Below are 57,671 nucleotides of genomic sequence, written 5' to 3' on the forward strand. Positions count from 1 at the left end.
ACCTACGGTGTCAATGTAAGCCTGTAAGGCTTTAACAAACCAGCCCAGGTTCTAACCCTGGGTTTATGAAAACCCGCTCCTGTCTTTCCGCCCTGTAGGGGCGGGACAAGGTAAATATCAATCCTTTCCATCTTGTCGCACCCCTACAGGGTGCATCAGAAAGAGAAGGATTCAAGAAGCCCCAGGGTTAAAACCCTGGGTTAGTTTGTTACAGGCCTACAGCCTGAAGACACCGTCACTAATTGGTTCATCTTATAATTAGCAGATAGCTCGATTATTTCTAGCATCGAGTCTCACTTTTTCTACTATCAAGCCTTTTATCCTTTTCTTTTCAAATATTTCTCTAATCCTTCCCGGCGCAGTTTGCAAGCCGGGCAATGGCCGCAACCGTCGGCTGGGACGCCGTTGTAGCAGGTCAGTGTCTGCGTGCGGACCAGGTCGAATACGCCCAGTTCGTCGGAGAGTTGCCATACTTCGCTTTTATCGCGGTCCATCAGAGGAGTATGGATGACGAACTGTTCATCCATCGCCAGGTTCAGCGTCACATTGAGCGAGCGGACGAAGGTGTCGCGGCAATCGGGGTATCCGCTGAAATCGGCCTCCGATACGCCGGTGAGAGATGGAAAATACCTTTGCTCCGTGCCATGATGGCGGCGAATGTCAGGAAAACCATATTCCTTCCCGGTACGAAGGTGTTCGGATAACTGTCGGCCGGTTTGTCTTCATCCATTTCGATAGAAGTGTCCGTCAACGAGTTAGGCGCCAGTTGGCTGATTAGCGATACGTCCAGCAATTGGAACGGCACGTTGGCATCGGCAGCAATCTTGCGTGCAATATCAATTTCGAGGGAATGTTTCTGGCCGTAAGTAAAACATACGGCTTCTACGCGTTTAAAATGTTTCTTGGCCCAGAACAGGCAGGTGGTGGAGTCTTGTCCACCGGAGAAGCATACCAGAGCGGCATCTTGATGTTTCATATTTTTCTTGTTTTATACGTGGTTCAGCAAGCACACGGAAAAGGAGACATTCCTTTTCGCTGCAAAGATACTTTTTTAATTGAGAATTGAAAATTGAGAGTTGAAAATAGGGGGGATAGTTGGAAGTATTGCACATAAATGGCATATTTGTGCCGCACATTTCTATTAAAAGTGTGCAATATTAAAGAAAAGTATTTATCTTTACCGCCGTTTTGTAATAATGAAAAGTAAAACATGAAGAAAAAAGTATTATTAGGTGCGGCATTGATGATGATGCCTCTGCTTTCTTTCGCTGGTGGATATTTGACGAATACTAATCAGCATGCAGCCTTTTTAAGATCACTTTCGCGAGGTGCTGCAATTGATATAGATGGTGCTTTGTCTAATCCTGCGGGCCTTTCTTTTTTGCCGACAGATGGTTTTCGCGTAGGCGTGAGTATCCAGAGTGCTTTCCAAACTAGAAATATCGATGCCTCTTTTGGTACATATAATGGTTTCGATCCGGTCAATCAGAAGCCGACAATGGCAGAGACTCCCTACAAAAAGTATTACAAAGGAAAAGCGGCTGCCCCTGTGATTCCGAGTGTTTTCGCGGCTTACAAAAAAGGCGACTGGACCATTTCCGGATTCTTTGCCATCACGGGAGGAGGAGGTAAGGCTTCGTTTAACGACGGTTTGCCTATGTTCGAATCGGCTGCTATGGCCGGTATATTCAAGGAAAGTTTGACAGACTATATAAAGACAGGTGGTCAAAGTCCCATCGTCACTCCGGAAATGTATACTATTAACAGTGCGATGGACGGTAAACAGTTTATTTATTCTCTACAACTTGGTTTGGGATACAAAATCACGGACTGGCTTTCAGCCTTTGCCGGTGGTCGAATGAATTATTTTTCAGGGAACTATGACGGTTATCTGAATGCGAAGTTAAAACAGAATTTAGGCGGATCAGAATTGATGGCGCTGGCTTTGAATTGCGACCAGACTGGTTGGGGACTTACGCCGGTTCTTGGAGTCGATGTTAAATATGGTAAATTCAATTTCGGTGCCAAATATGAGTTTAAGACGAACCTGAACATCGAAAACGATACAAAGAAGTTGGATTATCCTGAAAGTGCGGAAGATCTGGTGGGTGCTTACAAGCATGGTGTGAATACACCGAACGATATTCCTTCCATGCTTTCTGTGGCTGCTTCTTATCAGTTTTTGCCCATGTTAAAAGCTTCTGTTGAGTATCATTTCTTCGATGATAAGAAAGCGGGAATGGCCGGAGGAAAACAGAAAGAGCTCGAAAGAGGTACCAACGAGTATTTGCTGGGTATCGAGTGGGATATTATCAAGAGATTGACTATTAGCGGTGGTGCCCAGATTACGGATTATGGTTTGTCGGACAACTATCAGAGCGATACCAGTTTCTCCTGTGACTCTTACTCACTGGGTTTCGGAGCTAAGGTGATGTTGAGCGAAAAGATGGCATTGAACGTGGGTTATATGTGGACAAGTTACCATGATTATACAAAGAAATCGAACAATTACTCTGGCACGGGTCTTCCCGGAGCTAATGTATATAGCCGTACCAATAAAGTATTTGGGCTAAGTCTTGATTATGCTTTTTGATGGGTATTTTTATAAATGAGTTTAACCTATACATATATAATTACAGAAGAAGAGGGTTTGTCTTGGTGGCAGGTCCTCTTTTCTTTTCGGGAATACGGAGGTTTGTTTCATTCGGGAAGAGCTTATAGCTTGTGCGGATGAAGTAAAAGTTCCATCAGGGTGGGGAAATAAGCCCATTGCAGTGGGGACTTTCCCCCATTATGGTGGGGGCTTTTCCCCACTGTGTAAAAAAAATTGGGGAAATTAGAATGAGATGTGATGGATATAAGTAAAAAATATCCAAAAGCAACGGAGATGTATTTAGCGGATGGCTACTTTGCGGACAGTTTCGCCGATGCGGACGATATAGTAACCTTTGGCGATGTTAACGGTGTATTCGCCATCCGGTTGTTTCAGCTCGATTTCCTTGACACGGATGCCTACCACGCTGTATATTTCCAGCTTGCTTCCGATGGGAGCGTTCTTCACAACCACCTTGTTGTCGTAGGCGCTGATTTCGATAGAATCGGGTTCTGCCTGCTTTACGACATGCGTTGCCTGAACCGTTTGCTGCGCACTTGCAATAAACGGGGAACCAACGTAAGCGCTGATCAACAGAATTATGGAAAATAATATTCTCATATTCGAAACCCTAAATTCGTACAAATGTATGAATAATTTTGAATATGCTGGATATTTGGCAGTTATTATTTAAGAAAACCACGATATTATATAGGCAAAACCATCCCTTCGGTTCCGAGAATGGTGCCGGGATATACTTCTTCCGCTTCGCGATGCAATGCTGTCAAGTCCTCGTAGCGGGCAGAATAATGACCGATAATGAGGCGTTTGACACCGGCTTTCAGGGCGATGTCTGCCGCTTGCCGTGCTGTAGAATGGAATGTTTCTTTGGCGCGTGCCTTGTCGCATTCGGCAAAGGTCGCCTCATGATAAAGAAGGTCTACCCCTTCAATGATCGGGATGACGGAAGGATTGTAGGCCGTATCCGAGCAATACGCATAACGTTTGGGGGGAGCAGCCGGGCGCGTCAGTCGTGAATTGGGAATCACTTCTCCTTCCGGCGTGACATAATCCTCTCCCAGCTTGATATCCTTCATGCATCTGACGGGGACCTGATAGAAGTCGGTCATCTCGCGGATGATATGGGCTTCTTTTGGCTTCTCGGCAAACAAAAAGCCGCAGGTCGGGATACGGTGTTTCAGGGGAATGGAGTAGACGGAAAGCGAGCGATCCTCCATAATCAGTGAATGGCTACGTGTATCTACAGGATGAAACGGACTCGTAAGGCATGCCTTTGCAGAATGTATCCAATACCGGGCGCATATAGTTTTCAATTTCTTTGGGTGCATGTATCACCAGTTCGCCGGTGCGTCCCAGCATACCGAGTGTGGAGATCAAGCCGGGCAGACCAAAACAATGGTCACCATGCAGGTGGGATATGAAAATATGATTCAACCGACTGAATTTGATACGCATATGGCGCATCTGCACCTGTGTGCCTTCGCCACAGTCTATCATATATAATTTGTCCCGTAAATCTACTACCTGAGAGGTTGCCAGATGCCGTGTTGTAGGTAAGGCCGAACCGCATCCCAAAATGTTTAAATTGAAATCTGCCATAAAGGAATCCCTTGGATAATTGTTTGCAAAGATAATACAAAAGCATCTGTGTTCTGTGAAAAATAACAAAAAATGCGGTCGGATTGTTCCGAAGATGCTTCGGATTACATATATTTGTTTGCTGTCCTAAAGGAAGCATTCTATAGTAAGTAAAAAAGACTTAAGATATTTTATTCTAAGCCTTAACTAACTTTTTCTTTTTGTTTAAAACGGTTAAATGTAGAAACGGCCAAGCGTGAGCTTCGCCGTTTCCTTTGTTTTATGGGGTATGTTTCTTGCAAAGGGCGGTTCGTGAACCGTCTGTACGGACGCCGTGTTCTTTAGTAAGTGTGCCCGTCTTTCTGTTCCATCTCTTCTGCGTCGATCTTATGAAGATCGAGTGCCCTCCATGCATAGAATATATAAGCCAGCACGAACGGAACGAGAATGGATACGTAACTCATCACTTTCAGCGTGAACGGACTTGATGAACTATTCTGAAGAGTCAGCGAACTTTGCAGATCGGTCAACGACGGATAATAAGCCGTGTTGTTCCAACCGGCACAGAGCAATAACGCCAGTACGGTGAGGACGGTCCCTGTTCCGGCAAACCAGATTCCTTTCCGCCACGTTTGCGACAGGATTGTTTTAACAATACCGAACAAAACAAGCACTACGCCCACTAGCAGCACTGCCAGTACAGCCGGCATCTCAATCAGGTTGATGAAATATTTATAAGGCTGCATAAACACCTCCTGCGTTTCCGGGTTCACGGCAAAACCGTCTACCAGCATCAAACGTACGAGGAACAGCAGGAAGAACACCAGGAACAAAGCTGTTTCCGGTATCAAACGTTTCCGGCAGCGGACCACTATATCCTTATTGTCAATATTGTTGATGAAATAGAGCAATGCCTGCACACGTGCCAGGAAGAATACGGCCAGCCCGAGACAAACGTTCCAGAATACAAATGCTGCTTCCAGCCCATGCAGAGAGTTATTCCAGGTCGAGATAACCGGCATGGTAATATCTGTCATCTGTCCTTTATTCACTGAAAATTCAGCTCCGTTGAAGAATGTCCCTACGGCAGTTCCCAGCAGGATCGGGCCCAACACACCGTTGATGATCAGGAATATCTGGTAAGTCTTTTTGCCCAGTAAGTTCCCTTTTTTAGCTTGGTATTCGTAGGATACGGCCTGTATCACGAAGCAAAGCAGAATGAGCATCCACACCCAATAAGCACCGCCGAAACTGGTCGAGTAGAATAAGGGGAAAGAGGCAAAGAACGCACCACCGAAAGTAACCAGTGTTGTAAAGGTAAACTCCCATTTACGTCCGGTTGAGTTTAATAACATCTTTTGTTCCAGCTCCGTCTTGCCGATCGAAAAGAGCAATGACTGACCTCCCTGTACAAAAAGCAGGAATACTAACAGTGCTCCCAGCAGGGATACGAGGAACCACCAGTAATGTTGTAATAATATATATGTACTATCCATGGTGTATATTTTTAGTTTTCATTGTTAGTAGATACGGCCGGTCCTTTCTTGATAGCCTTCACCATAATTCCCACTTCGGCAATCAGTAAGATTGTAAACAGAATCAGGAACAGGAAGAAAGTGGTCTGTACAGACGATGTAGCCAGTTTGGAGATAGATGCGCTCGTCGGAAGAATATCCTGTATAGCCCACGGTTGGCGTCCCACCTCGGCAACGATCCATCCGGCCTGTCCGGCAATATATCCCAGCGGAATCGACCACAGGCATACTTTCTGAAGCCAGCGGGTGTCTTTGAACTTGTCTTTTTTACTCCAGATGATCGCAATGATAAAGAGCAGGATGAAGTAACCTCCCAGAATCACCATGATACGGAAGGAATAGAACGTCATTCCTACATGAGGAACCAGGTCGCCCGGATCTTTGATATAACCGTAACCGAAATAAGGGAAGTTCTCGTCGAGTGTCGCCCGGTATTGTTTGGCGGCCACTTCGTCTTTCTCTTTCTTGGCTTCGCGGTATTTGGCGAGTGCCTGGATAGCCTGTTGTCCTTTGGCAATCTTTTCGGCTGCGGAAAGAGCCGGCGTGCCGTCTTTAGTCTCATATCCTCCTTCGATCAAATTATTGATACCCGGAACATATCCGTCTATCTTGCGTTCTGCCAGCAAAGACAGCATTTTGGGTATTTGTATATTAAAGATGAACGGCTCTACATTATCTTTATAACTGGTCTTCTCCGGATTCAGCATCCCGATGCCCACCAGTCCGACGCCGTTTCCTCCTTCGTAAAGGCCTTCCATGGCAGCCAGCTTCATCGGCTGTTTCTGAGCAACCTGATAGGCGGAACCGTCACCGGTCCAAAGGATCAGTAAAGAAGCAACCAGTCCGAAAATGGCGCTGATCTTGATACTTTCCAGGGCAAAACGCGTTTCCCGTTTCTTCAACAGATACCAGCTACTGATGCCTATTACAAATAATGCACCTACGATCCAGCCGGATAATACGGTGTGGAAGAATTTATTGATGGCGACAGGCGACAAAGCGACTGCCCAGAAATCGAACATTTCGTTGCGTACCGTGTCCGGATTGAATTGCATACCTGCCGGATGCTGCATCCAGGCATTGGCGATCAGGATCCACAGGGCGGATAAGGTGGCTCCGATAATTGTCAGCCAGGTAGAAGCCAGGTGGAAACGTTTGCTTACTTTGTCCCAGCCGAAGAACATAACCGCGATAAATGTCGCTTCCATAAAGAAAGCAAGGATACCTTCGATGGCCAGCGGCGCTCCGAAAATATCACCGACGAACCAGCTGTAGTTCGACCAGTTCGTCCCGAACTCAAATTCGAGAATCAGACCGGTGGCGACACCGATCGCGAAGTTAATACCAAACAGCTTCATCCAGAACTGGGCTGTCTTTTTCCAGAATTCGTCACCTGTTTTGTAATAAATGGTTTCCAGTATTGCCTGGATCACACCAAGCCCTAAAGTCAGGGGTACAAAAAGCCAGTGATACATGGCCGTCAGAGCGAACTGCGCCCTCGACCAGTCAATCAAAGAAGTGTCAATGCTTTCGATCATAATTATATTAATTAAGGAGTAATTGCTCGATTGATCAATTCACCCGATACGTGTTCCTGTTTCTCGGAATCGCTATCAAACTGTCCCAGGTAATTAGGAAAGAAAAACAGTTTTAATATAAAAAACATGATGAAGAGCTTGACCAATATAATCAGCCATAGCGTTTTACCCAGCTTCATTTCACGAAATCCTTCCAGGTAAAATTGGTAAATTCGAACAAGTATTGGTTTCTTTTTCATGTTCAGCTCTTCATTTATATAACAGAAATCCGGTGAATATGTTTTGTGCTAGACAAATATAAAAGAAAGAACGACTTTTCAAACACCTAGCTCCATAGATAATATTTATGAAAAAATAGACATTGTCTATAAGCACTGTTAAAAAAAACTATTTTGAAAAAGAAAGCGGGAAGGACGGCTTGTTGTTATTTTCGCATTGGCTATATTTGCGTCAGTTTGTGTTTTTAAGATGTGACAATTGAATCAGAATATTATTATTAAGTGCTAATCTATAAAAATTATTACTATGTCAAACATCACTAGAAGATCATTTCTTCAAAGAGGCGCAGCCGCTGCTGCTGCATTGACCATTGTTCCGGGTTCCGTTTTAGGAAAAAGTCATGGGTATGTGGCTCCAACAGATAAATTGAATATTGCTGCTGTCGGTATCGGCGGTATGGGACATGCCAATATTAATGCTGTAAAAGGAAGTGAAAACATCGTTGCTCTTTGCGACGTGGATTGGAAATATGCGAAAGGCGTATTCGACGAACATCCGAATGCTAAAAAATATTGGGACTATCGCAAGATGTACGATGAGATGGGTAAATCTATCGATGCCGTTATTATCGCTACAGCCGACCATACACATGCTATGATTACGGGAGATGCGATGACATTGGGCAAACATGTTTATTGTCAGAAACCGTTGACACACTCTGTGTACGAATCTCGTTTGTTGACTAAACTGGCTGCTTCTACAAATGTTGCAACTCAGATGGGTAACCAAGGTTCTTCTTCTGAAGATACGGATTTGGTTTGCGAATGGATCTGGAATGGCGAAATCGGTGATATCACAAAAGTTGAATGTGCGACAGACCGTCCTATTTGGCCGCAAGGTTTGAATACTCCGGATAAAGCAGATAAGGTGCCTTCTACATTAAACTGGGATTTATTTACCGGTCCTGCCGAATTGAAACCTTTCAACAAAATTTATCATCCTTGGAACTGGCGCGGATGGTGGGCTTATGGTACAGGTGCTTTAGGCGATATGGCTTGCCATATCATGCACACTCCGTTTAAGGCATTGAAATTAGGTTATCCGACAAGCGTTGAAGCTTCTTCTACTTTGTTGCTTCGTGATTGCGCTCCTAATGCACAGCATGTGAAGTTTATTTTCCCGGCTCGTGAAAATATGCCGAAACTGGCCATGCCGGAAGTTGAAATTCATTGGTATGACGGCGGTATGATGCCGAATCGTCCGGAAGGTTTCCCGGAAGGAAAAGAATTGATGGGACCTGGTGGCGGTCTGACTATTTTCCATGGAACGAAAGATACATTGATTTGCGGTTGTTACGGACAGCAGCCGTTCTTGTTGTCAGGTCGTGTTCCAAATGCTCCTAAAGTATGTCGTCGTGTAAAAGGACATGAAATGGATTGGGTACGTGCTTGTAAAGAAAATGCATCCAGCCGTGTACAAACAAAATCGAATTTCTCGGAAGCCGGTCCGTTCAATGAAATGATCGTGATGGGGGTATTAGCAGTTCGCTACAGAGTCTGAACAGAACATTGAAATGGGATGGCATTAACATGCAATTTACGAACATCGGTGATAACGAAATGATAAAGACTTGTATCAAAGACGGTTTCACTATCAAAGATGGTCATCCTTCGTTTGCAAAGGACTGGACAGATCCTGTTAATGCAAAACAGTTTGCAGCCGAACTGATCAAGCACAACTATCGCGATGGTTGGAAATTGCCTGATATGCCTAGATAACAGTTTTAAACTACATAAAAATGAAGAAGTCAGTATTATTTATCAGTGCCGCGCTGATGATGTGCTATTTTACATCTTGTGGCGGTGGAAAGAAAACAGATGAAGCTGCTGCCGATGCAACAGCTGAAGCAGAAACAGAAGCAGCTGTGCCTGAATACAAATTATTGGATTTACCGACAGTAGACCTGTCTACGTTCCCGAAAGATGCCGATGGTTGGATTACTATGTTTGATGGTAAAACACTGAATGGCTGGAGAGGATATGACCGTACAGATGTTCCTAATGCTTGGGAGGTGAATGACGGCGCAATTCATATCAAAGGCTCCGGTGCCGGTGAAGCTGGTGCTAAGGACGGTGGTGATCTGGTATTTGCTCATAAGTTCAAAAATTTTGAGTTGGAATGGGAATGGAAAGTAGCTAAAGGCGCTAATTCCGGTGTATTTATTATGATCCAGGAAGTGGAAGGACAACCTTCTTATATTTCTGCCCCTGAATTTCAAATCTTGGATAATGCAAACCATCCGGATGCCAAATTGGGTAAAGATGGTAATCGTATGTCTGCTTCCCTGTATGATATGATCCCGGCTAAACCGCAGAACTCTAAACCGTTCGGCGAATGGAACAAGTCTAAGATCATGTGTTACAAAGGTACGGTTGTTCACTATCAGAATGACGAACCGGTTGTTGAATATCACTTGTGGACACAGCAGTGGAAAGAAATGCTGGACAAGAGTAAATTCAGCAAAGACAAATGGCCGTTGGCTTATGAACTACTGTTGAACTGTGGCGGACCTAACAAAGAAGGTTTCATCGGTTTGCAGGATCATGGTGACGACGTTTGGTATCGTAACATTAAGATTAAAATATTGGATTAATCTTTCTGTAGTTTACGGATAACTTATTGATAAATACCCGAAATCGGAGGTGCATCCGGTTTTCGGGTATTTTTTTTGAAAATAGTTTGTCATTCCTGTAACCTTCTTTCCGGAACGTTAGTCTTATCTGTAAACGAAACAAATTAGAAACAAATTAAATATTGAAATTATGGAAGATTGGTTGATTCCCCTGGTTGCAATTGTTTGTGCGGTAGGCTTGCCCGTTGTGTTACTTATGATACTTGTAGTAAGAACTACCCGGACAAAACATGAAGAGCGTATGGCTATGATCGAGAAAGGTATTGTATTGGAAGAGCCGGAAAGGAAGGCGAATAAATTCAATGCCCTGCGCAACGGTTTGTTGATGATCGGGTTGGCTTTGGGAGCTATTGGTGGTATATATCTGGATGATACGATGCCGAATGACTGGGCTGGTTTTTCTGTTGTTATCTTTACTGTTTTAGGTGGCGGTATAGCTTATCTGGCCTATTTCTTTATTGTTCTCAAGATGTTGGAAAAAGAGAAAGAACAATAAACCGGATTGATGGACGAACAAAAATGGATAAAAAGCATTCTGGCAGGGGACACCAAAAGTTTCTCCTGCTTCGTCGCGAAGTACCAGCAGATGGCATTTACGATTGCCTTCCGCATACTGGAGAATCGCGAGGAGGCAGAAGAAGTCGTGCAGGATGCTTTTGTCAAGATGTATCGTGCGCTTCCGTCTTTCCAGTTTGGCAGTAAGTTTTCTACCTGGTTCTATAAAATTGTCTATAATACGGCCATTACCGCCCAGCGGAAGCAATCCGTATTCGACAGTTATGATGATGCTATTGCAACCGATCTTACAACCAGTGAAGTAGATAGTGCAACGGCTATCCTGGAGCGGGAAGACCGGAAAGAAATAATTGCACGTGTATTGAAAAAGTTACCGGCCGACGAGAGCCTGGTACTTAATCTCTTTTACCTGGAAGAGTGTTCCATTGCGGACATCAGTCAGATCACGGATCTGACGCCTTCCAATATTAAAGTAAAATTGTTTCGGGGACGTAAGCATTTCTACGAAACATTACAGTTAATGATGAAGAATGAAACAGCTAATGTGTTATGAGTATATCAGATAAAGATATAAACCGCTTGACCGGCAAACTTCTGAAAGAAGGAATGGTTAAGCCATCTCCGGATTTAAGCCTGCGGATCATGGATCTTATCATGCAGGAAGAACCGTTGAAAGTACCGGAAGTGAAAAAGGTCAGGATGAGTTCCGGAATGCCCCCTTTTATGATTGTTGGTGTCATTATTGCATATCTCGTCGTGTTTGCCGGCGTATTGATGCTTTTAGGCCAACAGCCCGCAGGAAGCGTTGATCATATGCTGGAAGGGATAAAGGATAAACTGCCGTTTATCATGACAATTGCGGCTATCGCCGGTTCGCTGATATTTTATTCGGCATTGGATAAAGTGTTGGCTGTTACTTTTCTCTTGAAAGAAAAGTAACCAAGTTCAAGGTTGCATTTGCCTCGCTACTCAGTATCCTACGTTCGCTGTCGTCTGTGAACTCGCTTCGCTTAAACAGCACAGCCTCCGGGCGCTCTCTACGGATACTTCGCTTTACGCTCGTCAAATGATGCCTTTCATAGAACGCTTTGCGTTCTCCTGGGATTGCCGATACTACCTGTTAAATCCGAAAGTTTTTATTTTATAAGTATCGGTGTCGGCCATCCTAAGAGGAAGCAAAGCTTCCTGGGAAAGGCCTAAGCGGGTGAACGTCCGCGTAGGGGGAAGACGAAGCGGTTAAAAAAATCCGTTGTCTGAGCGAAGCGAGTTTCGGATTTTTCAGCGGAGTCTTTCACCGAAGCAGTGAAGCCGGTTAAGCCTTGATCTTTTGCCTACTTTTCCATCAAGGGAAAAGTAGGTTATTTTAACGCCTTCACATTAATATTGCTGTAATTATTTCCGTCGAAATTGATGCGTCCCTTGTTTCCGCTGTTGATTTCATAGTAATGGTTCACTTTATCCTCTGTCGAAGAGTTTGTGATGTTGAAACCATTGACATTACGGCTGCCGTATTTCATGTTTTCGGCTGCGATTTTGAAAGATGCTTTTGCCGGAACGCTGATATTCAGATTACCATAGCGTGCATCTACATTCACCTGTTTGAAGTTGGCAGACAATTCTTTTATTGTCAATGTGCTGTAAGCCAGTTCATCCACATTCAATTCATCTTTTACCGAGCCGATCATCGCTTCGCTGTATTTGATCTCCATATAGCCTTTGTCAAGACTTTCGATTTTTATATTACCATACTTGTTTTCCAGATTGATCTGGCCGCATTTCTTAATATTCATATTCGAATACTTATTGTCGGCATTCATTTGTTCCGCATCGCCGACAGAGACGTTTCCGCAGTATCCCAGGTCCAGATTCGCTTTCGTCACATTATTAATATCCACATTCCCGTATTTAGCTTCCAGGTTGAGAGGCTGGGTGAAACTGCCGGCATTCAGGTTGCCGTACTTCACCTGTATCGTGCTTTTGCCTTCATTCTTGTCCGGCAGATTGATGTTTCCGTATTTCTGCGACAGGTTGATTGACAGCTTCGAAGGCATGCTGATAAAATAATTGATCGTAAACCGGATATTGGAATTGTTATTACCCCAGTTTTGCTGTTTCAGCGAAGTGATGGCGGAAACCGTATTCCCGCTTTTCTTTAGTTCGATGTTCACACGGTCGATGCAAGCCTGTGCAGCATCCGCACTTTCGGCTTTTGCCTCTATCTCAACACGGATTGCCACTTCATTCTTGTTCCAGTGCGTGATGGTCGTATTGCCGTAACGATTGTCCGTCATCAATAAGTCACTCAGGCTGACGTCAAAAGATTTACTGATCTCTTTCTTCTTAATACTTTCCGGTTTTGCGCCCCAACTGATAGCGGTACTTGCGATGAGTAACACTGCCAGAAGTAATAAGGAACGGCTTTTTAATTGTTTTGTATTCATGATATATATTTTATTTGTCATCATTATCGTTTGTAACTATTTCCATCTGCTTCAGCATGATGTTCAGGCTTTCGACACTCGCACTGTAATGCTGGTTCATAGCGAACAGGCCGTCGTTCGAGCAAGGCAGTGTCGGGAGGATTGTTTCCTCAAACATATAGTTGTCTTTCAGAATCCTTTTGCTTTCCTGTAACAGACCGGCGGCTCCCGGAGTCTTCTCCTTTTTATACAACGATTCCATTTGTGCCATGATGTCGTTGATCTGCATCTTGTAATAGACCTGGAGTTCGCCAAATTCCTTTTGCTGGCTGCATTGTTGCTGTATGGCAGCTTTTTGATTTACAGGAGCAGGCGTCCCACCCGGCATGCGGAGCAGGAGTATCAGTGCAATGGCGGCTGCGGCAGCGAAAGCAGACAAACTATATAGTTTGAAATGTTTCCTGCGGGCAGGCGGCAGTTTCTTTTCGAAGCGTTCGAAGTGACCTTCCGGCAGAAGGTCATCTTCAAATGCTTCTCTATTGGTGTCTATGAAATTCTTTAATTTGTCCATGTCAATTTGCTGCTATAATGTCTAACAATTTGCGCTTTGCCCGCAGATATTGGCTGCGTACGCTTGGCGGCTGAATGTTCAGGATAGAGGCAATCTCTTCCATATCATATCCCTCAAAGAGGTAGAGCGAGAGGATTACGCGGTAACCGGCGGGTAATTTACCGGTTGCCTCTTTCACCTGCTTTACCGAGTAGGCTATTTCCTCTTCGTTCGGTCCGTCCGGCTCCGGATCGGCATAGTTGTCGGATAGTTCCTCCCATTCCGGTGTTTGCCGGCGCACATAATCAATGGCTGTATGGACTGCTATCCGATGTATCCAGCTTCGAAACATTGCCCTTCTTTATATTGGTCGATGTGCGTGAAGATTTTCAGGAACGAATCCTGCATGGCTTCTTCCGCTTCACCGCTGTTGCCGACAATGCGCAGGCAAGCTATGTACAATCGTTGTGCGAATTGTTTGTACAAGCCCAGTTGCGCACTCCGTTTTCCTTCCCGGCAACCCTTTATCAGTTGTACTGTTGTTTCGTTCATTTGTTTATATAAACGAGAGAAAACGTCCGACCGTTGCATCTCTGTCACAAAATTAGACAAAAAAAGAAAGGCATCATCACGATGCCTCTCTCCCTGAACTAAATGATAAAAATAAAAGTTATGTGGGAAGGTTTAATTTGTCACTTGAAAATTCTCGGCTCCCAACATCGGCGCTTTACCGGCAGGGGTACCTGATTTGTATTTAAGTTCAATCGTATCATCACCTTCATACGATTTATACTTCACCTTCATCGTCACTGTATCACCGTTTGTAGGCGGCAGACTATTCAGTCTGAATGAGGCCAGGCCCCAACCTTGTCCGCCCGACAAGTTGTTGTATGCGTTATGACGGAACTCCAGTTCATATGTATCCGTATTGTTCATCTTCACCAGATTGAGAAAATGTTTGGTCGATCCGTCGAAATAAGATTCGAACTGGAAATTAATATAACCATCCTCAATCCATACGGACTTCATCCATAACGGATCATTGCCGTAATATTCATCATTTTTCTCACCCAGATCGCCAACGATTGATTTAGTCAATACACTGTCGATTCTGTTTACACGGACTGCATAATCATATCCTTCTGCCATGTGGCTGGTCGAATCTCCCAATAATGTAAAGTTTATAAAAGCACGTCTTTCTTTATCTACCCCGAAATAAGGAGTAACGCCGGATGCCGGCCAGAAAGTCGTTGAATCATCCCATTGCAGGTAATAGGCGTCATTCCCTAATGGTTTGATTGTAGCTATTCCAAAACTGTATTTATTAGAAGAATTACTGTCATCATCTAAACAAGAATACATGGTAAAGGTCGCCAGAATGGTTCCTAGAACCAGTATAAAAGTTTTCAACGTCCTCATCACATTCATATCACAATTGTTTATTTTCCCATTCTAAAAGGTTAGATGGGAGATAAGCGAAAAATGCTGCAAAATAATATGATAAAAGATGTTAATTGTTTAATGACTGGTAGATAAGTGTGGCTGTACGTTGTGAAGCTCCTGGTTTACCGAGTATCCGGATGATCTCGTCGTAACCGTCGAGCATCTGTTGGCGGTAAGCCGTATCGTGAAGTATTTTGCCCAGTTCATCGTGTATCTGCTGATAAGAGAAGCGGGCACCGAACAATTCCTGTACGACTTCGCGTCCGGCAATCAGATTCACCAGCGAGATATATTTGGTATGGAAGAAATTGCGGAAGATAAAACTGGCCAACGGTCCGGCCACGACATAGTAACAGACTACCTGCGGTACGCGGAATAGCGATGTTTCAAGCGTTGCCGTACCCGAGGTAACCAAGGCGGCCCGGCTGTGTTGCAGCAGGTCGTATGTCTTGCCGAAGATGATTTTGGCAGGATGGTTTCCTATATATTGTTTGTAATATTCCGGTTCCAGTCCGGGAGCTCCGGCTATAACCGGCTGATAGTCCGGGTAGCAGCTGCCACTTCGAGCATGGTCGGAAGGTTATCTTTGATTTCCTGCCGGCGGCTTCCTGCAAGGAGGGCCAAGATGGGTTTATCCGGCAGTCCTTCATCGGCCATAAACGTATCGGGGCGATTGGCTTGCTTTTCTTTATATTGGGCAACCGAGTCGACAGATGGATTTCCTACATAATCGACCGAATAATCCAGCTTGCGGAAAAACTCGGTTTCGAAAGGCAGGATGCAGAACATCCGGTCCACATAACGGCGGAAGTCTTTGATGCGGTACTGTTTCCAGGCCCATATCTTGGGAGAAATATAATAGTAAACAGGCAGATGCAGCACTGTCTTTACGAATTTGGCTATTTTCAGGTTGAATCCCGGATAATCGATCAATATCACCACGTCCGGCTGATATTTCCGGATATCTTCCTGGCAGGTTTTCATATTATTCAGGATTGTTCGCAGGTTGAGCAATACGGGAATAAAACCCATAAAAGCCATTTCCTTGTAATGCTTTACCAATGTGCCGCCTACAGCCTGCATCAAATCTCCCCCGAAGAAACGGAAATCCGCCTCCGGGTCTTTTTCTTTTAATGCCGCCATCAGGTTCGACGCATGTAGGTCGCCCGAAGCTTCGCCTGCGATCAGAAAATATTTCATCCTTCCCAGTTTTTATATTTCTCCATCCATTCGTAATCCGTCACATCCAGTTTGCAGGGCACCAGCGAAGCATATCCGCTGTCGAGTGCCAGCATATCGTTGTCCGGATGAATCGGTTTGGCATTCTCGAAAGAACCTGTCAGCCAGAATACCGGTTTGCCGGCACCATTTTCCGAGCGTTTGTATTCCTTCACCCATTTTCCGGCAGCCTGACGGCAAATCTTCATGCCTTTAACTGTATCCACTTTCGGAACATTTAGATTCAGGTAAGTTCCGGCAGGTAACCCTTCTTTCAGTACACGGCGTGCCACCATACGTCCCAGACGGCAACATTCCGTAAAGTCGGCATCCGGATGATGGTCGAGTAACGAAACTCCCATCGAAGGAACTCCGAATACGCATCCTTCGGCAGCAGCTCCCATCGTACCGGAATAAAGAACAGCTATCGCCATATTGCCACCATGGTTGATACCCGAAACGAGTAGGTCTGGTTTACGTTCAAGCACTTCATTGATAGCCAGTTTCACACAGTCCACCGGCGTCCCTGTGCATTCGTAGATTGTAAGTCCGTGTTCTCTCTTCACCAGATTATATTTGATTGGATTTTCAGAAGTAATCGCACTGCTCATGCCCGAACGGGGGCCGTCGGGAGCAAATACGACTAAATCGCCCAGGTCTCTCAGGCATTCAGTCAACTCTTTAATACCTTTGGCATTTACGCATCATCATTTGTAATCAGTATCAACGGTCTATCATTCATCGCAACTTCTTTTAAATATCACTACAAATGTAACGATAATCTTTTGACGGAGGATGCTTTTAATTTTTTCTTAACGTTCGGAGAAAGTTACTTCCGGACGGTACAATTTGAGTTTCTGGAGATTATATTTGTTTTAATCAAAAGGGTGTCACTGAATTTACTTGTTGTATTTGTATGTTGACTATCATCTCTTTATGGGGTGACGCCAGCGGTTATGTTTGGCGTCACTATAGTAAAGGGACGAGACAAGCGGAATGACTGGTTGGTTATTATTTTTACCTATCGGGAACTAAGCCGTTACGTCCGTATAACTAAGAAATAAGCATGGTAATTCTAAGTATTTTTCTGCTTACTTTGATTTCTGTAATACATACTTTACTAAAAAGTAATGCTACCATTACTAAAATGTAATATGTACTTTACTTATATGTAATGCTTGCATTACATATTTAAAGTTACTATATTTTGCCATTAATTTCAGGGTGTTTAATATTTAATTTTCCGTGTGCTGTTTTTTATCTTTTACTATCCTGTTCGAGTGAGTCTGTCTGTATTAAAAATAGTGCGATAATGTGTTGGTGACGCCGGAATAGAATGGTGGATTCACCAGTTAATTGATTGACTTGTAGATAATAAACTTGTGGGTTTGTGAGGTTGACTCCGTCTGTATGGATAAATTTGTGGGTAAAATAGTTTTTGATCTCATGGAAAGTAAAGATCAGTATCTGTTTAGAATGTGCATATGACTTGAAAATCAATTCTATGTAAACTTGATATTAACGTACGTGCGTACATAATTAATATATAAAAGATGTTTTATCCGATAAAATAGATGAATAATGGGTAAAAAGAAGGGGGTAGAAATGACTAGCTAAAACGATCGATAAATTTAGTCATACGATAAGAGGTAGTTTTTGATAGCGATCGTATTGAATAAGAACTTATTACACTTTAGTATTAATATTAAATTTTAGAATTATGAACAAAAAGTTTTCTACGCTTTTGGCTACACTTCTTGTAGCCGGTGGAATGACTTCTACTTTTGCTGTTAATAGTCCAGCTCCAAATGATGGCTCGGTTAAAGCAATAGAAGAAGGTAAAGCTTATCAATTGTATGGTGGATCAGACCAGCTTTTGGTAATGACTAACACGGATGGTGTGTATAAGGCTGAGTTTTTACCGACCAGTCAAGTTACTGACCTTAATTCTTCTTTATGGACAATTAGTTATGTTTCTAAAGAAACTAGCGGTCCAGACTTTACATTGGTAAATAAGGCTAGAGGAACTTCTCTGTCTGTTGATTTGAAAGAATTGACTACAACTCCGAAAGCTGTAAACATGGGAGGTAATGTTAGCTCTTGGAAATGGTATCCTTCTGTAAAGAAGGAAAATGGTTTTTCCTATAACGATCATCAGACAGTTAAGTCTTATTTCACTTCTGACTCAGTTGTATATTTAACTGCTGGAGTTAACGGTGAAGTGATGGCAGCTAAAGAAGATGTAAATAAAATTGCAACTATACCAGGTCAAATTGAAATTGCTCCAGTAAGAGCAGCAGGTGCTGTTTTGACAGCTAAAGATCTGAATACTAAATTAGGTACAGATGTAGAAGGTACTTCTTTCAAACTATCTGCAACTCCAGAGTTGAAAGTAGGAACAAATAGTACACTAGGTGATATGTTTACCAAGAATGCGTATCGTGCTTGGAATCTGAATCCACAAAACGGAACAGATGAAGAAGAGTTCAAGATCTATCATAATTTTTCTTGGCATTTAACTGCAGCTGACTATGTGATGTTGCAAGTTATTGATAAAACAAATGATGACAAACCTTGTGAAGATACTTATCTGATGGCTGATACAGTATACATTCCGGGATTGTATGTAAACAATGAAGAAGGCGTTCAGTTTACTGATAAAGTGAAAGCTGTAAAGGCGAATATGCCTGCTAATGGAGATTATGTAAATAATTTCGGTGAAGGACGTAATCCGAAATCAGCTCTCTTTAAATTTACTTACTACCCAACAGAGGATAGCTTGGCAATTGATGTACTAGCATACAATAAAAAAGACGCTGTTGAATCTTCTTATGAAGGAAAGAATACAGCTTGGACTATTGAAACTACAAATAAGAACTCTGTTATTTTGAACCAGTTGACTGCTTCTAATGAATTAACATTAGGTGCTGTTGTTGCCAATCAGTCTCGTAACATCAAATTCATGTTAAATGAAGGTACTACTAACCGTGTATCTAAAGACAATGGTGTTTATGTGATCAAGAATAAGAAGGGGCAATACTTAGCTGCTCCTATTTATAATACATACGGTGCAAACGCAGGAAACTGGACTGCTGCTGAATGGGTAACTGTTATCGGCTCTGAACAAGACGTTATGCGTATGCCGGCTTATCAGTGGGTAATGGTTAAGAAGGACTCTATGACTGTTGAAGCTAAGAAAATTTCTGCAATGACTATTACGAACCGTGAATTCGAAGATGTAGCTAATACTGTTCAATTCCGTCATAATGAAGGAGGTGAATATTTGTTTGCAGATTTGTTTACTAATGATTCTCTAAAGGTTGAAGCTGTTGCTGCTGATGTTATTGCCAACGAAGCTTTGGGGTATTTGAATCTGGAAGATGAAAACCTGAAAGTGATGTCTTATAAGTTCAACTATCTGCATGCCTATGCTGAAGATAAGTTCATGGGTATGTTGAAAGATTCTGTTCTGAATGTGAAAGACAGCGAATTGTCTTTCTTTATGGAAGAATCAGCAAAAGCAAATTACGGTTACACAACTAAATATGTAGCAGGTTTGAAACAATTGACACGTGTGACTTACACTCCGTATGTAAAAACATCAAACGGTAAATGTTACATCACTATCGATGCAGAAAATCGTTACAAATTGACTGATGATGCAAGTAAAGCTCAGAAATTCTATTTGAAAGAAAATAATTTTTATCAGCCAGCTTCTAAAGAGGTAAAACAACCGTATTATGCGTTTATCAATGTAGCGGCACCTGGATCTAAAATGGGTTCTTCTGATCAGGATTTGAGCGTTATTTTGAGAGATCAGGTATTGAATGAGACTCGTACTTCTGCATTTGCTGTAGTTCCTAACAATGCTCCTTTGTATCGTCGTTTCTTGACAGAAGAAGGTAAAGACGAAGCACAGTTATTGAAGTTCTACGAATATTATGTAAACGATTATCTGATGGACGAAACGAACGAAAAGTTCCAGCGCGAAGGTGTTAATTACTTGGGTATTGGAGCTGAAGGTATCGCTGCTGCCGGTCTGTCATTCAAGGTAAGACCTTACAATATCGGTAAATCTGCTGCTTACCAGATCAAACCGCAGTATTTGGTTATTGTGAATGAAAGTGTAAATGAAGGTAAGCCAGCTGTAAAATGTAACGAAGATCACATGCACTATGATAAAGAAGCAGGTGAAGAAACAACAGATCCATACAAATGTTTCCATGCACAGAAAGCAGTGAAAGGTTTCGATCGTTACAAACTGTTGGTAAGCTTTGCTGATTCTGTGGAAACAGCAACAGCATTTGTAGATCAGAAATATCACTATGGTACTTACAGCCGTGTTGGTTTCGTTGATGCTGTTGAACAAGACAGTGTGCTGTACATTTTGGGTGATAAGTTTGTTGGTGTATCAACAAATGATTTGACAATTGACGCTATCAAAGAAGCTGGTATTGCTGGTATTGATATGAAGGCTGACGTTAAGAAAGACGAACATAAGAACTACACATGGTCATTCCGTTACATCAATCCTGAAAAGGTAGCTGATGCAACAGAAGAAAATCTGGACGTAGCATTCTTGATCGAGTCTAACGTTGATCCTAAAGGTAATACAGCTGAAGCTATTGCTCCTATGAATGCTGCATGGATCAGACAACAAAACAATTGCTTGGTATTGTCAGATCCGACAGAAGCAAAATTCGAAAATGCTAAGACCGGTGGTGATGCAGCCCTGATCTTCAATGCAGAAGCTGGTTCTGAAGATGATATGGCAACAGAAAACGAAGTAATCGCAACATCAACTATCTCTGTTGTTGCAGCAGACGGTGGCGTAATCGTTAAGGGTGCTGAAGGCAGGAATATAGTAATCACTAACGTACTTGGTCAGACAATTGCTAATACAGTTGTTACTTCTTCTGAAGCTACAATTTCTGTTCCTGCAGGTGTAGTTGTGGTATCTGTTGAGGGTGAAGCAGCTGTTAAAGCAATCGTAAAATAAGAAATTTATAATCAAAATAATCATTCCGCGTAATGGTTCTCCTTCGGGAGAGCCATTCAGTAACCCGCGACGGGTGAACAAGTGGGATGATGAATATTAAGTAATAAAATAAAGTTCTTCTGTCAAGTACTCCTGAGAAGGAGGAACGCAGACACAAAACAAGCCTCTCCGGTTGATATCGGGGAGGCTTCGTATTTTTAAAACTTCGTTATCATTTCCAAAAAAGTATATGCATATTCCTCATTTGGAACAAGTTATTAAATATTCTGTTTATATTTGCAAGTTATCAACAGTTAGGGCGACTTTTCAACAAAACGAGCATTGTTTTGCTTAAACCTGATTTCGTTAGGTTTTTAATGTTTAGTTTTGCCTCCGAATTAATAGACGAAGTATGGGAAAGATTATCGCTTTAGCAAATCAGAAAGGTGGAGTTGGTAAGACAACGACCACGATTAATCTGGCTGCATCCCTCGCTGCACTCGAAAAGAAGGTGCTTGTTGTTGATGCGGACCCGCAGGCAAATGCCTCCTCCGGACTGGGTGTGGATATTCGCAGTGTCGAGTTGTCCATCTATGAATGCCTGGTGAATGGTGAGGATGCGAGAGGTGCCATTATCCCGACCGAGGTGGAAGGACTGGATATTATTCCGTCGCATATCGACCTGGTGGGTGCGGAGATTGAAATGCTGAACATGGAGAACCGGGAACAAATCCTGAAACAGATTCTCGTTCCCCTGAAGGATATGTACGATTTTATCCTGATTGACTGTTCTCCTTCTCTGGGGCTGATTACAGTAAATGCCCTTACGGCAGCCGATTCGGTCATGATCCCTGTACAATGTGAATATTTTGCATTGGAAGGTATCAGTAAACTGTTGAATACGATAAAAATTATTAAGTCAAAGCTGAATCCGGCTTTGGAAATCGAGGGATTCCTGCTGACGATGTACGATTCGCGCCTTCGCCTGGCCAACCAGATTTACGAAGAAGTGAAACGTCCGTTCCGCGATCTCGTTTTTACAACCGTTATTCAGCGTAATGTGAAGCTGAGTGAGGCCTCCAGCTACGGCAAACCGGTATTGCTTTACGATGCCGAATCGAAAGGAGCGCTCAATCATATGCAGTTGGCACAGGAGCTGATAGACAAAAACAAATAAGTAGAATTATGGCAGTAATGAAAAGATCGGCTCTTGGCCGTGGATTGGATGCTTTGATCACGATGGACGACCTGAAGACAGGCGGTTCGTCTTCTATCAGTGAGATAGAACTGAGCAAGATTCAGCCCAATCCGGATCAACCCCGTTCTATATTTGAGGAAGAAACACTGGAGGAACTGGCTACTTCTATCCGTTCCCTGGGTGTTATTCAGCCGATAACCCTGAAAGAGATCGGAACCGAGAAGTATATGATCATCTCCGGTGAACGTCGTTACCGTGCTTCTCTGATGGCAGGTCTGGAACAGATCCCTGCTTATATCAAGACGGCAGCCGACGAGAATGTAGTTGAGATGGCGCTGATCGAAAATATACAGCGTGAAGACCTTAACTCGATAGAAATTGCATTGGCTTATCAGAAACTGATAGATAGCTATGGTCTGACTCAGGAAAAACTCAGCGAACGGGTAGGAAAGAAGCGGGCGACTATTGCCAACTATCTGCGCCTGCTGAAGTTGCCTGCCGAGATACAGATGGGGCTGAAAGATAAGAAAATCGATATGGGACATGCTCGTGCCCTGCTGCCGGTCGAAGATCCGGAAGTGCAGCTGGCTCTGTATGAACAGATATTGGCGGAAGGGCTTTCCGTACGTAATGTGGAAGAGATCGTGCGGAACGGAGCTGAAGCTGTAGCGGCAGAAAAGAAAGAGAAGACAGCCGGACGCAAACCGATGCTTCCCGAAGAATTTAACCTGCTGAAGGATCATTTGTCCCGATTCTTTAATACGAAGGTACAATTGGCGTGCAACGAGAAGGGAAAAGGACGCATCACGATTCCTTTTACCTCGGAAGAAGAACTGGAAAGACTGATCGGTCTGTTGGATAAATTGAAATAAGTTGACGGTAGATTCGTGAGGATGAAATTAAAAATAAGCAGGATACTGTGCTTGCTGGTGGTGCTTACGGGTATCTCTTTATATACAAAAGCACAAGGCAAGGCGGTTATACTCGACGCCGATACGGTTGTTGTTGCACCACCCGACTCAACGGTGCAGGCTGTACTTCAGTCGGCTGACTCTGCGAGCCGGGTAAAGGGCAAGGAAATAGATCTGAAACCGTTCAAACCCAATCCGACAAAGGCGGTTATTTTGTCGGCTATTTTGCCGGGATTGGGACAGATATATAACAAGGCTTACTGGAAATTACCTATTGTATATGGTGGTTTTATGGGCTGTATCTATGCGATAACCTGGAATAACAAGAATTATAAGGATTATTCGACGGCCTATTTTGATTTGATGTATGATGTGAAAAACAATGCGGATGATCCGTCTAAATGGAGCAGTTCATGGACGGATATTGCGAAGAAGAACGGATATGATCCGGAAAAATTTATTACGACTGCATCTTATCAGGATAACATCAAGCGCCGTAAGGACTATTTCCGTCGTTACAGGGATTTGAGTATTATTATCACAGCCGGCGTTTATGCTATCTGTATGATCGATGCTTATGTGGATGCCCAGTTGTTCGACTTTGATATATCTCCTGACCTGAGTATGCGGGTGGAACCGATGGTGATGCCTAAGACCAGCGTCAGTGAACGAATATATGGCCTGAATTGCAGTATAAAATTCTAATTAATACATGAAATACTTATTATCATTACTCTGTTTCTGCTGTTTCGTTACTGTTGCCCGTGCACAGGAAACAATAACTGAAAATGAAGAACCTCAGTATTCGGACCTTTCCGCCGACTCCCTGTCGGTTGATGTCGGTCTGATACCCGAAAGTCTGGATGCGGATGTCGACAGCCTGCTTCATTCCTGGCATGTGCAATACTTTTCCAAGAAAGATGAATATTGCCATGACGATGCCGCAAATGTATGGTTCCCTGACTCTGTCTACCGGGAACGTCTGGAAAGCCTTCCGCGTGTTATTTCTTTACCTTATAATAAGGTAGTACGCGATTGCATTGATTTATATGCCGACCGCCGCCGTAATCTGGTACGCTATATGCTGGGTATGGCGGATTTTTATTTTCCGATCATCGAACAGGTGCTGGATGAACATGACTTGCCAATCGAGCTGAAATATCTGGCCGTGGTGGAAAGTGCCCTGAATCCTGTTGCTTTATCACGTGTCGGTGCCTGCGGCTTATGGCAGTTCATGCTTCCGACCGGAAAGATTTACGGACTGGAGATCAACAGCCTTGTTGACGAACGTCGTGATCCGGTAAAGGCTACGCATGCCGCCTGTCGTTATTTTAAAGATATGTATGCTATTTATGGTGACTGGAATCTGGTGCTGGCTTCTTATAATTGCGGACCGGGAAATGTAAATAAAGCCATCCGTCGTTCCGGAGGGAAGACTGATTTTTGGGAGATATTCCCTTATCTGCCCAAAGAAACCCGCTCGTATGTGCCGTTATTCATTGCGGCAAATTATATTATGAACTATTATTGCGATCATAATATCTGTCCGATACAGACCAGTATGCCGCTGGCTACCGATACGGTCGTTGTCACTAAAGCACTGCATCTGGAGCAGGTGGCGGATATACTACAAATGGATATTCAACAGATCCGTGCCTTGAATCCGCAATATAAGCGTGATATTATCCCCGGAAACACGGAGCCGTCTGTGTTGAAATTGCCGGTAAACCAGACGTATGCTTTCATCGACAAAGAAGATACGATTTATACGCACCGCGCAGAAGATTTGCTGGAGAATTGTCTGGCTTATAATCCGTCCGACAAAGACGGCGGAAAGTCTTCCAACCGCGAAAAGATTACTCATCGTGTTGCTTCCGGCGAAAATATTTATGCGATAGCCGACCGGTATGGAGTGACTCCAAAAGAAGTACGTCAATGGAACGGTCTGAAGTCGAACAAGCTGGCTAACGGGCGGCGATTGACTTTGTATGTGGATAATGGTGGGGTGGCTTTTGCTTCAACAGCAAAGTCTAAGGCGATACCTAAAACGACTTCTCCTTCGAAAATAGTTGAGAAACAGGGTGATGGCTATGTTTCTTATCAAGTGAAATCGGGAGATTCCCTTTACACAATATCGAAAAAGTATCCCGGTGTGTCGGCAGCTTTGATACAAAAGGCGAACGGATTACCGAATGCAAATATCCGTCCCGGACAGGTTCTGAAAATTCCTGTGGGATAAAACTTGCTATTTTCTTGGCTTCCGTGCTGATTTTTGATGAATATTTGTATATTTGTGGTTACAGACGTTGTATAAAAAGAAGAGGTTGTAACCATGAGTGATGCGATAGACACAAAAGACACAAAGGAAGCCGGTGACATGTTACCAGCTATGACGGCAGACGAGAAGATGATCCAAGATGGATTTAATGAGCTGCTGGAGGACTATCTGAATTCAAATCACCGGAGGAAGGTGGAGCGCATTACTAAGGCGTTCAACTTTGCCAATCAGGCGCATTCCGGCGTGAAACGCCGGTCCGGCGAACCCTATATCATGCACCCTATTGCCGTTGCACGGATTGTTTGTCGTGAAATGGGATTGGGGTCGACTTCTATTTGTTCGGCCCTGCTCCATGATGTGGTGGAGGATACGGAATATACCGTACAGGATATCAGTGATATGTTTGGTCCGAAGATTGCCCAGATTGTAGATGGGCTGACTAAGATATCCGGTGGTATTTTCGGAGAACAGGCTTCGGCACAGGCGGAAAACTTCCGTAAGTTGTTGCTTACCATGAGTGACGATATCCGTGTAATCCTGATCAAAATTGCCGACCGTCTGCACAATATGCGAACCTTGGGTTCGATGCTTCCGGCCAAACAATTCAAGATTGCCGGAGAGACACTGTACCTTTATGCACCTTTGGCTCATCGCCTGGGCCTCTTCACTATCAAAACGGAACTGGAGGATCTGAGTTTTAAATATGAGCATCCTCAGGAATATGATTTTATCGAACAGAAACTGCAAGCCTCGGAGGAAAGCCGTAATAAGCTTTTCGAACATTTCGCAATTCCGGTCGATAAGAAACTGAAAGAAATGGGCTTGCATTATGAGATGAAAGCCCGTGTGAAATCAGCTTACTCTATCTGGAACAAGATGGAGAGTAAAGGGATTACCTTTGAAGATATCTACGACCTGTATGCCGTCCGTATCATTTTTGACCCGCTGCCGGGGGTGGATGAAAAGAATATGTGCTGGGATATCTATTCCGCTATAACAGATGTTTACCGTATTCGTCCGGACCGAATCCGTGACTGGGTAAGCCGTCCGAAGGCTAACGGATACCAGGCGTTACACCTGACAGTCATGGGTCCCGATGGGCAGTGGGTGGAAATACAGATTCGTAGCCGGCGTATGGATGATATTGCCGAGAAAGGATTTGCCGCACACTGGAAATATAAAGAACACAGCGTAGAAGAAGATACCGAACTCGATAAATGGCTTCAGACAATCACTGAAATCCTGGAAAGTCCGGACCCGAATGCCCTTGACTTTCTGGATACGATCAAGTTGAACCTGTTTACCTCTGAAATATTCGTGTTTACCCCGAAAGGGGATATAAAGACGCTTCCCCAGGGGGCAACCGCGCTTGACTTTGCCTATGCACTGCATACCAATATCGGTAATAAGTGTATCGGTGCGAAAGTAAACCATCGCCTGGTTCCTCTCAGTCACCCGCTGGCCAGTGGGGACCAGGTGGAGATACTGACTTCCCGTTCACAGGAGCCGCAAGCGGAATGGCTTAATTTTGTTACTACGGCAAAAGCCCGTTCAAAGATCGATGCCGTATTGAAGCGTGCCCGTAAAGATGCAGCCAAAGTGGGTGAGGAGAAGGTGATTGCAGCCTTTAAGCGTTCCGAAATGGAGGCAAGTACGTCCAATCTGGATAAGTTGTGCATGTATTTCGGTTTCTCCAAGCGGGAGGAATTCTTTTATGCCGTGGAAAAGGGCGATGTCGTTCTGCCGGAAAATATAAAGAAGCTGTTGAAGGAAAAGACCGATAACGTGTTATTTAAGTATGTAAAACAGGCGTTAGGAGTCGGTGTCAAGAATAATAAGGAGAAAGAAGAGGTACAGAAAGAAGAAAAACCGAAAGCAAAATACGATAAATCGAAACCTTATATCCTTCGTGAAGAAGCCTTCGAACGTAATTATGTCATTGCTGAATGCTGTAAACCTATTCCGGGTGACGATGCGCTGGGCTTCATCAACGATGACGGTAATGTGGTTGTCCATAAACGTTCCTGTCCGATTGCCATGCGCCTGAAGAGCAGTTTCGGCGAACGTATCCTGAATACCGAGTGGAGTAGCCATAAGAATGCTTCCTTTGAAGCGACTCTCGAAGTGAAAGGTATCGACTCGATTGGCGTTTTGAACACAATCACTAAAACTATTTCCGATGACTTCAATGTGAATATCATGCGTCTGCTTATTGAAGCGAAAGACGGTGTATTCGAAGGTAAGATTAAGATGAAAGTGCATGATGTGGAAGACATACAGAAGATGTGTGTGACGCTTTCAAAGATAAAGAACATAAAGTCGGTCGGTCGTGTGGCTGATTAATCGGAACAATATTGTAGTGTCCCCAAAAAGTTAGACAAAAGCTTTTTGGGGGCACTGCATTTTTAGACAGCTCCATCTTTCTAATAAGAAATCTTAACCCCCGCAAAATAACTTCTCGGTGCGGCCGGTCCGTAGATATAGGCGGAGTCGCGTTTGCGTCCCTGGTCGAAGTCGGACTGGTAGTCTTCGAAGATATTCTGTACACCGGCGTTTACTTCCAGGTTGATGTCTTTGTAGATGTGGAAGTCGTATGTCAGCTTGATGTTCATGTCGAAGAAGTCCGGTGTTTTGACCGCCTTGTCCATCGGGATATAGCCGGCCAGGTGCTGTACCAGCATGCTTCCGGTATAAGTACCCGACAAAGCTGCCGTGAAATGTTTTAGTGGAGTCAGCGTCGAGGTGAAGTAACCATAGGTATTGGGAGTGCGGAACATCTTCCGTTCTGTCGGGACGTTCTCGTTATCGCTCCATTTCTCCGGCTCGTTGTAACGGCTACGCTGCAAGGTGACGCCTGCCTGTAAGGACAGCCAGGAAGAGAGAACGCTTTTTCCTTCGAGCGTCAGTCCCATCACTTTGGCTCCCGAACCGTTACGGCGTTCCTTGATGATATTACCCTGCTCGTCTTTACCGATATCCTCCAGCACAAAGACATCGCTCAGGCTGGTGTAGAATCCTTCAATCAGGAAATTTGTCTGGATTCCGTTCTTGAAACGGTGATAGAAGTCGACCGATGTGCTGAGACTTTGCGATTTCTCTTCTTTCAGGTCTTTTGCTCGTTGTATCATCGCTATTTCACCTCCCACGGCAGAGATGTGCATATCCTCGTCGAAAGCCTGCGGCGCACGGAAGCCGCTGGAGTAACTGGCACGGATATTGATATCCTCCGTCGGATTGAAACGTACATTGGCACGCGGGCTGAATATCACATTATCTATCATATTATGTTTATCCATACGTGCTCCGATCAGGAAACTCCACATTTTGTTTTTCCATTCGTTTTGCAGGAAAAGGCTTTCGATGTGGACTTTCTGGTTCGTATAGCGGTTGTAGCCAATCATTTCATCTTTCAGATGGTCGTAATTGTATTCCAGTCCGGCTGTCAGGTCCGACGGCATAAACAGGAATTTGTCGAAGCTGTAGGCATACTGTGTTCCCGCCATAAAAGTAAGGTCGGTAGTCTTGCCGTAGGCATTCGGGTCTTGTGTTGTACCGTAATAACTGTCGCGGTCGGTGTTCTGGGCCGAAGTGAAGACGCTGAGCCTATGTTTGTAATCGGAAGAGAAAAGGTCGAACTTCAGGCCTCCGCCGTCGATGGAATGCTCCAGTTGTTCAGCAATATCCGCTTCATGGGGCGGACGGTCCAGCAGGTTACCGCCACGGCGGTATTCGTTCATGTGATGATATTCGAATGTCAGCTTGCTGTAAGTGCTTGTTTTCAGGTAGGAACGGAAACCGACCGTCTGGTTTTTAAGTTTCGGCAGTTCGGTATAACCGTCACCGTCATGGTCGTAGCCGGAGCGATGGCGGTTCTGACCGAAGATGTACATGCCGGCTTTACTGTTGTCCGTCACCAGCGAAGCGTTCAGTGTCGTGTTGTTATCGAGGCCGAACTTCCTCCGATAGAAGAAATCGTATGCGTCAGTTCCCCGGAATTGCGCAATGGCTCTTTGGTAATGATATTGATGGTCCCCGCAATGGCGGAAGAGCCGAATAAGGCTGAGCCGCCGCCGCGCATCACTTCGACACGGTCAATCATATTCGCTGGAATCTGTTCCAGTCCGTATACCCCCGAAAGGGCGCTGAAGATTGGGCGCGAGTCGATTAAGATTTGTGTGTAAGGCCCGTCCAGCCCATTGATACGTACCTGTTGGAAACCGCAATTCTGGCAGTTTGTCTCAACACGTACACCTGGCTGAAAATTCAGTCCCTGCGCCAGATTTACCGCATTGGTCGTTTTAAATAGCTTCGAGTCGATGACATTGACCAGGGTGGGAGCCAGGCGCCGCGAAGTCTCGCTCCGGTTTGCCGAGACGACTACGCCGTCCAGGGCAATCCGGTCTTCTTCCAACTCGACGTTTATTTCCTGTGTTTTCCCTTTTACCAGGGTCACTTCGCGGGTTACGGTTTTGTATCCGAGATATTTGAATTTGAGTGTAAACTTGCCCTCGGGCAGGTTTTTCAGGAAATAATGACCGGAATTGTCCGTGGTGGTCCCTATGGTGGTCCCTTTCAGCATAACGGTGATGAAAGGCAGGTGTTCGCCTGTTTCTTTGTCCAGTACATGTCCGAATACATTGGCATCCGAAGTGTTCATTTTCTCGTCGTCTCCTGTTGCCCGTGCAACCGTAACGGCACAGCAAAGGCATAGCATAAGTGTTATAATCTTATTCATTTTAATTTGTTCTGATAAATAGGTAATACAAGGGATGTACCTGTTTGAACACAGGCATCCTAACAAAAAAAGTCCGTATGTATCAGATTACAGGAGGGGCACGAAGAGATAACTTTCCCCGTACAGGGAGCAGGTAATCCGGGTAGACCGGATTATTTCTGAGTATAAATAATGTAGTAAGAAAAGCGGCAAGCAGAATCGAAACAAACGCTGCTCCGCTGATTTGAATCGTAGAAAGCTGATGAAGCAACTGGAACTCCGCGTAACCATGTTCATGGTCCGGTCGGCCGTCGTCCGTTTTATGGTAAGGGTGCGAATGGACTATCGTTACCCCGTTCACGATATGGACGTGGGTAAACGCAATCAGGCATCCCAGATACGCAATAAACAGTGCGGGGAGCGCTATACGCAGATATTTCCTGAACTTCTCCATCACCTTGTTGCAAATATAAGGTATTATACGGTATAAAATGGCAAGTCTGGTATTAAATCTGTATTAAATACCTACTGCTAGGTATGAAAACAGGAGCCTCTCCCCGTTTGAAAGATAGATTAAATCCTATGATAAACTTCGTTGAACGGCACTCTGCATCGTTCTCCCCAGATGCCTCTGTTACCTTTTCGGATGCCACATGGAATGATCATATTTATCCCGGCACCGTGCGGTAATTTCAATAGTTTTTTGATTTGTGTACTGTCGAAACCCTCTAAAGGGCAAGTGTCGTATCCTTCATTTGCCATGGCAATCATAAATGTCTGGGCAGCCAGTGCACAGGATTTGTGAACGACGACGCGCATGTCGCTTTCGGAAACTTCACGTACCATAGGGCGAAAGAGGCCGATGCTTTTAGCTAGTATGACCCTTAAAAATCCCAGCAAACCGAAGAACCTGGCATAAAGGAACGGCATTACTTTCCCATAATATAATTCTCTGTCTTTGATACGTTTCTCCTGGCGTTCCTCGGGACTGTTCCGCAGGATATTCCCTTTCTCGAACTCGAGAACGAATTTTGCCCGTTTCTTATATAAGTCCTGACGGGTAACGAAAATAACTATTTCCGGAGCTGTGGAGGCTGCTGTCTGACCCAGACAAGCCTTCGAAATCTTTGCTAATAATTCGGGTTCTGTAATTTGATAGAATTCCCATAATTGCATATTCGAACTGTTGGGAGCCAGCGTTGCCAGTTCCAGACATTGTTTGACCTTTTCCGGGTCTATCGGTTTTTCTTTATCGTATATCCGCACAGAACGGCGGAACTGCAAGACTTCTGCTAAATTCATTTTTGATTCTGTTTAATTAAATAACTTCTTTCTTATCTGATAGATTTTCGCCTAAAAACAACTGATGTAAAATTATAACATAATTGTGAGTTAATTGTATTCCGGACGGAAGGATTATTAACAAAATTTCAGCAGGTCAAGCAAAAAGAGCCTCTCCTCACGGGGAAGCTCTTTAAAAACTTTAGCCTTAAGTGTGCAAATTAGCAATTATGATATTATTTCAATCTTTTATATCCATAAACGGCACGTTCGCCCAGTTCTTCTTCGATGCGGAGGAGCTGGTTGTATTTAGCCATGCGGTCGGAACGGCTCAGTGAACCGGTCTTGATTTGTCCGCTGTTGGTCGCAACGGCGATGTCGGCAATCGTAGCATCTTCCGTTTCACCTGAACGGTGTGATGTTACGGTTGTATAGCCGTGGCGATGTGCCATTTCGATTGCATTCAATGTTTCTGTCAGTGAACCGATTTGGTTTACTTTGATAAGGATGGAGTTGGCACAACCTTCCTGGATACCTTTTGACAGGAAATCGACGTTGGTAACGAACAGGTCGTCGCCGACCAGCTGGCAACGGTTACCGATACGGTCGGTCAGTTTCTTCCAGCCTTCCCAGTCGTTTTCGTTCATACCGTCTTCGATAGAGTCGATAGGGTATTCGTTGATTAGTTTTTCCAGGTAGTCTACCTGTTCGTCAGAAGTTCGTTTTACGCCTTTGTCGCCTTCGAACTTGGTGTAGTCATAGATACCGTCTTTGTAGAATTCGGAAGAAGCGCAGTCCATGCCAATCATGATGTCTTTACCCGGTTCGTATCCGGCAGCCTTGATAGCGGCAAGGATAGAGTTCAGTGCATCTTCTGTTCCTTCCAGTGCGGGAGCGAAGCCACCTTCGTCACCAACAGCAGTGCTCAGGCCACGGTCGTGTAATACTTTCTTTAAAGCATGGAACACTTCGGCGCCCATCCGCAAACCTTCCTTGAAAGAAGATGCGCCAACCGGACGAATCATAAATTCCTGGAAAGCGATGGGAGCATCGCTGTGTGAACCGCCATTGATGATGTTCATCATCGGAACCGGCATAACGTATGTGTTAGTTCCGCCGATATATCTGTATAAAGGAATATCCAGATAGCTGGCAGCCGCTTTGGCAACAGCCAGGGAAACACCGAGGATGGCGTTTGCTCCGAGGTTTGATTTGGTCTTTGTCCCGTCCAGTGCCAACATGGCATGGTCGATACCGACCTGGTCCAAAGCAGACATGCCGACGAGGGCCGGAGCGATTATCTTATTAACGTTTTCAACAGCTTTCTGTACACCTTTACCGCAGTAACGTTTCTTGTCGCCGTCGCGTAATTCGAGTGCTTCGTGTTCGCCGGTAGAAGCGCCGGAGGGAACGGAAGCTCTTCCCATTACGCCTGATTCCAACAATACATCTACTTCTACGGTAGGGTTACCTCTTGAGTCGAGGATTTCACGTCCTGTAATCTTTTCTATTTTCATTGTTTGTTCATTTTTAAGACGGAACAAATGTAGAAAGATAACGGAGAACGTGAAATCACTATAAATGGGCATTCTACGCCCGTAAAATACCTATTTGTCGGTAGGGTAAATCTTTGCGAGGAACTTCTCCTTATCCACGATAAAGCGGATATGTGTCCCTTCGCCGATTACGCCTTTGGAGTCGTGCGCCACTACTTTGAAAGTCAGTTTCCGGCCTTCGGCTTCTTCGAGTGTGGCGGTTGCCGTTATTTCTTCTCCCATCGGGGAGGGTTTGATATGGGAGGTATTCATCTGTGCCCCGACCGTCGTCGAACCTTCCGGCAGTCCGGCGGCTACGGCCAGCATCGCTGCATTCTCCATCAGTGCAACCATCGAGGGAGTGGCAAAAACTTCCAGGTCGCCCGACCCCATTGTCCGGGCTGAGTTAGCTGCACTTACTATCGTACGGCTTGTGTGTTGTAATCCTTTTTCCAGCATGTTCTATTGAGTTATAAAGAATGCGGCAAAAGTAAATACTTTCTTGTTTGCTACCAATACCTGCGGAAAGCGATTTGTTGTACTAATAACTGTCAAAAGGGGAGATGCACCGGAGAAAATCAATACCTTAGCAGCCTGAAGACTTAATAATGTAATGCCATGAAAAGAAGAAACTTTTTTCGTTCGTTAGCCCTTGGAGGGGCGAGTGTCGCTTTTTCTCCCATCGTGAAGGCTGCCCCTTCGGCGCAGGCGGTCAAAGAGAAGCCGGCAACCAATATAAAGGATGCCCTTGCCATTCCCCGGAATGAGAACTCCATGCCGGGCAAATATCCCGGAAAAGTGGTAAAAGCGACTCACCCCGGTTGTATTGTCGACGGGCAACCGTCGGAGGAAGCCGCTTATGAAATGCTCCGGAACTGCCTGTTGAACCTGACGGGGAAAGAAAATCTGAAAGAGGCATGGCTGCAATTTGTCGGTCCCGATGATGTAATCGGGCTGAAAGTGAATCCGATTGCCGGGAAGCTGCTGTCTACTTCGCACGCTCTGACGCAATCTATTATTAACCAGTTGGAAGAGGCCGGCATCTCCCGGAATAACATCGTTATCTGGGACAGGCGGGAGGCAGACCTGAAAGAGTCCGGCTTTACCCCGGAGAATTACCCCGATATCCGCATCATCGGTACGGAATACACTGATGAGAACGGCAGCTACATCAATGCCGAAGGAAAGTTTTACGGGGAAGAACGGATTGACAAAGAGCACTATTACTTTGTTGATTTGGAGGGCGAGTATGATGCCTATACCATGCCGTTCATGATTAATGGCGGAAAATACTCTTACTTCACAAAGATATGTACGGAGATGGTGACGAAAATCATCAACGTCCCGGTGCTGAAGAATGCGGGAACGACGATTACTTCCTGTATGAAGAACCTGGCTTTCGGCTCTATAACCAATACGGCGTGGCTTCACGGCCCAATGTGGCACGACACCTGCGCTTCGGCTTGTGCCTTTCCTCCTTTGCGTGATAAGGTGGTATTGAATATTACCGACGGTATGATTGGCTGTTTCGATGGCGGGCCGGCTGCCAATCCGCAGTTTATCTGTCATTACAATACGATTCTGGCGGGAAGCGACCCGGTGGCAGTCGACCGTATCGGTTATGATATGGTGATTGCCAAACGTATCGAAGAAGGCGTGCAGGAGGAAGAGAAAGCCGGGGCACGTGGCTTTATGGATATGGCACAGGAGTTCAAGTTGGGAGTAGCCGATAAGGAAAAGATAGAACTGGTCGAAATAAATTTGCAGGCATGAAACACGTTATACACTGGTTGGGACTTTTGATGTTTATCCCGGCTTTCCTGGCAGCACAGGAGGTTGAGGTGAAAAGGGAGCGCGAATTTACCGGTTCCGGCCTTTATGGTTTTATGAACGGGGGAGCGGAACAGTTCCTCGAATACGGTGTCAGTAAGCTGGTAGCCCGCGATGTCGTTTACGAAGGGCAGGAATATACGGTTGAGATTTATGATATGCCAACGCCGGAGGACGCGTTCGGTATTTATTCACTCCATGTGTTCAGATGCCAGCGGGCGGATACTTTGGGGTGTATCGATTGTCTGTCGCCTTACCAGTTGCAGGCTGTGGCTGGGAATAAATATGTGTCGGTCGTTTTTCCTTCCGGTTCGGCGGCGGCAAAAAGTAAGGCGGACGCGGTAATTCGTTATTATCTGCCGATGGATGGCAAGGATAATCCGGCCTTCCCGGAACAGCTGGAAGGATTGTCTCCTTATTCGGGCAAAGTTAAATTCTTCCGGGGGCCTATTGGCATATCCGGGGTCAGCACTTCGCTGATGCATTATCTGGAAGGTGTTGCCTATACAGGTGTCTGGTTTGTGGCCGATAAGCCTTCGAAGAGTTATCGTGCCCTGGTTTGTGTCAAGGAAAAGGGCGAGATAGATAAGCTAAAAGAAAAAGTCCCTGCCTCCGATATTATCCGGAGTGGGAACGATTTCATTTATCTAACCGGTAAGGAACAGGAAGCTGAAGAGGATACTCATGGCGGTTTCGGATTCTGATACCAGTTTCTTCCTAAGGAAACTTCAGTTTCCTGCGGAAGAAACTCTAGTTCCCTGCCGAGGAAATTACAGTTTCCTGCGGAGGAAACGCGAGTTTCCAAAGAGGGTAACTACGAGGAAACTGTAATTGGCTGACCGTTAGCTTAGTATTATAATTTCCATCCAATCGTTTTTCCTTGTATCGTCCCTAGCTTGTGGTAAAGTCCTTGGTTACGGAGTAATTCATCATGCCTCCCTTGTTCGGCGATGCAGCCGTTTTCGAGGACGATGATTTTGTCGGCATTGCGGATGGTTTTCAGGCAATGGGCGATGACGATGACGGTGCGGCCCTCAATCAGGGTGTTGATGGCTTTCTGCACTTCCACTTCGTTTTCCGGGTCGAGGGAGGCGGTCGCTTCGTCCAGCAGGACGATGGGAGCCTCTTCCAGGATGGCGCGGGCGATGGAGAGACGCTGTTTCTCTCCGCCGGAGAGGGTACAACCTCCTTCACCGACCATCGTGTCGTAACCACCCGGCAGGCGCATGATGAAATCGTGGCAGCAGGCTTTGCGGGCAGCGGCTTCTATTTCTTCGTCGGTCGCATCCGATTTGCCGAAGCGGATGCAGCCTTGATGAATCGAGTGACCCTTTATTTCTTCCTTTTCCGCATCTTCTTTTTAATCCAGAAATAATAACCGGTTATGGCGAAGACTGCGCCGAGGAAAGACACCAGGCAGCTCAGGATTTTTGTTGTCATGCCACCCCAGGTGCCGGCATGTACGGAATATATCCAGCCTCTTATCTTTCCTGATTTGGGGAGGTCTTTGTATAACTGGATATCGGTGATTTGGCCCGTTGCCGCATCGAATGTGTAACGGTCGCTACCCCGGGTATTACCGTATCGTGCAGCGGAGACCGAAGCTGAACCGTCCTGGATGGTGATGGAGTTGTATGCCGGATAGCGATGCTGCAAATCCGATAGAACGTTCGCCCAGACTGTATAATCCGTTCTTTTCTGTTGCCTTTCTTTTCTTTCAGAAGAACCGGAACGTTCCGGATGACCACCTCTCTCCCTGTTTCTTTCCCGTTTTTCGCCGGCAGGTCTGTCGTCTGAGCCTCTCTCCCCGCGGCCTCTTTCCCCCGGCTTTTTATCTTCGGGCTGTTCCTGTTGGGCGGAAGGGGCCGGAGCATGTGCCTGCGGCTGGGTTGTCTCTACGCCGAAAGCCGTATAGAACGCATCTCGGTACCAACCGAACGACCAGGTCAGCCCGGTGAGTGTCAGGACGAGCAGAAGCAGGGTGGAGTAAAAGCCTCCCGCCACATGCAGGTCGTAGAAGAAACGGTACCAGCCGGCGTTCGCCTTTATTTTCAGGCGATTCTTCAATGCCTTCCTGTTACGGGGATACCAGATGACAATACCGCTTATCAGAATGATGGCCAGTATGAGTGTGGAGTATCCCACGAGCGCTTTCCCCAGTGAAAAGCTGCCGTCGCGCTTATAGGAGTCGAGCAACCAGCGGTGGAGGCGCATCATCTGCATGAAGAAACCCTGTCCGTCGTTGATGCCGGTGACTTCTGCGGTGTAAGGGTCGATGAAGGCGGCGGCCTTTTTGCCCGGCAGCACCAGTTGGTAGGTACGTTTCGGGTCGGGAGTGACGCGGATGCCGTTTATCTTAATGGAGTCGGGGAGTTGCTGCCGGGCTGATTCTATCAATGCGGCCGGCGGGAGCGGTTCGCCCTTCACCTCTTTTACGAAGTAGTGGGAAGGGTGGCAGAGTTCTTGTATCTCCGTTTCAAATACCAGTATTGCCCCTGTCAGGCAGACAATGGCGATGATGATACCGAAGGGTATGGATAACCATAGATGTATTTTAGCAAAGAGTTTTCTCATTTTCCGAATAATTGTTTTATCCCGTCGTATATTCCCGGAATTGCAACTGTTCCGTGGTTCTCTTCGGGGAATGATTTATGAAAGAAACGCAGGTTCTTCGCCTGCGGCAATACCTCCGTGAGGAGATGGTTTACTTTGTTGAGGTGGATGTCCACCCGGTCGGTCCGTTTCTTCGAAGCGACGCCGATGTACAGGCTTTTACCCGTGAAGTCTTTTCCTTCAACCCATGTGGCTGCTTCCTGCGATAGCTTGCCCTGGTCCCACCACAGGCTCGGGTCGACAGCCAGATAGGTGTCGAACAGCTCCGTATGGCGGAGGAAGGTGTTCAGGGTGAACAGTCCCGCGTAGGAATGGCCTATCAGCATATTCTTTCCGTTCGTCCGGCAGGTGCTGTCGATAACGCCGCGGAGCTCTTCGGTCAGGAAGCGGCAGAATGTTTCGCTTCCGCCGCCCTGGGGAGTGGCATCCGGGGCAATCCGGCCGTCCCGTCCCGCTGCCGAGGCTGTCGGCGTCAGGTCGCGTGTCCGGTCGACGTTGAGCACGCCGATGATGATGCTTTCCGGGAGGTATTTGCCTCTGACCGTTGTAAATGTCCGGCTGATTCCTACCAGCGAATGAAAGAAAGCGTCTCCGTCGAGCAGATAGATGACCGGATATCTTTTCGTTGTATCCTGCTCATAGCCGGCGGGAAGGTGTATCCAGTAGTTCCGTTCCTCATTTAATACGGCAGAGCGGAGAGACTGTTTCTTGCCTATACAAATATCCTCCTGGCTCCGCATGGTTAGCGGGAGCAGGAGGAGTATAAGAAAGATATACATGCGAATCATCTTTCGTTGTTATTGTTTAGTTCGCAGCCGCCAGTTTACCGACACCGCTCACTTGTGTAGCTTCGATTGTCAGACCTTTTGTTGCCTGGGCTGTTGCCGGGTCGATTTTGTAGATAGCTGGGTTGCCGCCGCCTTCGTTGAAGGTAACGGTCACGTAAGCGTTGCCTTTTTCAACATACGGTTCGTTGCTGAAGCCGGAAATCTGGTCGGTTGAAGGAAGACCTGTTACGTATGTCAGCTTCTTATCTCCGGCCTTGAAGATAGCCAACTGGTTGGCTACATAGCCTGTTTCTGTGAGAGGTCTGTCGTACATCAGCAACATGAAATAGTCGTCTGCGATATGCCAGCTACGGAGGAAAGAGTTACCGTTGGTCAGGGCTTCCAGGTTGCAGTAGTAATCGTCGAACTCAGTGCTTCCGCTGGGGATACGAACGACACCGGCGGGCAGCGTTGTCTTTTGGCGGGTATCGGTCATCGTCTTTGCGAAGCTCGGCGAGAATACATATACGTCACCGTTGTCGGCTGCCAGATCATTTGGTAATACTGGGATTTGTTACGGCCTGCGGCATAACTGATTTTGTCTGTTTTGATAAGTTTCTTGCTGGTCATGGTTGCATCGTCGAAGATGGCTACCCAGCATTCGTTCGGGAATTGTGTCCACTGCAATTCGTCTTTCTTGTAAGCACTGCTGTTGGAACCGCCCGATTCTTTCTTCACCAGGTCTTCATTGCCCGGCAATACCCATTTGCCGTTCTGGTCTTTTGTACCGTACTGGCTCAGACCCATCGGAACGGCGGCTGTGTAAATCTTGTTGTTATGTTCCAGCATACCGGACAGGGTTACGTATTCACCGTTGCCCAGGAAGTTTTCAGACAAATAGGCTTTGTTCTGTGTATCGTTGGTGGTGAATGTTTCGGCTGCCGGGTCCAGGTAAGAAAGCAGGAATACTTTCGGAGTGTAACCGTTTTCGTCGTTCCATTCCGTAGGACCGTCACCGGTAGAAGAGGTCATGATATATTTGTCGTAGATACCATAGGTGGTAAAACGCTTTACATTGAATTCGGCAGAACGTTTCTTCAGTTCGCCGCTGGCATCCATGATATACGAGCGGGTTCCGCCGGCTTCTCCCTGGTTGTATGTCAGGGCGTAGAGATATTGTTCCTTGAAGAATACCCAGTAGGTTGCACCATCGTTCACAACGCCGTTGTTGATGGTCGTAACGGTACCTTCGTCCAACGATTCGGCGTTGACCAGCACATTGGTTGTATTTCCGGAAGCCGTTACAGAGGCTGCGATTACGTATTCTGCGTTGTTGTCATCATCACCGCCATCATCGCCGCCGGTAGATGGGTCATCGTCACACGCAGTCAGTGTCAGTCCGGCCATTGCAGTAGCGAAAAGGCCTGTTAAAAAGAAATTCTTTTTCATCTTGTTTGTTTTAATATTGTTTATTACTATTTATTTTTAGAGAGATTAATTACCTAGATAGACACGGACTTTTCCGTAGAATGCCCGTCCTGCTTTTTGCAGGCTGAAGTTGTCGTACAGCTTTTCGTCCGTGAAGTTGCGGCACTCGAACGAGATGTTGTAACGTCCGTTCTGAAGGCTGTAAGAGAGAGTCAGGTTGTGTGAGAACTGGTTCGGCACCACATATTCGCCTTTATTCGAACCGATGATGGAAGAATAATAGGTAAAGCTATGCAGGTACTGATTGTCGTAAGTAACTATCAGCGTGTTGCCTTTCTTCCAGAGGTTACGCCAGTAGAAGGTCACGTCGGAGTCGGCGAAACGGTACGGAAGGTTCGGCATACGCTGTTTATAGGCGATATTGTTTGCGCCGTTACTGATGGCCGTTTTCTGGTTGTCGCGGACATTCATCTGCGTATAGTTTCCACCCAGGCTCAGCCAGTTCGCAAAGCTGTAACGGGCGGAGATGTTATAGCCTTTGGTCAGCACCTTGCCGTAGTTGATGTAGCTTGCCGCCTGTTTGCCGCCGCTCAGGTCGGTGATGTTACGCTGGATATAGTCTTTGGTGTTGCGGTAAATCAAACCGCCTTCCACATATACGTTATGTTTGTTGAATGCTTTGTTGTAGCTGACATTCAGGTTCAGGTTGTCGCTGTTTTCCGGTTTGATGCCCATGTCGCCCATCTCAAGGTCTTCGTTTCCGAACATTTCCTCGATGGTAGGCAGGCGGTAGGCTTTTTCATAAGACAGTTTGGCCTGCAAACCCGGCAGTACGAAGTAGGTACCGGCGGCCCCGTATCCCATCGAGTTGACGCTGCGGGAGGTGCGGACATATTCTGAACTTGTGTTATCAGTTGCTATCGGACCGGCTACATACTGGTTGTAATGCTTTCCGAAGACAGACAGGTTCCAATGTTCTGACGGCATCAGGCGGTAAGAGAGGCCGGCAATGTTTTTGCGTGTCTCCTTGTCGATGGCATCCGTCAGTTCCTCGTTTGTCAGCAGTGAGGTGTTGGAGCGGCGGAAGGCGGTCAGTACGTTGTTGAACGTAAACATATGTACCTTGCCGATGCGGTAGTTGAGGGTGACCGTACCGTTCCAGTTGTTGTTGTCCGAACGGGTGTGCTGGTAGGACTGTTCGCCGCGTGAGTTCATTAGGTGTTTATCGCCTGCCCAGTTATATTCGTAGGCGGAGGTATCCACGTTGGTCGTCAGGTTCTTGTTGTAATTGGCGGTGAATACCAGGTCGAGGCCATCGGTGAACAGGTTGCGTTTGTTGTATTCCAGCGACGGCATCAGGGAATGGCCTTTACGGTGCTTCTCACCGTAAACCGTGTTCTGGCGTACCCCCGTCTGTATATCCTGGTACATATTGGAATAAGTGAAACCGAACAACAGGCGGTCGGCCCATTTCCTGTTGACAAATCCCAGCTTTCCGATGATGGCTTCGTTATGGTAGGTGTCGTTGAAGCGTTTCACACGTTCTTTCTTATCCGTGTCGAGACGTCCCGTTTCGAAATCCTTTACCGGGGCATCCACATAGTAATCGTTGTCCGAATAGTTCTGGAAAGCATTGATTTCGTAAGTGAAACCGTTATCCAGTGTCTGTCCGAAGTTGACGTATGATTTGTGCGTATTGAACGAGCCGAAAGAATAGGAGGCGTCGAGGAACCAGTTGCGGCGTTTCTTGTTCGTCACGATATTGACAACGCCGCCGATGGCATCCGTTCCGAAACCGACGGGGACTACTCCTTTATATACTTCGATGCGTTCGGCGAAATTGACCGGTATATTATTCAGGGCGAACGAACTGCCTACGCCTTCCTGCGGCACGCCGTCGATAAAGACCTTCACGTGCTTTCCGCTGAAACCGTCGAGCATCAGTTGCATGTCCGAGCCTACACCGCCCGATTCGCGGAGTTTCATGCCCGGTGCTTTGGCGAGTGCGTCGCTCAGGCTTTTGGTGGAGTTTTGCAGTTCCTTGGTATCCACGGCTATGGCGTTGAAAGCCGAACGTTTCAGGCGGCTGATGCCGTTGGAAACGACTACGACTTCGTCCAGTTCTTCCACTTGCGGAGTGATGGTGATATTTTGTTTTACGCGTTCGCCGTTGATAAGCCTGACTTGCTTTTCAACTGTTTTATAGCCGATGGCGGATACGACCAGTGTATAATTTCCTGCGGGAGCTTTGAGATGGTAGATACCTTCTTCATTCGTTGTTCCCCCGTAGTTGGTACCTTTCAGATAGACTGTTGCAAAATCAACAATCTCTTTCTCCGTCGAGAGGATTTTTCCGGAAATCATCGCATCGTTTTGTGCATAAGTAATCACCGATGATAGTAGTAATATCACTATCAAGGATATTTTATAAAAACTTGTTTTCAATGTAAATTCTTTTTGCCGTTATTAAACCGGTGCAAATTTCCGCATAAAAAGAAGGCACATCAATCGCAAGGAATAGGTAAAGATTGATAAATGTATCGTAATTGTAATAGGATGCAATAGCTATTAGTAGGTAATTTCCGTTTTTGTGCTTGCGGGAGTAACCAACCCCTAAAAACAAAAAGAAGGTATTACAAACCGTCTGTCAGCAATACCTTCTTCTTATCTTTCCGTCCGGATTATTCAATTTCCGGTCTGTCGTCCTTTTTCTTTTTGTTAGCGTTTCTTGTCGAACGTGCAGCCAGTATAGTCTGCTGGTAATCGATCAGTTTATTCATATTGTTGACAACAGTCAGATAATCTTCCTCCCCGTTCACCTCGATCAGCGCATTGACACGTTTCACAAATGCCCGGTAGGCCTTGTCGGCCTCTTCGCGTCCGGCTTTTGAAGCACCGGTTATCGTAGTAGCCTGAATGGCATTGCGGTCGGAGAAGAGTTGGATGAACCGTTTATTCAATGATTCCAGTTGGTCGACCCATTCTTTCAGGCCGATGGCCGATAACCGGTTGTGTTCAATCTCGACCGATTCGATTTCCGGTCTGTCGCCTCCAGCCGGATTGTCGTACGCTTTCAAATCCTGTACCAGATTTTCAATCACTCCGTTTTCCTTGATATAAGGCAGTGAGCGCGGGTCGCCATACTTGTCGATGATGTCGCTGACCACCTTAGCGATAGCTGCTTTGTCGGGATCGAAATGTTTAATCATGTTATGAGCTTGTACCGAGGTGCCCGAATAAACCTGATCGCGCTGGTTATCAGCATCCAGCAGTTGGGCCGTCATCGGATCCTTGCCACCGGGTTTAAGCACCTCGTCGAAGTGGGCGAACGCGGCTGCATAGGCATTATGCAACGGGGTTACTTTTGCATCTGTGCATTTGGCTGTTTCGATAAGCATCAATTGGTGGAAACCGAAATCTTCTTCCTGGTGGAGTTCTTTTAAATCCAGACCTTTGATTTGTGTCATGTTTTGCTTGTATTTGTATTATAAATGGCTTACCGGCTTTCGGCGAGTCTGTTTTTGCTTAAAAAATACGTTTCCGGCTTCCGGCCGGTTATTTCGGATGTAAGAAATTGTTTTCCGGCCTCCGGCGAGCTATTTCTGTGACAAAATGTAACTCGCCGGTCTCCGGACAGGTATTTTTGTTACGAAAAATGATCGGCCCCCGTCCGGAAAGCTGTTTTTGTGACAAAAAGTAACTCGCCGGATGTCGGACGCGTTACTTTTTATTGCCCGGAAGTAAAAGTAGTGGTTTCTTACCGGATAAATAAGACCGGTTTAGTTGTTAGATAACATCTTTTGCCTTTTTTATGGGCGAAGGGGGAGAGGAGAGATTCATAGTTAGAAAAATTGAGCTATCTGTTTATTGACTGGTTGTAACTGTCTCCCCTCTTGAGAGGGGGTAGGGGGTGTGTTAAAGCCAGTCTATAAAACAGGCTTTGTTACAGGTTCATTTGCCGTTTGCTTCAGCTGACGGATTAGTAAAGGGTCTATTTCATTGGACTTTGGTCCCATTTCTTACAGTTTTCTATCTAAAAGAAATGTGGCTGAAGCCAAAAGAGAGAAACAACTTGTAAACCGTCAGCTGAAGCAAACGGCAAATGAACCTGTAATAGTCAAGTGACTCTGATTATGGTGGTTGTATGGCGGGGATATGACACACCCCCTTCTCCCTCTCCAGAGGGGAGACAGGTACAACCAGTTGCTATAAACAAACACTCACATCTGATAATACCCGAACCATCCAAAAAGCAACTACCTACTAATAGGTAGGATGTCTTCTTTTTTTACCTCTTTTTAGGGATTTCACATCTTTTTATAAAACCGGAACTTTGCTGCCACAAAAGGTATTTATAAAATAATAGTAACGCAATGAAAAAGAATTTTTACTTATTAGCTGTATTATTCATCAGCTCTTTAACTGTTTTTTCCGCTTGTAGCGATGATGACGACAATGGGGGCGGAGATACAGAAGAGACTGTGAAAGATGTGATGCTCGATGCTACAGCTTATGATAAATGGATGTATTTTAGTTTTAAGGATGGCACATCGGTTGCTCATGAGATTGAGCCGGTGGCAGGAACTTATAAAGGAGATATTTCCGGAACGGTAATGGGGCAAGATCAGGGAACTGTAACAAATTTGAAACTGGAAGTAGGTCGCATTTCCAAAGATTCAGTTAGTATTACTGTGGATGAATTTTCCCTTGCAGGCAGAACTATAAGTAAATTTACTGCAGGTGCGAAGATTGCAGCGGATTCTATCGGTTGGGATTTGGCTGGTGGTGAAATGGCTGTTAGCGGCATGACTGTTACTCCAACCACTGGTAATATTTCGCTTGACAGTATCAATATAACGATATTGATACAACCTACAGGTATGCCGATGCCTATCACTACCACTTATAAAGGTATCATCGAAACTCGTACCGGCATCGACGAAACTTCTTTCAACTGGGATATCGCCCTTCATCGTTATGATGTAAAGACAAATGGTGCCTCGGCTGTAGAAACAACTGAATCAGATATTAAAAAGGTGACAGCTATTCCTTCCAGTGGTTATGTGGCTGATATCAAAACAGACAGTCTTATCATTGATAATTCCGGCATGATGAATAATAAGGTAGGATATGCTACTTCCAATATCAATGAAGTATTGAACAAAGGCATCGAATTCAGTTCCGTACCTATGCCTCCTACGCCGGCAAACTGGACGATGAGCAATAAAGTTTACGTCATCAAATTGAAATCCGGCGAATACGCAAAGATCAAATTCACCGATTATTCAAACGACGCTGATGTTAAAGGTCATATCTCCTTTGAATACGTATATCCTTTTAAGTAACAAACTCTAATTTCTTATATGAAAACGATATTATTGATCCTCGTATCAATATTAATAACCGGAAACCTGTCGGCGAATGAACCTCCCCGACAGGTTTCCGGTTGTATAACCGATGAAAAGGGGGAAACATTGCCTTATGCCAATATCCTGGTGAAAGGCACCACCCACGGTACGGCCTCCGACCTCGACGGCAATTACCGTCTGGTTATTCCGAAGCCCGGCGAATACCGTCTTCTCATTAAATACGCCGGTTTCGCTCCTTTCGAGCAACGTGTCTTCCTGAGTGGCGACACGACCATCAACTTCCGTCTGAAAGAGGATGCCCTCAACCTGAATGAAGTGACCGTTACGGCTACCCGTACGCCGAAGTTGCTGAAAGACGCTCCCGTCATCACCCGCGTGATCACCGCCACCGACATAAAGAAACTCAATGCCGTCACCGTCCAGGATTTGCTGGCAACGGAATTGCCGGGTATGGAGTTCACCCGCCAGATGGACGGACAGATCGCTATCAACATGCAGGGAATGAGTGGCAAGTACGTGCTTTTCCTGATCGATGGTGAACGCATGGCGGGCGAAACGCTCAACAACGTGGATTACAACCGCCTCAACGCTGACCATATCGAACGGATCGAGATCGTGAAAGGCGCCGCTTCGGCCCTGTACGGTTCGAGTGCAATCGGAGGAGTTGTCAACATCATCACGAAGGAACCTTCTAAACCCCTCGAAGTGAATGTGAACGGCTATTACGGCAGTAACAACGAACAGCGTTACGGCGGGACGATCGGCACGAAGCAGAAAAACGTCAGCAGCCTGACCTCCGTCATGTACAAGAACAGGGATCATTATATATTAAGAAATTCATCCCGCACCGACTCCGCTATCATCTATGGTGGAAAAGACCTGAGCGTCGACGAAAAGTTGTCGTGGAAGCTATCCGACAAGATCACCCTGACCGGAAAAGGCGGTTTCTACACCCGTCTGGCAGATAATGCGAACGATAAGAAAACCGACCGTTACCGCGATTACAATGGAAGTGTCCGCATGAATTACCTGATCTCGGATAAGCAGGACCTGACAGTCTCCTACCTGTTGGACCGCTACAACAAATACGATCATTATACGAAGAACGATGTCGATTCATTGAATTACCGTAACACCCAGCATACGGCGCGTGCCCAGTATAACTACTCCTTTACGCCGGGCAATACCCTGATCGGGGGAGCCGAGTTCTTCCGTGACGAGTTGATGTCTTACCAGTTCAATGGCGATACGCATGCTACCAATGACTATATTCTGTATGCCCAGCACGATTTCAACGTGACGGAGAAATTCAATCTGGTGTATGGAGGACGTATGGACTATTACAACTCTTTCGGAGCACATGTCAGTCCGAATGTCTCATTGATGTATAAGCTCAAGCCGCTGACATTTCGTACTTCCTATTCGCGCGGTTTCCGTGCCCCGTCGCTGAAAGAGATGTGGACCGAATGGGATATGGGCGGTATGAATATGTTCATTATTGCCGGTGACCCGAACCTGAAGCCGGAGATCAGCGATAATTTCTCTTTGTCTGCCGAGTATTCCCGCGACCGGGTGAACTTCTCCGTAATCGGTTATTACAATCATATAAAGGATAAAATCACGACTATCTTTAGCGCCGACAGGGATACCTCCTATTACAGGAATGTGGACAAATCGAAGCTGGCCGGCTGGATGCGAACCTGGCTGTGAAATGTCCGTATGGCTTTACCGTTAAGGCGGCCTATGCGTATGTACATGAGGATATGAAGCAAAACGGATACAACGTCTCTTCCACCCGTCCGCATTCGGCTACGCTGGGACTGAATTATGAATATACACGGAAGAATTATGAACTGAATGTGGCATTGAATGGCCGCTTCCTGAGCAAACTGGATACGTATGAGGCGAACAGCACGGGCGATCAATTCACCGCAGTACATTATGCCGGCTATCAGAACTGGCGGGTAACGGTTTCACAACGTCTGTTCGGTGCTTATATGCTTCAGGCGACGGTAGATAATATCTTTAATTACAAGCCGGACAATATTGCCTCCAACTCGCCTATGTCGCCGGGTACCACCTTTACGGTCGGGCTTTCCGTCAATATCGACGAACTGTTCAGATAAGCAAGTAAACAAAAACAAACCAATAAATAATGAAACGGAATTTAATAATTGCAGGAACACTAGTAGCAGTCGTGTTGGTTGCCTGGTTTGTATGGGCCAGGGTTGCCGGTACGACGAAGGTGGCCCTTGTGAACTTTCCCAACTATCAGGTGGCCAAAATGGTAAAATCGGTAGATACTGGTTTTATTGACCTGAAGCAACTGACGATCGATGATTTCGACCAGCTGAATCGGTATGATGCCGTCCTTGTCTTCGGTATGGGTATCCGGATGACAGACGAACACCGAGCCGTACTCGAAAAACTGAAGGCGAAGCAAGTGCCTGTCTTCTCGACGGCCGTAACCGACCCGGTAAATAATATCAGCAGCCTGGATTCTATCCAAAACAAACGGGTGGGCGATTACCTGTCGAACGGAGGTACAGCCAATTACCGCAGCCTCTTCAACTATATCCGTCAGGACTTGACGGGAAAGAGTCTTTTTACCGGCGAGGTCAAAGAACCGGTGGAGATCAGCTCCGATGTCCTTTTCCACCTGGATGATGAACGGGTGTTCGATACCGTAGCCGATTATGAGAAGTATTATAAAGAAAACGGTTACTATAAGGAAAATGCGCCGAAAGTGGCACTGATCGTTGGGATGGCGGGTCCGTTCGATACGAACAAGGACCATCTGGATTCCCTGATCATCAGTCTGGAGCAGCGCAATATGAATGTCTATCCCGTATCCGGTTTTGCCAGTCGCCTTCAGTTCCTGGAGGAGATCAATCCTGTCGCCGTGATCTATATGCCTCACGGTCGTTTGTTGATGGGACAGGGCGAGAAAGCAGTGGAATGGCTGAAGGCGCATAACGTCCCGATGTTTTGCCCGATCACCATCAACGATACCTATGATAACTGGATGGCAGATAAACGCGGGATGGCCGGCGGCTTTATGAGCCAGAGCATCGTGATGCCCGAACTCGACGGCGGCATTGCCCCGTTTGCCCTCAATGCACAGTTTATCGACAAAGACGGCTTATATCTGTTTAAGAATATCCCTGGCCGCCTCGCGCAGTTCACCGATATGGTTGCCAATTATCTGAACTTGCAGACGCTTCCGAACAAGGATAAAAAGATAGCTATCTATTATTATAAAGGTCCGGGCAAGAATGCCATGACGGCTGCCGGACTCGAAGTCGTTCCTTCGCTGTATAATTTCCTGAAGAAACTGAAAGCGGAAGGCTACGACCTCTCCGGCCTGCCCGCTACGGAAACGGCTTTCGAAGCGATGATCAACGAGCAGGGACCGGTGTTCAACGCTTATGCCGAAGGGAATATCCAGAAATACCTGGATTCCGGTTATCCCGCTTGGGTGTCGTCTCCGCAATACAGCGCCTGGCTGGAAGATATCCTTTCTCCGGCTATGCAGGATACGCTGGTCAGCCATTACGGCAGGGGACTGGGAGATTTCTATACCCGCGAAGCGGACGGTATCGAGCAGATTGCCGTGACCCGCATCGACCTGGGGAATGTCGTTCTCTTACCCCAGCCGACACAAGGTACAGGCGATAACTCCTTTGCTGCCGTGCATGGTTCGAACGAGGTCCCTCCTCACCATTATATCGCTTCTTACCTCTGGGTCCAGAAGGATTTCAAGGCGGATGCCATGATTCATTTTGGTACGCACGGCAGCCTGGAATTTATACCGGGCAAACAGGTCGCCCTGTCTTCCGACGACTGGACAGACCGTCTGGTAGGTTCGCTTCCCCATTTCTACCTTTATACAATCAGCGATGTGGGAGAAGGATTGATAGCCAAACGCCGCAGCTATGCGACAACCATCTCCCACTTGACTCCCCCGTTTATTGAAACAGGTCTTCGCCGGGAAGTGGATGATTTATTGAACGATATCAAACGTTACCTGGCAACTGACCTGCGTGACGAATCGCTGAACAGAAAGATTAAGAATAAAGCGATACAAATGGGATTGCATCGCGACCTTCAGCTGGACAGTCTCCGTACGCAGGCCTATACCGATGCCGAAATCGAAAAGATAGAAAACTTTGCGGAAGAACTCTGTGCCGAAAAGATTGTCGGCGGACAGTATACCTTGGGCGTTCCGTATGAAGAGTCAAAGATTGCCTCTTCCGTCAAACTGATGTGCACGGAACCGATCGCTTTCAGCTTGGCAAACCTGGATGAGGTACAGAAGAAAGTCACCCGGAAGCAAATCGAAAACCAGGCTTTCTTCAACGATAACTACCGTACAAAAGCACAGCTTGCCGTCAAACAGGTGATGGATAACCCGGCTCTGGCCAACGACCCGGCCTTGCTTGCCCGGCTGGGAGTCTCTCCCGAAACCGTAGCGAAGGCACAGGCAATCAAGAAAGCATCCGAACCGAAGATGAACCGGATGATGGCTATGATGATGTCAAAGATGACGGAAGAGTCCAAAGACGGTAAGAAACCGAAGATGGGACACGGTCATCCCGCCGGAATCCCCAAAACCGGAAAGATGCCGGACGCTGTCAAGAAGATGCTGGAAGAGAAGATGAAAGGCGAACAGATGCCTGCCGATACAACAGGCAAACATAAGGCAGTAGACAGCAAAAGCGGTGCTACCCAGCAAATGGATACCGTTACCCGCGAACAACTCCTGTTTGCCAATGCCGTGCTGGATATCCAACAGGCCATTCAGCATATAAACAACTATCGCGAATACCTCCGCCATACTCCGCAGATGGAACTGGATGCCTTCATCAATGCCCTGAACGGCCATTATGTAGCTCCGAGCCCGGGTGGCGATGTCATCTCCGACCCGAACGCGTTGCCTACCGGACGTAATCTTTACGGTATTAATGCCGAAGCGACTCCCACCCAGCAGCTTGGGAAAAAGGGAAAGAGATGGCGAACCGTATGCTGGCAGAACATGCCAAAAACCATGGCGGTGCCACTCCGAAGAAAGTTAGTTTTACCCTTTGGTCCGGCAGTTTCATTGAAAGCGAAGGAGCGACAATCGGCGAGATACTTTATCTGCTCGGCGTCGAACCGATACGCGACCAGTTCAACCGTGTGCTGGATATCCGCCTGATCGACACCAAAGACCTGGGACGTCCGCGTGTGGACGTGGTTGTGCAGACTTCCGGCCAGTTGCGTGACGTAGCCGCCTCCCGCCTTACCCTGATACAAAAGGCGGTGGATATGGCAGCCGCTGCCGGCGACGGTGACGACAACTACGTGGCCAAAGGCCGCAACGATGCCGAACGCGTCCTGCTGGATAAAGGTTTTTCTCCGAAGGAAGCACGCGAATACGCTACACAACGTGTGTTCGGCGGTGCAAACGGTATGTACGGAACCGGCATCACAGCCATGGTTGAAAGCGGCGACCGTTGGGAGAACGAATCGGAGATAGCCAATGTCTACCTGAATAATATGGGTGCCACCTACGGCAATGAAAAAGACTTCGGTGGTTTCAAACCCGGAATCTTCGAAGCGGCCTCCAAAACACGGAGGCAGTCGTGCAGCCCCGCCAGAGCAATACCTGGGGAGCGCTCAGCCTCGACCATGTGTATGAATTTATGGGCGGTATCAGTCTGACGGTCCGCAACGTGACCGGCAATGATCCCGACGCTTATTTCAATGACCTGCGTAACCGCCACCAGGCCCGTGTACAGGATTTGAAATCGGCTATCGGGGTAGAGACCCGTTCAACGCTGTTCAACCCGGTTTACATGAAGGAGCAGATGAAAGAGGGAGCTTCGGCAGCCAACGCGATGTCGGAAACGATCCGTAATACCTACGGCTGGAATGTGATGAAGCCGAAAGCCATCGACAATGAAATCTGGGACCAGTATTATGAAGTGTTTGTGAACGATAAGCTGAATGTCGGTGTCAGGGAGTTCTTCGAACGTGAGAACCCCGCAGCTTTGCAGGAAGCTACTGCCGTGATGATGGAACCGCCCGCAAAGGTTACTGGAAAGCAACTCCGGAACAGTTGAGGAATATCGCCGCCCTTCATTCGGAGCTGGTGGAGAAATATGATGCAGGTTGCAGCGGCTTCGTTTGCGACAATGCCAAGTTGCGCACGTTTATCGGCGAACAGTTATCCGCAGAATCAGCCAAACAATATCAGGGAAAGATTGAATCGGCCCGCAACGAAAGCATCTCCGGCGATGATAAGGGAGTGGTGCTGAAGAAAGACAAGAGCGTGCAGACCCAGGAATCGGGGTTGGGAGATAATATTTCTTCATTCAGCCTGGCTTTAATCAGCTTCTTCTGGCTGGCGGTCATCTTCCTGCTTATATTCTTCATCCGTAAAAGAACCCGGAAGGGAAAAAGGAGAAAATAACGATGGATAATATCTTGCTGTTATTATCACTTTTCGCAGTCGTGAAAAGCCTGTTTATGACAAGCCTGTTGCCGAACCGTTGGTACAGGCTTGCCTTCAGCCTTTCGCTGGGCGCATTTATCATGCTCTGCCATCCCTATGCCATGGAGGTAAATAAACTGGAGTTACAACGGGTGCTCTCCACACAGTCTGCCATGATGAATATTTCGCTGGTGGTGATGGTGGATATGCTGTTGTCCGGTTATTTCTGCATGGCCCGCATAAAGGATTGGGAAGAGGGCAACTCTTTCCGGTGGTACACGAAGTTGTTCCGGTATATACCCTCCCTGCTGGTTTTCCCTGCCCTGTACTATATTCATATCACCCTGTTCTTTACGTTGACGGGAGTTGATTTTATGCGTACGAGCATCGGACTGGCAGTCGGAGTAACGGTTGCGTTCTCACTGGCATCGTTCTTTATGCGCAAGCTGATTGCGGAAAAGGAGCTGCTGATAGAACTGGTCGTTATCCTGACCTTCTTCGTCTGCGTACTGGTTATCTGCTGTACGATTTTCCATCCGTCGGCTACAGTCTACAACCATGCTTCGCCGGTCGACTGGGTAGGCTGTGCCGGTACGTTGGCCCTGTTGCTGGTTATTTTCATCCTCGGATATCTTTGGACACAGGTGGTCCGCATTTATAAACAACATAAAAATTCTAAGCACTAAATATATTATGGAACAAGTATCAAATATTTTATTCTGGATATCGAGCGGGTTACTGGTACCCGTTATCGTCGGATTGCTTTTTTTCTTCGCCAAGAGTATCGTTATGCTGGGAGGCTTTGCCGGCCAATATATCCAGCGCATAAAACAAGATAAACAATTACGTACCCGCATGGACCAACTGGATCAGGCGACCATCCATACTTTTTCGGAAGAACTGGAAGAGCAGCCGGATTCGCTGTTTACCCGTACTGCCCGGCAGTTGTTGTCTACCGGCAGCACGGCCGTGTCCAACCGTATCCTCTCCGAGTATGAGGTAACGGCAGATGCCGAACTCGGCAAATATAAAGTACTGGTTAAATTCGGTCCTATCCTCGGGCTGATGGGAACTCTGATTCCGATGGGACCTGCTAGCGGGACTTTCCACCGGCGATATTTCATCTATGGCCTACAATATGCAGGTCGCTTTTGCGACGACGGTATTGGGCTTGTTTTCCGGTGCGGTCGGATTTATCCTGTTACAGGTAAAACAGCGCTGGTTCACTTCCGACCTGGTTTATCTCGATTTCCTGTCTGACCTCCAAAAAGAGAAACCTCAGGCAGCAAAAGCCACATTAGTCACTTCAAAAGCCGTAAACGAATGAGCCGCCGCCGGATATTGAACGCAGCCGAGGACCATGACCCGGTTGCGATGTTGTCGAACCTGTTCGACGTGGCGATGGTTTTTGCCGTCGCCCTGATGGTTGCCCTGGTGACTAAGTTCAACATGACGGAGATATTCTCGCAGGAAGATTATACGATGGTAAAGAATCCCGGAAAAGAGAATATGGAAATCATAACGAAAGAAGGACAGACGATTACGAAATACAAACCTTCGGAAAGCCAGGAAAAATCCGGTAAGAAGGGAAAGAAAGTCGGAATCGCTTATGAAATGGAGAACGGCGAGATTATTTATGTTCCCGAATAAAAAAAGGATTACTTTTGAAACCAATATAAACAAATACATACATTACATTTATGAAACTTACTTCACCCTGGACGGGAATCCTGTCCTTTCTGATTGTTCTTTTCACTATGCCGTTGGGACATGCCGCCATGATTCTGATGGAAAAACTGCTGGGTCATAATTATCTTTATCCTGCCGCATTCGGGTTGGGAGTATTGGGTGTCGTGATGCTATTGGTCGGAATTATTTCGAAGAAAGAGACTTCGGCTACATTCTGGGGATTGTTTGGAGGACTGTTTGTCTGGACGGGTTGGATTGAGTTCGGGTATGTTTACTTTGCCAACCGTTTCGGTGTGCAACCCCTGATTGAGAACGGTGAGGTGGTGACTAAGCCGGAGTATCTGATTATGCCATCCTCCTACGGTTTTTGGGCGATTGTCATGCTGTTCTATATTTTCAGTACCCGTTCCGGTTGTAACTTTTTTAACTGGATACAACGCAAGATACATTACGGCCAGCCGGTAGAAACGCTTCAGCCGATTGTGCGCAATGTGGCTATGACAACCTTTATGGAACTGAACGTGCTGCAGTGGACTTGCTATATGGTCTTGCTCTTCGCCTATGACACTGAGTTCCTGGGCGACCGTCATCCGGTGACGATGCTGATTGCTTTCGGTTCGCTCGCGTGGTCGATCTACCTCTTTATCCGTTTGCTGAAAATCAAGAAACTGGCCTATGCCATCCGTTATGCCATCCCGACCGTGATTATCTTCTGGACCTTTGTCGAGATATTGGGCCGTTGGGACATGCTGACCGAAATATGGGTAGAACCTTCCCACTATTGGTTGGAGATGACAATGATGGCTGTCGCCTTCCTGGTTTTACTGGGTGTTCTGCTGTTCAGACATAAGAAATGAGGAACTCCTAGAACGGATACCCGATTGCCAGATGCCATCCCGGTTTATATTTGGGGACGTTGAAGTAACCATTCTTGTCCGTTTCGTAAGGAACATGTAATGGGATACCCATATCCAGGCGGATTACGATAAAGGTCAGGTCGTAACGCAGGCCGACACCGGCATCCAGCGCCAGGTCTTTCAGGAAACGTCCCCATTTCAGTTGCCCGCCGGGACGCTGTTTGTCTTCACGGATCAGCCAGATGTTACCGGCGTCTACGAATGCAGCCCCGTGCAGGTCGCCCAGGATCGGGAAACGATATTCGAGGTTGGCTTCAAATTTCAGGTCACCGGTCTGGTCGAGGTAGCTGTAAGTAGACTTTTCGGGAAGGTAACGGCCCGGACCGATCGAACGGATCGTAAAGGCACGCAAACTGTTGGCTCCCCCGATATAAAACTGCTCGCTATAGGGAGCAACTCGGGCGTTCCCGTAACTGTAGACGGCACCCGCCATCATGCGTCCGACCAGATGCTGGTTATGGCCGATCTTATAATCGTAACGTATCTCGGCTGTCCCTTTCACGAACTGGGCGAACTTGTTTCCCAACAGATGTTTCCCCTCTTCGTTGAATTTCTTTCCGGCAATAGCATAGCCGGCACCCAGCAGGTTACCTGCCTGCGAAACGGCAAGCTGGAACCACGTATGGTTCCGGCGTGTAGTGATCGGGGCATCATCATAGGTATAGGTATAACCCATTGCCGGCACGAACTGGTTTTCCAGACTCAGTTTTAACGCCTTGTTATCCTTTGTTATGCTATCGAACTCATGCGTCGTAGACTGGAGCAGGTTGTACGTCAGCTTGAACGGCGTGATCGAATGGTGGCTGGTGGCGGACGACTGGTAATCGTAGGAAGCACTTCCGCCGAAAGCCAGCATCTTGAAGAAACGTGCCCGGTTCAGCTGGTCGACATACAACCGGAAAGAGGTACTTGACGGATACAAGCCGTCTTTCTTCATCATTCCCGGGAAAAGCAATTGCGGGAATGTCAGCGTTCCGCTCAATCCCATCTCCCAGCTGTTGATGGCCGATTTGGCACCATCCACCCGGTTGCCGGTCTGCCATTCGTAAGAACCGCGCAGGCGTACCCCGAAAGTCTCGCCGCCACCGAACACGTTCCGTTTCGTAACGCTGAAGATGGCTCCCGGTCCCACCTGGTCGTTACTTTTGGAGGTGACGTTCACTTCCAGTTCACCGTCGAGCGGAAGGTCGTAGACCGTGTTGATCTTCAGGTCGAGCGTATCCTGGCGCCGGGTGGTGTCGCGCGGGGTATATTGCATTTCGGAATACCGGAAAATACCCAGGCGCGAATAGCTGGTCTGGGTCCGTTGCTGTTTTTCCTGCGAATAAAGGTCGCCCGACCGGAACCGCAGGCGGTTATAGAGCACCGACGGGCGGACGCGCAGTTTGCCTTCGTAATAGACGGTCATGTCTTTGTAACGTACTGAATCGGTGGGTGTCTCATTGTTATAGCCGTTCAGCCAGACTGATATATCGCCGATCTTCCACGGGCGAAGAGCGGCACGTGACAGTCCGGGTTTGGTCATGATGCGGAGTGCCACCTTGCCGGGATTCATGATGGTATCAGCCTGGTAAGTGATGAACTCGGGACGGAAATAATAAAAGCCGTTGTTGCGCAACAAGGAGGAGATACGTTGCCGTTCGGCTTCCAGATTCGTCACGTTGAAGTTTTCGCCGTCATGAAGCAGGCGTTCGCCTATCGTATTTTGTATCAGTGTATCCATCCGGTGACGCATCCTTACATAACGGATACTGTCGTAGGTGTAGGGATGGTTCATGGCCACCTGGTAAATGAGTTTTGCTTTCTTCGCATTTTTCGGATTGGTATCCACCTGGAAAGAAGTCGTTCCGTTGAAATAGCCATATTCCTTCAACAGGTTTTGCGCTACCTTGATGCGGACTTCGGGATTTACGGTGGAGACGAACACCGGTTTAGCAGCCAGCTTGTCGAAAATCCATTTCCCAATCTTCCCCTTTTTATTGACAAATGCATTATAGACCCAGAGGCCGAAAGGCAACGGCACACGGATGGACGAACTTCCCAGCAGGGCATTGTTGGGCGGATAGGCAAGGGCGCCTTCCACTTCGGCGAGGGCATCTTCGCCGGCGGTGGTTTTATCGTCATCGGTGACATCGATCTTTTTAATGCCGGTGTAGAGTACTTCGCCTTCTGGCAGATTCTTCGTTGTCGAACAGGAAGAGGATAGCAGGATCAGGGTAGTGAATAGGAAAATTATGACACACCCCCTGCCCCCTCTCGAGAGGGGAGACGGATACTCTCTGTTGTGGAAACTGTTGGTAACTTTTCCCCTCTCGAGAGGGGGCAGGGGGTGTGTTATCGCCATCCTGTTTAACAGTCTGTATAATTTGTATAATATGTCCTTATTTTCCATCATTCTTCTTCATTTACCGGTTTGGGTCGATTCTTTTTAAAATTGAACAGTTCGCGCAGATGGAGCATCTTGCGGCGCAGGACGATACCGGCACCTGTTTCGGTGATCTCACCTTCTAGCAGACTTTCGTAGTTCTTATCGTGGAACAGCTTCACGTAGCGGGTTCCGCTGGCATCCAGCCGGTATTCGATCGAGACGTTGTCGATAAAGGCCTGTGTCTGGCTGCTGTTGCTGGCATTTTCGCCAGTCGAGATGCGTCCGCCCAGCACGACACGGATGCGGTCGTTCCAAAAACGTTTGGCGAAACTGAAATTATAATCGGTACGCTGGCCGCCTGAGCCGTCGCCGTTCTCGTCGTAGGTATCCATACCGAAGGAGATGTCGACCGTTTTCAGGGCACTTCCGGCAATGTTGCTGATCTCGCTGTTGAGGAAGCTGTTCAGGGCGGCACCCATGTTCAGATTCTGTTTGCCGCTTCCTGAGTTGCCCAAATACATGCCGGTCATGATCATGCCGACTGCCAGTTTCGTGCGTTCATCTTCACCCAGGCTGCTCAATTCGGTCTGCATCGCCTGGTCTTCGGGAGCCGTCAGGACGAATTGCAGGCCCAGGTTCTCCAACTGCTGTTTGAGGGCGATGCCCACGTCGAAATTCACCATGCGCGGGTTCTGTCCGCTGAGCGTCACGTTCGTGCGGATGCGTTCGGTGGCAGTCAGGTTCAGGTACGGGTCCATCGGATCGCCGCTCCACTGCACATAACTACCGTTTTCGATATTAAATTCTTTCAGCGGGATGACCGGCAGGGCATATTTCACGATGCCGCCCGAAAGGGTATATCGTCCGTTCAGGATCATCTCGCCCTGCGGGGTATACTGGAAAGAAAGGTCGCCACCCCCTTCGAGCTCGACTTTGCTGGAGCGGTCGGGTGTAATGTCGGCGTTCAGCCGTACGGACTGGTCGATGCGGATGGTCA

The 57,671-nt window shown here is 46.6% G+C and carries 38 protein-coding genes and 11 pseudogenes (1 of these 49 running past the window's edge); 23 read left to right on the forward strand and 26 right to left on the reverse strand.

What is annotated here, in order from left to right; all coding sequences use genetic code 11:
- Positions 1–317: 317 nt before the first annotated feature.
- Positions 318–976: pseudogene (queC, locus tag DXA15_RS01185) on the reverse strand (7-cyano-7-deazaguanine synthase QueC).
- Positions 977–1,210: 234 nt separating this feature from the next.
- On the opposite strand from queC, the gene DXA15_RS01190 reads away from it, so the two are divergent.
- Entirely contained in the window at positions 1,211–2,593 is a 1,383-nt protein-coding gene (locus DXA15_RS01190; protein ID WP_128132865.1) for an OmpP1/FadL family transporter, read from the forward strand.
- Between the two features lie 300 nt (positions 2,594–2,893).
- On the opposite strand, the gene DXA15_RS01195 is transcribed toward DXA15_RS01190, so the two are convergent.
- The 5 genes and pseudogenes from DXA15_RS01195 to DXA15_RS01215 all read right to left on the reverse strand — a co-directional run bounded on the left by DXA15_RS01195 (position 2,894) and on the right by DXA15_RS01215 (position 7,504).
- Positions 2,894–3,214 carry a T9SS type A sorting domain-containing protein gene (locus DXA15_RS01195; RefSeq protein ID WP_128132866.1) on the reverse strand — a complete coding sequence of 107 codons (321 nt, stop codon included), beginning with the start codon at positions 3,212–3,214 and terminating at the stop codon, positions 2,894–2,896.
- A gap of 86 nt (positions 3,215–3,300) precedes the next feature.
- Positions 3,301–4,213 (reverse strand): annotated as a pseudogene (locus DXA15_RS01200) (ribonuclease Z).
- Positions 4,214–4,533: 320 nt separating this feature from the next.
- The gene (locus DXA15_RS01205; protein WP_128132867.1) at positions 4,534–5,688 is read right to left on the reverse strand and encodes a cytochrome d ubiquinol oxidase subunit II; all 1,155 of its coding nucleotides are present in this window, start codon (positions 5,686–5,688) and stop codon (positions 4,534–4,536) included.
- Positions 5,689–5,699: 11 nt separating this feature from the next.
- Positions 5,700–7,265: a cytochrome ubiquinol oxidase subunit I gene (locus DXA15_RS01210; RefSeq protein WP_128132868.1), complete on the reverse strand. Its 1,566-nt coding sequence runs from the start codon at positions 7,263–7,265 to the stop codon at positions 5,700–5,702.
- Between the two features lie 11 nt (positions 7,266–7,276).
- Positions 7,277–7,504 (reverse strand): DUF4492 domain-containing protein, encoded by a 228-nt coding sequence (locus DXA15_RS01215; protein WP_009859856.1) that lies wholly within the window; start codon positions 7,502–7,504, stop codon positions 7,277–7,279.
- A 286-nt stretch (positions 7,505–7,790) separates the two neighbouring features.
- On the opposite strand from DXA15_RS01215, the pseudogene DXA15_RS01220 reads away from it, so the two are divergent.
- The 5 genes and pseudogenes from DXA15_RS01220 to DXA15_RS01240 all read left to right on the forward strand — a co-directional run bounded on the left by DXA15_RS01220 (position 7,791) and on the right by DXA15_RS01240 (position 11,631).
- Positions 7,791–9,262, forward strand: a pseudogene (locus tag DXA15_RS01220) (Gfo/Idh/MocA family protein).
- A gap of 20 nt (positions 9,263–9,282) precedes the next feature.
- Positions 9,283–10,137, forward strand: coding sequence for a DUF1080 domain-containing protein (locus DXA15_RS01225; RefSeq protein WP_128132869.1), 855 nt, complete (start codon positions 9,283–9,285; stop codon positions 10,135–10,137).
- Positions 10,138–10,306: 169 nt separating this feature from the next.
- Positions 10,307–10,672 (forward strand): DUF6249 domain-containing protein, encoded by a 366-nt coding sequence (locus DXA15_RS01230; protein ID WP_128132870.1) that lies wholly within the window; start codon positions 10,307–10,309, stop codon positions 10,670–10,672.
- 9 nt (positions 10,673–10,681) lie between these two features.
- Positions 10,682–11,245, forward strand: a complete 564-nt coding sequence (locus DXA15_RS01235) for an RNA polymerase sigma factor (RefSeq protein WP_128132871.1) — start codon at positions 10,682–10,684, stop codon at positions 11,243–11,245.
- A complete protein-coding gene (locus tag DXA15_RS01240; protein ID WP_128132872.1) occupies positions 11,242–11,631 on the forward strand; it encodes a hypothetical protein in 390 nt (129 codons plus the stop codon). The genes DXA15_RS01235 and DXA15_RS01240 overlap by 4 nt, the downstream gene beginning before the upstream one ends.
- A 419-nt stretch (positions 11,632–12,050) precedes the next feature.
- Here DXA15_RS01240 and DXA15_RS01245 read toward each other — a convergent pair whose 3' ends face one another.
- The 6 genes and pseudogenes from DXA15_RS01245 to surE all read right to left on the reverse strand — a co-directional run bounded on the left by DXA15_RS01245 (position 12,051) and on the right by surE (position 17,065).
- On the reverse strand, positions 12,051–13,133 hold the full coding sequence (locus tag DXA15_RS01245) for a hypothetical protein (RefSeq protein WP_128132873.1): 1,083 nt from the start codon (positions 13,131–13,133) through the stop codon (positions 12,051–12,053).
- A 10-nt stretch (positions 13,134–13,143) separates the two neighbouring features.
- Positions 13,144–13,683, reverse strand: a complete 540-nt coding sequence (locus DXA15_RS01250) for a hypothetical protein (RefSeq protein ID WP_128132874.1) — start codon at positions 13,681–13,683, stop codon at positions 13,144–13,146.
- Between the two features lies 1 nt (position 13,684).
- Positions 13,685–14,214: pseudogene (locus DXA15_RS27840) on the reverse strand (RNA polymerase sigma factor).
- Positions 14,215–14,346: 132 nt separating this feature from the next.
- Positions 14,347–15,090, reverse strand: coding sequence for a NigD-like protein (locus DXA15_RS01260; RefSeq protein WP_009859847.1), 744 nt, complete (start codon positions 15,088–15,090; stop codon positions 14,347–14,349).
- 82 nt (positions 15,091–15,172) lie between these two features.
- Positions 15,173–16,305: pseudogene (gene lpxB, locus DXA15_RS01265) on the reverse strand (lipid-A-disaccharide synthase).
- A pseudogene (gene surE, locus DXA15_RS01270) lies at positions 16,302–17,065 on the reverse strand (5'/3'-nucleotidase SurE). The pseudogenes lpxB and surE overlap by 4 nt, the downstream one beginning before the upstream one ends.
- Before the next feature lie 978 nt (positions 17,066–18,043).
- Between surE and DXA15_RS01275 the strand changes: the two are divergent.
- From DXA15_RS01275 to DXA15_RS01300, 6 genes are all read left to right on the forward strand, one after another.
- Positions 18,044–21,322 carry a DUF6383 domain-containing protein gene (locus DXA15_RS01275; RefSeq protein ID WP_128132875.1) on the forward strand — a complete coding sequence of 1,093 codons (3,279 nt, stop codon included), beginning with the start codon at positions 18,044–18,046 and terminating at the stop codon, positions 21,320–21,322.
- 391 nt (positions 21,323–21,713) lie between these two features.
- A complete protein-coding gene (locus tag DXA15_RS01280; RefSeq protein WP_128132876.1) occupies positions 21,714–22,478 on the forward strand; it encodes a ParA family protein in 765 nt (254 codons plus the stop codon).
- Between the two features lie 8 nt (positions 22,479–22,486).
- Positions 22,487–23,371 (forward strand): ParB/RepB/Spo0J family partition protein, encoded by an 885-nt coding sequence (locus DXA15_RS01285; RefSeq protein WP_128132877.1) that lies wholly within the window; start codon positions 22,487–22,489, stop codon positions 23,369–23,371.
- A 21-nt stretch (positions 23,372–23,392) separates the two neighbouring features.
- Positions 23,393–24,115 carry a DUF5683 domain-containing protein gene (locus tag DXA15_RS01290; protein WP_224264229.1) on the forward strand — a complete coding sequence of 241 codons (723 nt, stop codon included), beginning with the start codon at positions 23,393–23,395 and terminating at the stop codon, positions 24,113–24,115.
- Positions 24,116–24,122: 7 nt separating this feature from the next.
- The gene (locus DXA15_RS01295; RefSeq protein ID WP_128132878.1) at positions 24,123–25,649 is read left to right on the forward strand and encodes a lytic transglycosylase domain-containing protein; all 1,527 of its coding nucleotides are present in this window, start codon (positions 24,123–24,125) and stop codon (positions 25,647–25,649) included.
- A gap of 93 nt (positions 25,650–25,742) precedes the next feature.
- Positions 25,743–28,031, forward strand: a complete 2,289-nt coding sequence (locus DXA15_RS01300; protein WP_128132879.1) for a bifunctional (p)ppGpp synthetase/guanosine-3',5'-bis(diphosphate) 3'-pyrophosphohydrolase — start codon at positions 25,743–25,745, stop codon at positions 28,029–28,031.
- Positions 28,032–28,111: 80 nt separating this feature from the next.
- Here DXA15_RS01300 and DXA15_RS01305 read toward each other — a convergent pair whose 3' ends face one another.
- From DXA15_RS01305 to DXA15_RS01325, 6 genes are all read right to left on the reverse strand, one after another.
- On the reverse strand, positions 28,112–29,692 hold the full coding sequence (locus DXA15_RS01305; protein WP_369683037.1) for a TonB-dependent receptor plug domain-containing protein: 1,581 nt from the start codon (positions 29,690–29,692) through the stop codon (positions 28,112–28,114).
- Positions 29,614–30,423: a carboxypeptidase-like regulatory domain-containing protein gene (locus tag DXA15_RS27845; RefSeq protein WP_369683036.1), complete on the reverse strand. Its 810-nt coding sequence runs from the start codon at positions 30,421–30,423 to the stop codon at positions 29,614–29,616. The genes DXA15_RS01305 and DXA15_RS27845 overlap by 79 nt, the downstream gene beginning before the upstream one ends.
- Before the next feature lie 82 nt (positions 30,424–30,505).
- Positions 30,506–30,856 (reverse strand): hypothetical protein, encoded by a 351-nt coding sequence (locus DXA15_RS01310; RefSeq protein WP_128132880.1) that lies wholly within the window; start codon positions 30,854–30,856, stop codon positions 30,506–30,508.
- A 119-nt stretch (positions 30,857–30,975) separates the two neighbouring features.
- Positions 30,976–31,704 (reverse strand): nitroreductase family protein, encoded by a 729-nt coding sequence (locus DXA15_RS01315; protein ID WP_128132881.1) that lies wholly within the window; start codon positions 31,702–31,704, stop codon positions 30,976–30,978.
- Positions 31,705–31,919: 215 nt separating this feature from the next.
- Complete coding sequence (gene eno / locus DXA15_RS01320; RefSeq protein ID WP_128132882.1) at positions 31,920–33,200, reverse strand: phosphopyruvate hydratase; 1,281 nt, start codon at positions 33,198–33,200, stop codon at positions 31,920–31,922.
- 90 nt (positions 33,201–33,290) lie between these two features.
- Positions 33,291–33,677: a thioesterase family protein gene (locus DXA15_RS01325; RefSeq protein ID WP_128132883.1), complete on the reverse strand. Its 387-nt coding sequence runs from the start codon at positions 33,675–33,677 to the stop codon at positions 33,291–33,293.
- A 159-nt stretch (positions 33,678–33,836) separates the two neighbouring features.
- Between DXA15_RS01325 and DXA15_RS01330 the strand changes: the two genes are divergently transcribed.
- On the forward strand, positions 33,837–34,991 hold the full coding sequence (locus tag DXA15_RS01330) for a DUF362 domain-containing protein (RefSeq protein ID WP_128132884.1): 1,155 nt from the start codon (positions 33,837–33,839) through the stop codon (positions 34,989–34,991).
- Complete coding sequence (locus DXA15_RS01335; RefSeq protein WP_128132885.1) at positions 34,988–35,752, forward strand: DUF6599 family protein; 765 nt, start codon at positions 34,988–34,990, stop codon at positions 35,750–35,752. Before DXA15_RS01330 ends, DXA15_RS01335 begins: the two co-directional genes overlap by 4 nt.
- A gap of 149 nt (positions 35,753–35,901) precedes the next feature.
- On the opposite strand, the pseudogene DXA15_RS01340 reads toward DXA15_RS01335, so the two are convergent.
- The 6 genes and pseudogenes from DXA15_RS01340 to DXA15_RS01365 all read right to left on the reverse strand — a co-directional run.
- Positions 35,902–36,354, reverse strand: a pseudogene (locus tag DXA15_RS01340) (ATP-binding cassette domain-containing protein); the annotation flags it as partial.
- A gap of 26 nt (positions 36,355–36,380) precedes the next feature.
- Entirely contained in the window at positions 36,381–37,622 is a 1,242-nt protein-coding gene (locus DXA15_RS01345; RefSeq protein ID WP_128132886.1) for a PepSY domain-containing protein, read from the reverse strand.
- On the reverse strand, positions 37,619–38,449 hold the full coding sequence (locus DXA15_RS01350; protein WP_128132887.1) for an alpha/beta hydrolase: 831 nt from the start codon (positions 38,447–38,449) through the stop codon (positions 37,619–37,621). The genes DXA15_RS01345 and DXA15_RS01350 overlap by 4 nt, the downstream gene beginning before the upstream one ends.
- Before the next feature lie 16 nt (positions 38,450–38,465).
- Positions 38,466–39,877 (reverse strand): annotated as a pseudogene (locus DXA15_RS01355) (DUF4374 domain-containing protein).
- A 45-nt stretch (positions 39,878–39,922) separates the two neighbouring features.
- Positions 39,923–42,220, reverse strand: a complete 2,298-nt coding sequence (locus DXA15_RS01360; protein WP_233566669.1) for a TonB-dependent receptor — start codon at positions 42,218–42,220, stop codon at positions 39,923–39,925.
- A gap of 317 nt (positions 42,221–42,537) precedes the next feature.
- Positions 42,538–43,323: a DUF6261 family protein gene (locus DXA15_RS01365; RefSeq protein ID WP_128132889.1), complete on the reverse strand. Its 786-nt coding sequence runs from the start codon at positions 43,321–43,323 to the stop codon at positions 42,538–42,540.
- A gap of 906 nt (positions 43,324–44,229) precedes the next feature.
- Between DXA15_RS01365 and DXA15_RS01370 the strand changes: the two genes are divergently transcribed.
- The 9 genes and pseudogenes from DXA15_RS01370 (at position 44,230) to DXA15_RS01405 (ending at position 54,246) form a co-directional block, all read left to right on the forward strand.
- The gene (locus tag DXA15_RS01370) at positions 44,230–45,201 is read left to right on the forward strand and encodes an HmuY family protein (RefSeq protein ID WP_128132890.1); all 972 of its coding nucleotides are present in this window, start codon (positions 44,230–44,232) and stop codon (positions 45,199–45,201) included.
- Positions 45,202–45,219: 18 nt separating this feature from the next.
- Positions 45,220–46,935, forward strand: a complete 1,716-nt coding sequence (locus DXA15_RS01375; protein WP_128132891.1) for a TonB-dependent receptor — start codon at positions 45,220–45,222, stop codon at positions 46,933–46,935.
- Complete coding sequence (locus tag DXA15_RS27475; RefSeq protein ID WP_128132892.1) at positions 46,932–47,351, forward strand: TonB-dependent receptor; 420 nt, start codon at positions 46,932–46,934, stop codon at positions 47,349–47,351. The genes DXA15_RS01375 and DXA15_RS27475 overlap by 4 nt, the downstream gene beginning before the upstream one ends.
- Before the next feature lie 269 nt (positions 47,352–47,620).
- A pseudogene (locus tag DXA15_RS01385) lies at positions 47,621–51,329 on the forward strand (cobaltochelatase subunit CobN).
- On the forward strand, positions 51,326–51,679 hold the full coding sequence (locus DXA15_RS25760; RefSeq protein WP_233566654.1) for a hypothetical protein: 354 nt from the start codon (positions 51,326–51,328) through the stop codon (positions 51,677–51,679). Before DXA15_RS01385 ends, DXA15_RS25760 begins: the two are co-directional and overlap by 4 nt.
- Before the next feature lie 2 nt (positions 51,680–51,681).
- Positions 51,682–52,386, forward strand: a complete 705-nt coding sequence (locus DXA15_RS01390; RefSeq protein WP_128132893.1) for a hypothetical protein — start codon at positions 51,682–51,684, stop codon at positions 52,384–52,386.
- A gap of 7 nt (positions 52,387–52,393) precedes the next feature.
- Positions 52,394–53,027 (forward strand): annotated as a pseudogene (locus DXA15_RS01395) (MotA/TolQ/ExbB proton channel family protein).
- Positions 53,024–53,350 (forward strand): DUF2149 domain-containing protein, encoded by a 327-nt coding sequence (locus DXA15_RS01400; RefSeq protein WP_075559044.1) that lies wholly within the window; start codon positions 53,024–53,026, stop codon positions 53,348–53,350. The pseudogene DXA15_RS01395 and the gene DXA15_RS01400 overlap by 4 nt, the downstream one beginning before the upstream one ends.
- 50 nt (positions 53,351–53,400) lie before the next feature.
- Positions 53,401–54,246 (forward strand): hypothetical protein, encoded by an 846-nt coding sequence (locus tag DXA15_RS01405; RefSeq protein WP_128132894.1) that lies wholly within the window; start codon positions 53,401–53,403, stop codon positions 54,244–54,246.
- A 7-nt stretch (positions 54,247–54,253) separates the two neighbouring features.
- Here the strand turns inward: DXA15_RS01405 and DXA15_RS01410 are convergent, their stop codons facing one another.
- On the reverse strand, positions 54,254–56,650 hold the full coding sequence (locus DXA15_RS01410; RefSeq protein ID WP_233566655.1) for a BamA/TamA family outer membrane protein: 2,397 nt from the start codon (positions 56,648–56,650) through the stop codon (positions 54,254–54,256).
- Positions 56,651–56,697: 47 nt separating this feature from the next.
- A pseudogene (locus DXA15_RS01415) lies at positions 56,698–57,671 on the reverse strand (translocation/assembly module TamB domain-containing protein) (it continues 3,629 nt past the right edge of the window).

This window comes from Parabacteroides sp. AM58-2XD (assembly GCF_003463685.1).
Classification (GTDB): domain Bacteria; phylum Bacteroidota; class Bacteroidia; order Bacteroidales; family Tannerellaceae; genus Parabacteroides; species Parabacteroides segnis.

What these genes read in the sequence shown, in the direction of transcription:
- DXA15_RS01190 (WP_128132865.1), top strand. Translation starts at nt 1,211, where the DNA reads ATGAAGAAAAAAGTATTATTAGGTGCGGCATTGATGATGATGCCTCTG.
- DXA15_RS01195 (WP_128132866.1), bottom strand. Translation starts at nt 3,214, where the DNA reads ATGAGAATATTATTTTCCATAATTCTGTTGATCAGCGCTTACGTTGGT.
- DXA15_RS01205 (WP_128132867.1), bottom strand. Translation starts at nt 5,688, where the DNA reads ATGGATAGTACATATATATTATTACAACATTACTGGTGGTTCCTCGTA.
- DXA15_RS01210 (WP_128132868.1), bottom strand. Translation starts at nt 7,265, where the DNA reads ATGATCGAAAGCATTGACACTTCTTTGATTGACTGGTCGAGGGCGCAG.
- DXA15_RS01215 (WP_009859856.1), bottom strand. Translation starts at nt 7,504, where the DNA reads ATGAAAAAGAAACCAATACTTGTTCGAATTTACCAATTTTACCTGGAA.
- DXA15_RS01225 (WP_128132869.1), top strand. Translation starts at nt 9,283, where the DNA reads ATGAAGAAGTCAGTATTATTTATCAGTGCCGCGCTGATGATGTGCTAT.
- DXA15_RS01230 (WP_128132870.1), top strand. Translation starts at nt 10,307, where the DNA reads ATGGAAGATTGGTTGATTCCCCTGGTTGCAATTGTTTGTGCGGTAGGC.
- DXA15_RS01235 (WP_128132871.1), top strand. Translation starts at nt 10,682, where the DNA reads ATGGACGAACAAAAATGGATAAAAAGCATTCTGGCAGGGGACACCAAA.
- DXA15_RS01240 (WP_128132872.1), top strand. Translation starts at nt 11,242, where the DNA reads ATGAGTATATCAGATAAAGATATAAACCGCTTGACCGGCAAACTTCTG.
- DXA15_RS01245 (WP_128132873.1), bottom strand. Translation starts at nt 13,133, where the DNA reads ATGAATACAAAACAATTAAAAAGCCGTTCCTTATTACTTCTGGCAGTG.
- DXA15_RS01250 (WP_128132874.1), bottom strand. Translation starts at nt 13,683, where the DNA reads ATGGACAAATTAAAGAATTTCATAGACACCAATAGAGAAGCATTTGAA.
- DXA15_RS01260 (WP_009859847.1), bottom strand. Translation starts at nt 15,090, where the DNA reads ATGAATGTGATGAGGACGTTGAAAACTTTTATACTGGTTCTAGGAACC.
- DXA15_RS01275 (WP_128132875.1), top strand. Translation starts at nt 18,044, where the DNA reads ATGAACAAAAAGTTTTCTACGCTTTTGGCTACACTTCTTGTAGCCGGT.
- DXA15_RS01280 (WP_128132876.1), top strand. Translation starts at nt 21,714, where the DNA reads ATGGGAAAGATTATCGCTTTAGCAAATCAGAAAGGTGGAGTTGGTAAG.
- DXA15_RS01285 (WP_128132877.1), top strand. Translation starts at nt 22,487, where the DNA reads ATGGCAGTAATGAAAAGATCGGCTCTTGGCCGTGGATTGGATGCTTTG.
- DXA15_RS01290 (WP_224264229.1), top strand. Translation starts at nt 23,393, where the DNA reads ATGAAATTAAAAATAAGCAGGATACTGTGCTTGCTGGTGGTGCTTACG.
- DXA15_RS01295 (WP_128132878.1), top strand. Translation starts at nt 24,123, where the DNA reads ATGAAATACTTATTATCATTACTCTGTTTCTGCTGTTTCGTTACTGTT.
- DXA15_RS01300 (WP_128132879.1), top strand. Translation starts at nt 25,743, where the DNA reads ATGAGTGATGCGATAGACACAAAAGACACAAAGGAAGCCGGTGACATG.
- DXA15_RS27845 (WP_369683036.1), bottom strand. Translation starts at nt 30,423, where the DNA reads ATGAATAAGATTATAACACTTATGCTATGCCTTTGCTGTGCCGTTACG.
- DXA15_RS01310 (WP_128132880.1), bottom strand. Translation starts at nt 30,856, where the DNA reads ATGGAGAAGTTCAGGAAATATCTGCGTATAGCGCTCCCCGCACTGTTT.
- DXA15_RS01315 (WP_128132881.1), bottom strand. Translation starts at nt 31,704, where the DNA reads ATGAATTTAGCAGAAGTCTTGCAGTTCCGCCGTTCTGTGCGGATATAC.
- eno (WP_128132882.1), bottom strand. Translation starts at nt 33,200, where the DNA reads ATGAAAATAGAAAAGATTACAGGACGTGAAATCCTCGACTCAAGAGGT.
- DXA15_RS01325 (WP_128132883.1), bottom strand. Translation starts at nt 33,677, where the DNA reads ATGCTGGAAAAAGGATTACAACACACAAGCCGTACGATAGTAAGTGCA.
- DXA15_RS01330 (WP_128132884.1), top strand. Translation starts at nt 33,837, where the DNA reads ATGAAAAGAAGAAACTTTTTTCGTTCGTTAGCCCTTGGAGGGGCGAGT.
- DXA15_RS01335 (WP_128132885.1), top strand. Translation starts at nt 34,988, where the DNA reads ATGAAACACGTTATACACTGGTTGGGACTTTTGATGTTTATCCCGGCT.
- DXA15_RS01345 (WP_128132886.1), bottom strand. Translation starts at nt 37,622, where the DNA reads ATGAGAAAACTCTTTGCTAAAATACATCTATGGTTATCCATACCCTTC.
- DXA15_RS01350 (WP_128132887.1), bottom strand. Translation starts at nt 38,449, where the DNA reads ATGATTCGCATGTATATCTTTCTTATACTCCTCCTGCTCCCGCTAACC.
- DXA15_RS01360 (WP_233566669.1), bottom strand. Translation starts at nt 42,220, where the DNA reads ATGATTTCCGGAAAAATCCTCTCGACGGAGAAAGAGATTGTTGATTTT.
- DXA15_RS01365 (WP_128132889.1), bottom strand. Translation starts at nt 43,323, where the DNA reads ATGACACAAATCAAAGGTCTGGATTTAAAAGAACTCCACCAGGAAGAA.
- DXA15_RS01370 (WP_128132890.1), top strand. Translation starts at nt 44,230, where the DNA reads ATGAAAAAGAATTTTTACTTATTAGCTGTATTATTCATCAGCTCTTTA.
- DXA15_RS01375 (WP_128132891.1), top strand. Translation starts at nt 45,220, where the DNA reads ATGAAAACGATATTATTGATCCTCGTATCAATATTAATAACCGGAAAC.
- DXA15_RS01390 (WP_128132893.1), top strand. Translation starts at nt 51,682, where the DNA reads ATGGATAATATCTTGCTGTTATTATCACTTTTCGCAGTCGTGAAAAGC.
- DXA15_RS01400 (WP_075559044.1), top strand. Translation starts at nt 53,024, where the DNA reads ATGAGCCGCCGCCGGATATTGAACGCAGCCGAGGACCATGACCCGGTT.
- DXA15_RS01405 (WP_128132894.1), top strand. Translation starts at nt 53,401, where the DNA reads ATGAAACTTACTTCACCCTGGACGGGAATCCTGTCCTTTCTGATTGTT.
- DXA15_RS01410 (WP_233566655.1), bottom strand. Translation starts at nt 56,650, where the DNA reads ATGGCGATAACACACCCCCTGCCCCCTCTCGAGAGGGGAAAAGTTACC.